This is a genomic window from Nitrosomonas sp. Nm58 (assembly GCF_900107335.1).
GTDB lineage: Bacteria > Pseudomonadota > Gammaproteobacteria > Burkholderiales > Nitrosomonadaceae > Nitrosomonas.
The window spans coordinates 57,672-114,084 of the sequence record NZ_FNPQ01000004.1; the positions used below are offsets into that span (position 1 = coordinate 57,672).

At 49.1% G+C, this 56,413-nt stretch carries 59 protein-coding genes, 1 tRNA gene and 1 other RNA gene (1 of these 61 running past the window's edge); 14 read left to right on the forward strand and 47 right to left on the reverse strand.

Going from position 1 to position 56,413, the window contains the following annotated elements; genetic code table 11:
- A protein-coding gene (locus BLW34_RS03175; RefSeq protein ID WP_090575506.1) for a cyclic peptide export ABC transporter crosses the window boundary here: on the reverse strand, positions 1–1,613 show its 5' portion. It extends 58 nt beyond the left edge of the window; the window shows 1,613 of its 1,671 coding nt (coding positions 1–1,613); it begins with the start codon at positions 1,611–1,613; its stop codon lies off the left edge, out of view.
- Between the two features lie 352 nt (positions 1,614–1,965).
- Here BLW34_RS03175 and BLW34_RS03180 point away from each other — a divergent pair, with 352 nt between their 5' ends.
- From BLW34_RS03180 to rluB, 6 genes are all read left to right on the forward strand, one after another.
- A complete protein-coding gene (locus tag BLW34_RS03180; RefSeq protein ID WP_177165943.1) occupies positions 1,966–3,018 on the forward strand; it encodes a GNAT family N-acetyltransferase in 1,053 nt (350 codons plus the stop codon).
- Between the two features lie 10 nt (positions 3,019–3,028).
- The gene (locus BLW34_RS03185) at positions 3,029–4,339 is read left to right on the forward strand and encodes a lysine N(6)-hydroxylase/L-ornithine N(5)-oxygenase family protein (RefSeq protein ID WP_090575509.1); all 1,311 of its coding nucleotides are present in this window, start codon (positions 3,029–3,031) and stop codon (positions 4,337–4,339) included.
- A 388-nt stretch (positions 4,340–4,727) separates the two neighbouring features.
- An RNA gene (ffs, locus tag BLW34_RS03190) (signal recognition particle sRNA small type) lies at positions 4,728–4,826 on the forward strand.
- Between the two features lie 56 nt (positions 4,827–4,882).
- Positions 4,883–6,484 carry a DNA polymerase III subunit gamma/tau gene (dnaX, locus tag BLW34_RS03195; RefSeq protein WP_090575511.1) on the forward strand — a complete coding sequence of 534 codons (1,602 nt, stop codon included), beginning with the start codon at positions 4,883–4,885 and terminating at the stop codon, positions 6,482–6,484.
- A 16-nt stretch (positions 6,485–6,500) separates the two neighbouring features.
- Entirely contained in the window at positions 6,501–6,824 is a 324-nt protein-coding gene (locus BLW34_RS03200) for a YbaB/EbfC family nucleoid-associated protein (protein ID WP_176754286.1), read from the forward strand.
- 158 nt (positions 6,825–6,982) lie between these two features.
- Complete coding sequence (gene rluB, locus BLW34_RS03205; RefSeq protein ID WP_371263906.1) at positions 6,983–7,795, forward strand: 23S rRNA pseudouridine(2605) synthase RluB; 813 nt, start codon at positions 6,983–6,985, stop codon at positions 7,793–7,795.
- Here rluB and prmB read toward each other — a convergent pair.
- Complete coding sequence (gene prmB, locus BLW34_RS03210; protein WP_090575516.1) at positions 7,787–8,713, reverse strand: 50S ribosomal protein L3 N(5)-glutamine methyltransferase; 927 nt, start codon at positions 8,711–8,713, stop codon at positions 7,787–7,789. The two genes, rluB and prmB, sit on opposite strands and share 9 nt — an antisense overlap.
- 99 nt (positions 8,714–8,812) lie before the next feature.
- On the opposite strand from prmB, the gene tadA reads away from it, so the two are divergent.
- Together tadA and BLW34_RS03220 are read left to right on the forward strand one after the other, a co-directional pair.
- Positions 8,813–9,283 carry a tRNA adenosine(34) deaminase TadA gene (gene tadA, locus BLW34_RS03215; RefSeq protein WP_090575518.1) on the forward strand — a complete coding sequence of 157 codons (471 nt, stop codon included), beginning with the start codon at positions 8,813–8,815 and terminating at the stop codon, positions 9,281–9,283.
- Positions 9,280–9,759 (forward strand): L,D-transpeptidase, encoded by a 480-nt coding sequence (locus BLW34_RS03220; RefSeq protein ID WP_090575521.1) that lies wholly within the window; start codon positions 9,280–9,282, stop codon positions 9,757–9,759. Before tadA ends, BLW34_RS03220 begins: the two co-directional genes overlap by 4 nt.
- A gap of 546 nt (positions 9,760–10,305) precedes the next feature.
- On the opposite strand, the gene BLW34_RS03225 is transcribed toward BLW34_RS03220, so the two are convergent.
- A complete protein-coding gene (locus BLW34_RS03225) occupies positions 10,306–11,805 on the reverse strand; it encodes a DUF4139 domain-containing protein (RefSeq protein WP_256203547.1) in 1,500 nt (499 codons plus the stop codon).
- Positions 11,806–12,110: 305 nt separating this feature from the next.
- Positions 12,111–12,413 carry a flagellar protein FliT gene (locus BLW34_RS03230; RefSeq protein WP_090575524.1) on the reverse strand — a complete coding sequence of 101 codons (303 nt, stop codon included), beginning with the start codon at positions 12,411–12,413 and terminating at the stop codon, positions 12,111–12,113.
- 679 nt (positions 12,414–13,092) lie between these two features.
- On the opposite strand from BLW34_RS03230, the gene BLW34_RS03235 reads away from it, so the two are divergent.
- The 3 genes from BLW34_RS03235 to BLW34_RS03245 all read left to right on the forward strand — a co-directional run bounded on the left by BLW34_RS03235 (position 13,093) and on the right by BLW34_RS03245 (position 16,602).
- A complete protein-coding gene (locus BLW34_RS03235) occupies positions 13,093–14,577 on the forward strand; it encodes a hybrid sensor histidine kinase/response regulator (RefSeq protein ID WP_256203548.1) in 1,485 nt (494 codons plus the stop codon).
- A 43-nt stretch (positions 14,578–14,620) separates the two neighbouring features.
- Positions 14,621–15,253: a response regulator gene (locus BLW34_RS03240; RefSeq protein ID WP_090575527.1), complete on the forward strand. Its 633-nt coding sequence runs from the start codon at positions 14,621–14,623 to the stop codon at positions 15,251–15,253.
- Between the two features lie 542 nt (positions 15,254–15,795).
- Positions 15,796–16,602 (forward strand): GGDEF domain-containing protein, encoded by an 807-nt coding sequence (locus BLW34_RS03245; protein ID WP_256203549.1) that lies wholly within the window; start codon positions 15,796–15,798, stop codon positions 16,600–16,602.
- Between the two features lie 120 nt (positions 16,603–16,722).
- Here BLW34_RS03245 and metH read toward each other — a convergent pair whose 3' ends face one another.
- From metH to aroQ, 6 genes are all read right to left on the reverse strand, one after another.
- Entirely contained in the window at positions 16,723–20,433 is a 3,711-nt protein-coding gene (metH, locus tag BLW34_RS03250) for a methionine synthase (protein WP_090575530.1), read from the reverse strand.
- Between the two features lie 285 nt (positions 20,434–20,718).
- Entirely contained in the window at positions 20,719–21,498 is a 780-nt protein-coding gene (locus tag BLW34_RS03255) for a zinc-ribbon and DUF3426 domain-containing protein (protein ID WP_090575533.1), read from the reverse strand.
- Between the two features lie 19 nt (positions 21,499–21,517).
- Complete coding sequence (prmA, locus tag BLW34_RS03260) at positions 21,518–22,435, reverse strand: 50S ribosomal protein L11 methyltransferase (RefSeq protein ID WP_090575537.1); 918 nt, start codon at positions 22,433–22,435, stop codon at positions 21,518–21,520.
- Positions 22,436–22,466: 31 nt separating this feature from the next.
- Positions 22,467–23,834: an acetyl-CoA carboxylase biotin carboxylase subunit gene (gene accC, locus BLW34_RS03265; protein WP_090541119.1), complete on the reverse strand. Its 1,368-nt coding sequence runs from the start codon at positions 23,832–23,834 to the stop codon at positions 22,467–22,469.
- 60 nt (positions 23,835–23,894) lie between these two features.
- The gene (accB, locus tag BLW34_RS03270) at positions 23,895–24,365 is read right to left on the reverse strand and encodes an acetyl-CoA carboxylase biotin carboxyl carrier protein (protein ID WP_090575541.1); all 471 of its coding nucleotides are present in this window, start codon (positions 24,363–24,365) and stop codon (positions 23,895–23,897) included.
- 281 nt (positions 24,366–24,646) lie between these two features.
- On the reverse strand, positions 24,647–25,099 hold the full coding sequence (gene aroQ, locus BLW34_RS03275; protein ID WP_090541111.1) for a type II 3-dehydroquinate dehydratase: 453 nt from the start codon (positions 25,097–25,099) through the stop codon (positions 24,647–24,649).
- A gap of 376 nt (positions 25,100–25,475) precedes the next feature.
- Between aroQ and BLW34_RS03280 the strand changes: the two genes are divergently transcribed.
- Positions 25,476–25,551 (forward strand) — tRNA-Thr (locus BLW34_RS03280).
- A gap of 35 nt (positions 25,552–25,586) precedes the next feature.
- Here BLW34_RS03280 and BLW34_RS03285 read toward each other — a convergent pair.
- Positions 25,587–25,778, reverse strand: coding sequence for a tyrosine-type recombinase/integrase (locus BLW34_RS03285; protein ID WP_305728574.1), 192 nt, complete (start codon positions 25,776–25,778; stop codon positions 25,587–25,589).
- 90 nt (positions 25,779–25,868) lie between these two features.
- On the opposite strand from BLW34_RS03285, the gene BLW34_RS03290 reads away from it, so the two are divergent.
- Positions 25,869–26,066 (forward strand): hypothetical protein, encoded by a 198-nt coding sequence (locus BLW34_RS03290; RefSeq protein WP_090575544.1) that lies wholly within the window; start codon positions 25,869–25,871, stop codon positions 26,064–26,066.
- Here BLW34_RS03290 and BLW34_RS03295 read toward each other — a convergent pair.
- The 22 genes from BLW34_RS03295 to BLW34_RS03390 all read right to left on the reverse strand — a co-directional run bounded on the left by BLW34_RS03295 (position 26,063) and on the right by BLW34_RS03390 (position 43,817).
- A complete protein-coding gene (locus tag BLW34_RS03295; RefSeq protein ID WP_090575547.1) occupies positions 26,063–26,830 on the reverse strand; it encodes a DNA adenine methylase in 768 nt (255 codons plus the stop codon). The two genes, BLW34_RS03290 and BLW34_RS03295, sit on opposite strands and share 4 nt — an antisense overlap.
- 166 nt (positions 26,831–26,996) lie before the next feature.
- On the reverse strand, positions 26,997–29,177 hold the full coding sequence (locus BLW34_RS03300; RefSeq protein ID WP_090575550.1) for a phage tail protein: 2,181 nt from the start codon (positions 29,175–29,177) through the stop codon (positions 26,997–26,999).
- Positions 29,167–29,394 carry a hypothetical protein gene (locus BLW34_RS03305; RefSeq protein WP_090575553.1) on the reverse strand — a complete coding sequence of 76 codons (228 nt, stop codon included), beginning with the start codon at positions 29,392–29,394 and terminating at the stop codon, positions 29,167–29,169. The genes BLW34_RS03300 and BLW34_RS03305 overlap by 11 nt, the downstream gene beginning before the upstream one ends.
- Complete coding sequence (locus BLW34_RS03310) at positions 29,394–29,624, reverse strand: hypothetical protein (protein ID WP_090575556.1); 231 nt, start codon at positions 29,622–29,624, stop codon at positions 29,394–29,396. The genes BLW34_RS03305 and BLW34_RS03310 overlap by 1 nt, the downstream gene beginning before the upstream one ends.
- An 11-nt stretch (positions 29,625–29,635) precedes the next feature.
- Positions 29,636–30,433, reverse strand: coding sequence for a phage BR0599 family protein (locus tag BLW34_RS03315; protein WP_090575559.1), 798 nt, complete (start codon positions 30,431–30,433; stop codon positions 29,636–29,638).
- Positions 30,430–32,124, reverse strand: a complete 1,695-nt coding sequence (locus BLW34_RS03320; protein WP_090575562.1) for a hypothetical protein — start codon at positions 32,122–32,124, stop codon at positions 30,430–30,432. The genes BLW34_RS03315 and BLW34_RS03320 overlap by 4 nt, the downstream gene beginning before the upstream one ends.
- On the reverse strand, positions 32,125–33,087 hold the full coding sequence (locus BLW34_RS03325) for a hypothetical protein (RefSeq protein WP_090575564.1): 963 nt from the start codon (positions 33,085–33,087) through the stop codon (positions 32,125–32,127).
- Between the two features lie 4 nt (positions 33,088–33,091).
- Positions 33,092–34,483: a hypothetical protein gene (locus BLW34_RS03330; protein WP_090575567.1), complete on the reverse strand. Its 1,392-nt coding sequence runs from the start codon at positions 34,481–34,483 to the stop codon at positions 33,092–33,094.
- Complete coding sequence (locus BLW34_RS03335) at positions 34,480–34,734, reverse strand: hypothetical protein (RefSeq protein WP_090575570.1); 255 nt, start codon at positions 34,732–34,734, stop codon at positions 34,480–34,482. The genes BLW34_RS03330 and BLW34_RS03335 overlap by 4 nt, the downstream gene beginning before the upstream one ends.
- Positions 34,727–34,852 (reverse strand): hypothetical protein, encoded by a 126-nt coding sequence (locus BLW34_RS16750; RefSeq protein WP_256203550.1) that lies wholly within the window; start codon positions 34,850–34,852, stop codon positions 34,727–34,729. Before BLW34_RS16750 ends, BLW34_RS03335 begins: the two co-directional genes overlap by 8 nt.
- Positions 34,849–37,857 (reverse strand): tape measure protein, encoded by a 3,009-nt coding sequence (locus BLW34_RS03340; RefSeq protein WP_090575574.1) that lies wholly within the window; start codon positions 37,855–37,857, stop codon positions 34,849–34,851. Before BLW34_RS03340 ends, BLW34_RS16750 begins: the two co-directional genes overlap by 4 nt.
- 2 nt (positions 37,858–37,859) lie before the next feature.
- Positions 37,860–37,997: a hypothetical protein gene (locus BLW34_RS16020; protein ID WP_177165945.1), complete on the reverse strand. Its 138-nt coding sequence runs from the start codon at positions 37,995–37,997 to the stop codon at positions 37,860–37,862.
- Positions 37,994–38,431: a hypothetical protein gene (locus BLW34_RS03345; RefSeq protein WP_090575577.1), complete on the reverse strand. Its 438-nt coding sequence runs from the start codon at positions 38,429–38,431 to the stop codon at positions 37,994–37,996. The genes BLW34_RS16020 and BLW34_RS03345 overlap by 4 nt, the downstream gene beginning before the upstream one ends.
- Positions 38,432–38,449: 18 nt before the next feature.
- Complete coding sequence (locus tag BLW34_RS03350; protein ID WP_090575580.1) at positions 38,450–39,199, reverse strand: phage tail tube protein; 750 nt, start codon at positions 39,197–39,199, stop codon at positions 38,450–38,452.
- A gap of 18 nt (positions 39,200–39,217) precedes the next feature.
- Positions 39,218–39,412, reverse strand: coding sequence for a DUF7210 family protein (locus BLW34_RS03355; RefSeq protein ID WP_090575583.1), 195 nt, complete (start codon positions 39,410–39,412; stop codon positions 39,218–39,220).
- Positions 39,413–39,425: 13 nt separating this feature from the next.
- Positions 39,426–39,866 (reverse strand): phage protein Gp37, encoded by a 441-nt coding sequence (locus BLW34_RS03360; protein WP_177165946.1) that lies wholly within the window; start codon positions 39,864–39,866, stop codon positions 39,426–39,428.
- A complete protein-coding gene (locus BLW34_RS03365; RefSeq protein WP_090575590.1) occupies positions 39,856–40,356 on the reverse strand; it encodes a phage virion morphogenesis protein in 501 nt (166 codons plus the stop codon). Before BLW34_RS03365 ends, BLW34_RS03360 begins: the two co-directional genes overlap by 11 nt.
- On the reverse strand, positions 40,356–40,856 hold the full coding sequence (locus tag BLW34_RS03370) for a gp436 family protein (protein WP_090575593.1): 501 nt from the start codon (positions 40,854–40,856) through the stop codon (positions 40,356–40,358). Before BLW34_RS03370 ends, BLW34_RS03365 begins: the two co-directional genes overlap by 1 nt.
- Positions 40,857–40,879: 23 nt before the next feature.
- Positions 40,880–41,137, reverse strand: a complete 258-nt coding sequence (locus BLW34_RS03375; protein WP_090575594.1) for an HI1506-related protein — start codon at positions 41,135–41,137, stop codon at positions 40,880–40,882.
- A gap of 72 nt (positions 41,138–41,209) precedes the next feature.
- Positions 41,210–42,262, reverse strand: a complete 1,053-nt coding sequence (locus BLW34_RS03380) for a Mu-like prophage major head subunit gpT family protein (protein ID WP_256203551.1) — start codon at positions 42,260–42,262, stop codon at positions 41,210–41,212.
- Between the two features lie 33 nt (positions 42,263–42,295).
- The gene (locus BLW34_RS03385) at positions 42,296–42,697 is read right to left on the reverse strand and encodes a hypothetical protein (protein WP_090575596.1); all 402 of its coding nucleotides are present in this window, start codon (positions 42,695–42,697) and stop codon (positions 42,296–42,298) included.
- A 34-nt stretch (positions 42,698–42,731) separates the two neighbouring features.
- Positions 42,732–43,817: a phage protease gene (locus BLW34_RS03390; protein WP_090575599.1), complete on the reverse strand. Its 1,086-nt coding sequence runs from the start codon at positions 43,815–43,817 to the stop codon at positions 42,732–42,734.
- A 434-nt stretch (positions 43,818–44,251) separates the two neighbouring features.
- Between BLW34_RS03390 and BLW34_RS03395 the strand changes: the two genes are divergently transcribed.
- Positions 44,252–45,685 (forward strand): hypothetical protein, encoded by a 1,434-nt coding sequence (locus tag BLW34_RS03395; RefSeq protein WP_090575602.1) that lies wholly within the window; start codon positions 44,252–44,254, stop codon positions 45,683–45,685.
- A 285-nt stretch (positions 45,686–45,970) separates the two neighbouring features.
- On the opposite strand, the gene BLW34_RS03400 is transcribed toward BLW34_RS03395, so the two are convergent.
- From BLW34_RS03400 to BLW34_RS03460, 14 genes are all read right to left on the reverse strand, one after another.
- Positions 45,971–46,777: a phage head morphogenesis protein gene (locus tag BLW34_RS03400; protein ID WP_090575605.1), complete on the reverse strand. Its 807-nt coding sequence runs from the start codon at positions 46,775–46,777 to the stop codon at positions 45,971–45,973.
- A gap of 62 nt (positions 46,778–46,839) precedes the next feature.
- Positions 46,840–46,977: a hypothetical protein gene (locus BLW34_RS16025; protein WP_177165947.1), complete on the reverse strand. Its 138-nt coding sequence runs from the start codon at positions 46,975–46,977 to the stop codon at positions 46,840–46,842.
- Between the two features lie 26 nt (positions 46,978–47,003).
- On the reverse strand, positions 47,004–48,563 hold the full coding sequence (locus tag BLW34_RS03405; RefSeq protein ID WP_090575607.1) for a DUF935 domain-containing protein: 1,560 nt from the start codon (positions 48,561–48,563) through the stop codon (positions 47,004–47,006).
- Positions 48,557–50,164, reverse strand: coding sequence for a phage terminase large subunit (gene terL / locus BLW34_RS03410; RefSeq protein WP_090575613.1), 1,608 nt, complete (start codon positions 50,162–50,164; stop codon positions 48,557–48,559). Before terL ends, BLW34_RS03405 begins: the two co-directional genes overlap by 7 nt.
- Complete coding sequence (locus tag BLW34_RS03415; protein WP_090575617.1) at positions 50,157–50,657, reverse strand: DUF1804 family protein; 501 nt, start codon at positions 50,655–50,657, stop codon at positions 50,157–50,159. The genes terL and BLW34_RS03415 overlap by 8 nt, the downstream gene beginning before the upstream one ends.
- A gap of 20 nt (positions 50,658–50,677) precedes the next feature.
- The gene (locus BLW34_RS03420) at positions 50,678–50,995 is read right to left on the reverse strand and encodes a hypothetical protein (RefSeq protein ID WP_090575620.1); all 318 of its coding nucleotides are present in this window, start codon (positions 50,993–50,995) and stop codon (positions 50,678–50,680) included.
- Between the two features lie 9 nt (positions 50,996–51,004).
- Positions 51,005–51,223 carry a hypothetical protein gene (locus tag BLW34_RS03425; protein WP_090575622.1) on the reverse strand — a complete coding sequence of 73 codons (219 nt, stop codon included), beginning with the start codon at positions 51,221–51,223 and terminating at the stop codon, positions 51,005–51,007.
- A 2-nt stretch (positions 51,224–51,225) separates the two neighbouring features.
- Positions 51,226–51,438, reverse strand: coding sequence for a TraR/DksA C4-type zinc finger protein (locus BLW34_RS17245; protein WP_090575626.1), 213 nt, complete (start codon positions 51,436–51,438; stop codon positions 51,226–51,228).
- Entirely contained in the window at positions 51,435–52,001 is a 567-nt protein-coding gene (locus tag BLW34_RS16030) for a hypothetical protein (protein ID WP_090575629.1), read from the reverse strand. The genes BLW34_RS17245 and BLW34_RS16030 overlap by 4 nt, the downstream gene beginning before the upstream one ends.
- Complete coding sequence (locus BLW34_RS03440; protein ID WP_090575632.1) at positions 51,998–52,465, reverse strand: lysozyme; 468 nt, start codon at positions 52,463–52,465, stop codon at positions 51,998–52,000. Before BLW34_RS03440 ends, BLW34_RS16030 begins: the two co-directional genes overlap by 4 nt.
- Positions 52,455–52,964 carry an N-acetylmuramoyl-L-alanine amidase gene (locus BLW34_RS03445; protein WP_090575635.1) on the reverse strand — a complete coding sequence of 170 codons (510 nt, stop codon included), beginning with the start codon at positions 52,962–52,964 and terminating at the stop codon, positions 52,455–52,457. The genes BLW34_RS03440 and BLW34_RS03445 overlap by 11 nt, the downstream gene beginning before the upstream one ends.
- Before the next feature lie 132 nt (positions 52,965–53,096).
- Positions 53,097–53,504, reverse strand: a complete 408-nt coding sequence (locus BLW34_RS03450) for a hypothetical protein (protein ID WP_090575638.1) — start codon at positions 53,502–53,504, stop codon at positions 53,097–53,099.
- A 171-nt stretch (positions 53,505–53,675) separates the two neighbouring features.
- Positions 53,676–54,782 (reverse strand): DUF4062 domain-containing protein, encoded by a 1,107-nt coding sequence (locus BLW34_RS03455; protein ID WP_090575640.1) that lies wholly within the window; start codon positions 54,780–54,782, stop codon positions 53,676–53,678.
- A gap of 92 nt (positions 54,783–54,874) precedes the next feature.
- Entirely contained in the window at positions 54,875–56,317 is a 1,443-nt protein-coding gene (locus BLW34_RS03460) for a P-loop ATPase, Sll1717 family (RefSeq protein ID WP_090575642.1), read from the reverse strand.
- Between the last annotated feature and the right edge of the window lie 96 nt (positions 56,318–56,413).

Sequence of the window (56,413 nt, forward strand, 5' to 3'; positions counted from 1 at the left end):
GGCGATTTTACAGGGTCAAAGAGTAACCGGCCATTTTCCATGCGGATGAGACGATCGGCTAAATGAAAATAACGGTCATCGTGCGAAATGACCAGGATTGCCTTACCCATCGCGCGCAATTCGGGAAGTAACTCATAATAGAAGATCTCTTTAAAGGTTGGATCCTGGTCCGCTGCCCATTCATCAAATACCAGGAAGGGGCGGTTTTCCAGGTAAGCGACCACTAAAGCCAGACGTTTGCGTTGTCCTTGCGATAAGGTCAGTGTGGTAAAGGCGCCATTCTGGACTTTTACTTTGTTTTGCAGATGGAGTTTGGCTAAAAGCTGGTTTCCTTTTTCATCGAGATCCTTGCCATGCCCTGTTTCAAGCAATCGGTCAAAAAGATGGAAATCAGAAAAAATGGTCGTAAAAAACTGTCTATAGTCATCACGATTGGTATCATTGATGATGACGCCATTGAGCGTGATGTTGCCTTCTTCCGGGGGATAGAGTCCCACAAGCAATTTTGCTAATGTGGTTTTACCACTGCCATTGCCCCCAATCAGGAAAGTGATTTCTCCGGGATGGAACTGCAAGTCAACTGGCCCCAGCGTAAACATTTCATCTTTTTGCTCATGATAGTAGCGGTGTAACACGCCCTGTAACACGATAGATTGCAGCGGAGGTAGCTCGGCTTTCTCTGTTTGAGATTCGGAAGAGGACATCAAGCGCGTAATCTCATCGATCCGGTCAGCTGATACTTGTGCAAGGTTAGCGCGAGGGATATTCAATAGCAGCGCCTCGAGCGGCCCTACCATATAAACGAAAACCAATGCATAGCCTGTCATGATCAATGCCCGGTCAGGCACGTCGCCGACTAGCAGGAACAGCACCATGCCAATGAATGCGTAAATCAAGAAATTACCCCAACTTGCCGAGGCTACGAAAACAGACATACCAAAGGTTCGTTCTTTACGTACTTTCTCGATAGATTGTTTGAGCACATCATCGTAAAAAGTGGTACGTTTATCCCGGTTAAGGCGTAACTCCTTGGCGCCGTCAGTAAGTGAGCGGAAATAGGTAAATAGATTATCCTGCTCCTGGGCGGCAATATCCAGATGCCGGATAGCGCGCAGATGGGCAAGATGATATCCCAGTGAACCGAAACCGATGACGAGGATTGCGAGCAGGAAAACTTGCCATGATAGCAACGCCATGTAAACCAGACAGCCGGCAACGACCACGGCATTGGTGAGAATAACTGGAAAACTCACAAAAAATTCGGCCACCCGGGTGCAGTGCTCGGAAAGGGCGGACTGGATGCGTGCAGCGCCAAGTTGTTCGAGTTGCCGGTAATCGGCCACAATCACTCTTTGCGCGATAAAGCTGCGTAACTCAGAATGGGCGCGTTGTCCTAAGCGTTCGAATAAAATCGCCGCCATCATATAACTGAGCATGACACACAGCGCCGTTCCCGCAAAAATGAGCGCCATCTCTTCGCGATCAGATTCTGTCGCTGTCAGCGCTGAACTGATTTGTGCAAGCAGCAGAACGCTGCAAATACCATGCAATATGCTGGCAAACGATGCGCTCAAAAGCAGCGGCTTGGATTGTTTAATAAGATACTTCAGCATGGTTTACCTATTTAAAATGTATATCAAGAGAGACGAATAGCAAGAATAAATATTTACTCTGCTGGAGTAATGCCTTCAGTATTCCTCAATGGCTGAGCTATCCCTCCGGCCACTTCTTCTGATAGGGAATTAAATACTGTTTATCAACGACATAGCCATATTTCATTTTCTTGTCTATGGTCAGCAGATAATCAGAAAAAATTTTATGGAGAATAAAATTTATAAATAACAATACTTCTCATTCGTCTTCAATCAGTGAGATAAGGGTAATACCAAAATCAAAATTTTTTGGGGACATATGAATCTATATCGATTAAATGATCAATCTTGTGAGTCATTAGTGGAGCAGTCGATGCTCCCAGTGAGCTTATTATCTTACCCAGAGCAAACTCGCTATCTTGTCATCTATGAAGGCAGAATGTTAAAGGTACAGGATGTTGAAAATGAAAAGACAACGATTTGGCATTTATACCAGCAATCTGATCAGCTAATGCTGGAATGGGTCGATTCCTATTCAGAACAACCTGAAGTGACCGAATTCCTGGCAGCAGTGGAAGCTTCATTTGTCAACTATCCCCACCAGAAGAAATTGTACTTGTCTGCACCAACCAAACAGCTTGCCGGGTTATTCGATTCAGGCGCTCTGGTTAAAACGGAAGATGGCCGATACGTAGTCTATGTGGAGCTTTTCTGGCAGCAATCCAGAGTATGGCTTTCTTCATCCCGATATCAAGCGTACCCAATTTATTCTACCTTCAGCCATGGGCGACGTCACCCGCTGCGGCCGCCCAAGCCTAATGGTATCGTTTATCAGCGTTATATCACGTGGTTGGACCGTACCTTGGCACTTCGGACAGTTGATGCTGATGCCGATCTCGGTTGTTTCAATCGCTGGATGAATGATCCCGTGGTAGCAGAGTTCTGGCAAGAAACGGGCGATCTTTCCAAGCATCGCACCTACCTAGAAGGTATCCGGGCTGACCCGCATGTGATTAACCTCATCGGTTGTCTGGATGACGAACCATTTGGCTATTTCGAAATATATTGGGCCAAGGAGGATCGGATTGCGCCTTACTACGATGTGTATGATTTTGATCGTGGCTGGCATGTATTGATTGGAGAGCCCCATTTGCGTGGTAAACCTTTCGTGACCGCCTGGTTACCCTCAATTTCCCATTATTTATTTCTTGATGATGACAGAACTCAGCGTATCGTCATTGAACCCCGCGCTGACAATCACAAAATGATCCGGAATCTTGCGCAATGCGGTTATGCCCATCTCAAGGAATTCGATTTTCCACATAAACGCGCCATGCTCGGCATGTTGCTACGAGAGCGCTTTTTTGCTGAACAACTCTGGGTGCCGCGCAATACGATGCCACCCCATTCTGTCTCTTTATCCTGAGGATTTCGTCATGAAAATTTATGATTTGATCGGCATTGGCTTTGGTCCCTCCAATATTGCACTCGCCATTACGCTCGAAGAAAAAAAACAAGCTGGCTACGGCGTCGAGTCATTTTTTATTGAGAGGCAGCCCAGTTTTGCCTGGCACGTAAACATGATGTTGGATAACGCGCATATGCAAGTTTCTTTTCTCAAGGATCTGGCCACAATGCGCAATCCATCGAGTCATTTCACGTTTATCAATTATCTTCACCAAAAGAACCGGCTGCAGGATTTTATCAACCTCAAGACTTTCTTTCCGAGTCGTCATGAGTTCAATGATTATCTGGCATGGGCGGCAGCGCATTTCGATCATTGCTGTGCTTATGGCGAAGAGGTGATCGAGGTGCTGCCAGAGAAACGTGGTGATGAGATTGTGCTGCTGCGCATACGTTCACGTGATCGTGAACAAGTCATTCATGAGCGACTGGCCCGCAATCTGGTGATCAGTATCGGTGGCCAACCGAGAATTCCAGATTGCTTTTCGTCATTGAGAGGAGATTCGCGTGTGTTCCACTCAAACAGCTATCTCAAGGAGATTCAACAGCATGCTCATGCAAGCAAGATTGCGGTAGTAGGGGGTGGGCAAAGTGCAGCAGAAATTTTTATGGATTTGCATCATCGCTCTCATACGACTGAGGTCGATTTGATTATGCGTGCGCGTTCCATCAAGCCATCAGATGACAGCCCTTTCGTCAATGAGATTTTCAATACTGATTTCACGGATTATGTTTTCAATAGCTCTGATCAGCAGCGGACTGAAATCCTCAATGAATTCTGGCATACCAACTATGCTGCACCGGATCTGGTTTTGATCGAGCAAATCTTTAATGTGTTTTATCAGCAAAAAGTTTCCGGTATCGAGCGACATCGTTTTCTGCGGCGCCATGAAGTCAGGAAAGCAATCTCTCGGCCCGACGGCATTCAGTTTGTCTTGCATGATCTGAATACAAATTGTGAGCGAACGATAACCTATGATGCGGTGGTTCTTGCGACGGGCTATAACCGTGATCACCACAAATCTTTATTAGCGCCGCTTACTCCTTATTTCAATAATTTAACTGTGGATCGTCAATATCGATTATGCAGTACACCCCATTTCAAGCCAGCAGTTTTTCTTCAAGGTACCTGTGAATCAAGTCATGGTTTGAGCGATACCTTGTTGTCAGTGGCGGCGGTACGTACGAGCGAAATAACCCAGGCGCTCATGAGCTTACCCAATCAAACGACCGCCGTGCAAGCAAAGCGCGCGATATCTTCCGCGCTTGTTTATTCTAGATAGAATTTCTCTTAACTTCGGTTATTGATTCAATCATACAGATCTTTACAAGCTACCACGGAAGAACGATCGATCTACAGAATGCGATTCTTTTTATAAATTTCAACTTCTTTTTTAGATGTTGCAAAAAAAACCGCACAATCCCGATGCGAACTGGTGTAAGATTGCGGCTAAATCCAGCTCCTGTAATCACTGGATACGGGCTTGGTTATTCGGGAGCTGATTCCAGGATTTTTCGAGTCCTTTGCGGATCTAGCAAAGGACTTTTTAATGAGATCATTGGCACCAGAAGTAATGAATAGATATGCGCTTCTGAGTAGTTTGAAAGAGTTTTGACCGAGTAATGGTTATTTACGAATCAGCAACGCAGATTGATGTAAAATTGTCTTATGGCGGGCCTCCCCGCATTGCAGGGTAGTGAACCTGGTCAGATCCGGAAGGAAGCAGCCACAGCTATTTTTTGCAAGTGCCGGGGGTTCGGCTCGCCACCCTAACAGATAGGTTATTGATAATCATCTGCTCTTTTTCCTTCATTTGACAAATATCGTGTCCCAAACACAAGTTCTTGCTCGGAAATGGCGCCCAAGAAACTTTTCTGAGTTGACTGGGCAAGACCATATCGTTAAAGCAATCACCCATTCACTTGAGCAGAATCGGTTGCATCATGCATACTTGTTTACGGGCACACGCGGTGTCGGTAAAACAACGATTGCCAGAATCCTGGCTAAAGCACTGAATTGTGAAACTGGCGTGACATCCACGCCTTGTGGAGAATGTCCGGCTTGCGTAGCTATTGATAAAGGAAGCTTTGTTGATCTGGTTGAACTGGACGCAGCATCCAATACCCAAGTTGACAGCATGCGCGAGCTTCTGGAGAGCGCATGCTATGCCCCTACTGCTGCCCGCTATAAGGTGTATCTGATTGATGAAGTGCACATGCTTTCCAGAGCGGCTTTTAATGCCATGCTCAAAACTCTGGAAGAGCCTCCTGAACATGTCAAATTCATACTGGCGACTACTGATCCACAGAAGATTCCTATCACCGTGCTCTCGCGTTGCCTTCAGTTCAATTTGAAGCAGATTCCTCCCCCTTTGATTGCAGCACATTTAGAGAACATATTGTCTCAAGAGCAGGTTACATCGGATGTTGCGTCCTTGCGATTATTGGCAAGAGCTGCACAAGGTAGCATGCGAGATGCGCTGAGTTTACTCGACCAAGCAATTGCATATGGTAATGGTGTTGTTGAAGAAGCTGATGTACGTGCCATGCTGGGTGTAATAGATCAGGAATATCTTTATGATTTGCTTGAAGCGTTAGCTGAAAAAGATGGCGCGAAGATATTATTGATTGCTGATGAGATGGAGGTGCGCAGTTTATCGTTTGATACTGCTTTACAAGATCTGGCAACCATACTTCATCGTCTTGCATTAGCACAAATCGCGCCCCAGGCGATTGATGAGACATTGCCTGAACGTGAGCGAATATTTGCCTTGGCTAAGCGTTTTACCTCCGAAGATGTTCAATTGTTTTACCAGATCGCACTCCATGGGCGCAGTGATTTGAATCTGGCGCCGGATGAATATGCTGGCTTCACGATGACATTGATGCGGATGCTGGCATTTATACCCGACCAGATGTTTCCAGGGGAGATTTCTAAGAATTCTGGAGAGAATGGAAATAGCGCACGGGAATCGGTTCAAGTGATGAATCAGGCTAAAGATAACAGTCGATCAATACAGAAAAAAGAGAGCGAAGCTTCTAGTTCTCCCAATAAAGACTGGCTGGCAGCCGTAAATCAATTGAAACTGAATGGTATGGCGAAGATGCTGGCGCAACATTGCGAGGCGAGGCACTTCTCGGCTGATCAGGTTGAATTGTGTGTGCCAGAAATACACAAATATTTGTTAGAAAAAACTTATCAGGATAAGTTAAAAGCTGCGTTAGAGCACTACTTTGAGAAACCTGTTAAAGTCGTATTTTCGATAGGCAGTATTACCGGTATGACGTCAGCAGTCATGCAGGATCGTGAAAAACAGGCAAAACAGTCTGAAACGATTGCGGCAATTGAAGCCGATCCTTTTGTAAGAGAATTGGTAGAAAATTTTGATGCAAAACTAATCGTTTCTTCGATTAAACCGATTGAATAATGGAGACAAAATAATGATGAAAGCTAATTTAGGCAATTTGATGAAGCAGGCGCAGCAGATGCAGGAGAATATGAAAGCCATGCAAGAGCAGCTGGCGACGATAGAAGTGGAGGGTCAGTCAGGAGCAGGTATGGTCAAAGTTGTGATGACCTGTCGCTATGATGTCAAGCGTATCAATATCGATAATAGCTTGATGGGTGATGACAAAGAAATGCTGGAAGATTTGATTGCTGCGGCAGTTAATGATGCTGTGCGTCGAGTGGAGGCAACCACACAGGAAAAAATGGCTGGTCTGACCGGTGGACTGGGTTTGCCCCCAGGGATGAAACTGCCTTTCTGAATAACGGATCAATGGTATCGAATTAAGTATAGGATTATTTATTCTGTTTATCAGTATTCAGTACCTTCTCAAATTATCCTCGTTGTGAAGTAAAGTAAATGCGCATCAAGCGACCACTCAATCCAAGAAATTCAAAGAAAAAGCAGACTCTGGCACCGATGAGTAACCGTGTTTCCGCCAAACCTGATTTAATGGTTACCCACAAGCTCCATAAGTTGCTGGCGCAAAGCGGTCTGGGTTCCCGGCGTGAGATGGAAGACCTGATTGCCTCAGGTCAGGTCAGTATCAATGGAAAGATCGCGAAATTGGGAGATCGGGTAGGGTCCAGAGATCTGGTGCGTGTAAATAAACGGATTATACGGATCAACACCAACGAGCGTTTACCACGCGTGATCCTCTATCATAAACCGGAAGGTGAAATTGTGAGTCGCCATGATCCCGAGAAGCGTCCATCTGTTTTTGATAAATTGCCGCAATTGAAATCATCGCGGTGGATTGCTATTGGTAGATTAGATTTCAATACCAGTGGATTACTGATATTTACCACAAGCGGTGTTTTGGCAAACCGGCTGATGCACCCACGTTTTCAAGTCGAACGTGAATATGCGGTCAGAATTGTTGGCCGCCTGACCCCGGAACAAAAAAGCCAATTATTGACAGGTGTTGAACTGGAAGATGGTCTGGCAAAATTCAGTGATTTGTCAGAACAGGGAGGGGAGGGTACCAACCGTTGGTATCACGTAATATTAAAAGAGGGCAGGAATCGGGAAGTGAGACGTATTTTTGAAGCAGTGGGCTTAGTGGTCAGTCGATTAATTCGTGTACGATTCGGCCCGATTAATCTATCTCCCAGATTGAAGCGCGGCATGTGGCACGAACTGGATGAGAGTGAAATCAGGTACTTGCTGGAGTTGGTTAACGGTGTCCCGTCTTCTGGTGCTATAGCAAGAAAAAACAGTAAGTTAAATTAGATCGCTGCGCTTCAACATGAAAACAAATTGATCGCCTGCGCTTGTTTCCAGCCAGGTAAAAGGCATACGTGGGAAGGATTGTTCAAGGGCATCGCGATTATGGCCAATTTCTACGATCAATAGGCCTTCTTCAGTCAGATAATTGGCAGTTTCGTTGAGTATTGTACGTGTTATGGTCAATCCATCCGAACCGCCTGAGAGTGCAATGTGTGGTTCATGGCGAAACTCTTCAGGGAGTGCTGCCATCGATTCGGCATTGACATAGGGCGGATTACTAATGATCACATCATAGCGTTTTCCAGTTAATTCGCTAAATAGATCGGAGTGAATAGGGTTGATAGTATGCGATAGGGCATAACCAGTTATATTTTTATGAGCGACTTCCAATGCTTCAGTTGAAATATCAACTGCATCAATGTTTGCATGCTCAAACGCATGAGCCAGTAATACAGCCAGACAGCCAGAACCCGTACACAGATCCAATGCAGAATGGATGTCGTCAGGATGCTTGATCCAGGGTGCCAATCGAGTTTGCAATAATTCAGCGATAAACGATCGAGGGATGATAACGCGTTTGTCGACGTAAAAACTGAAGTCACCTAACCAGGCTTCATTCGTCAGATAAGCTGCTGGGATCTTTTCGGCTACGCGCTGTTCAATGTAATGAAATATCTGATCGCGTTCAGGCTGGGTGAGGTGTGCGTCCAGGAATAGATCTAATTGGTCTGGCGCAAGATGCAGTGCATGTAAAATTAGATGAGCGGCTTCATCGTAAGCCGTGGGAAATCCCTGGCCAAAAAACAAGCCGGCTTGGTTAAAATAGCTTACGGCAAAACGCAACAGATCGCGCAGTGTGCGCAGCTCATTCCTGGCGTAGTCGGTAACTGGAATTCTGGGTTCTTGGGAAGGAGTCACCATATCTGGCAATAGAAGAATATTTGCATGCGATACGAATGTAGCATAAAAGATAGGTTGATGCTCAAATTATTCGATTAACCCATCTTATGAACAATATCCATGAATGACGAATATTTTATGCGGGTAGCACTTGACCTTGCGTTCAAGGCGCAGGAGCTGGGAGAAGTGCCAGTGGGTGCTGTCATCGTTAGAAAGGGTGAAATCATAGGCCGTGGCTACAATCGTTCCATCGTGGCGATGGACCCGACGGCGCATGCAGAGGTAACTGCACTGCGTGATGCAGCTCAAAATTTACACAATTATCGTCTACTGGATTGTACGTTGTTCGTAACCCTTGAGCCTTGCACCATGTGTATCGGCGCCCTTTTCCATGCTAGGATCAAGCGCCTTGTGTATGCCGCTGCAGATCCCAAAACAGGTGTTTGTGGCAGCGTATTAAATTTACCGGCGGAGACAAGGCTTAATCATCATCTAGAAGTCACCGGCGGTGTGCTGGCCCATGAGGCAAGTGGGCTATTAAAACAATTTTTTATCAGAAAGCGAAATCCTGACAAGATCGTTTTATTATGAAAATCCATATCAGTATCGACCGGCAGCAACTCGATTTGTTGAATGATGAAAATACAGTTATCAGCAGCTATTTGATATCTTCAGCCAGAAAAGGTGTCGGTCAGCAGCGGGGTAGTTTTTGTACGCCATTGGGAATGCATATTATCCGTGCCAAAATTGGAGAGAATCAACCGATTAATGCCGTCTTCGTCAAGCGTCGCCCGACTGGAGAAATCTATACGCCCGAGCTGGCTAGCCGCTATCCTGGTCGGGACTGGATTTTGACGCGCATCATGTGGTTATCAGGATGTGAGATCGGATTTAATCGACTGGGTCTGGTTGATACCATGCGTCGTTATATCTATATCCATGGCAGTCCCGATAGCGCAGAGATGGGTAAGCCTGGCTCGATCGGTTGTATCCGCATGCATAATGACGATTTACTGGATTTATTTGGCCGGGTAGCGGTGGGAACACCTATTGAGATTAATCCTTGAGCATGTTCTTCTTTATCTTTGCTGTGATTGCCGTGGTTTAAAAAGGCAATCCTGACTTGAGTTCTCCTTATTCCAATTCTCGATAGAAACGTAAATATATTTAATACGTAACTCTCTGTATTTAAGAAGTTATACTAATATAATTGTTCCTCTTTCTATTGAGAATTGGAATGAAATATGATTTTGGCGGAGAGAGCTTTAATCTCAGAGATTCCTGGGCGACTGGAAATGTGATGAGTTTGTTTCGCCAGGGCGGTATTAAGAAGTGACATGGTTTCGGGTAAAACTGATACCCAACACACCCTCAAAACACTTCGTTATAAGCTCTTTGCCAAGGCTGGTTTACATTACTCATGAGGGTCGAAAAAAGATTATTAACCTGGGCCGTTGCTATGCAACAACGTGACTGGATTGATGGCCTTTGGAATCAATCTAAAACGTTCGATCTTCCTGTTAAATTTAATTGGTTCTAGTGGAAAATCTGGGATAAAAACAGCTTTTTCAACAGACGACCGTCCAAACTTTTACACATGAAGTGGCTATTTTTTAGTATTCTACGCGCACTCGGTAGGTTAGCGTGGCTTCGCTCTCGGCTGGGAGAGGTATTTTCCATTCAACCATGCTAGCCGATAGTTTGGTGTGGGGCAATGATTCGGATAATATGTCCCAGTCCCCCGGGATAGGTTCTCGCACTTGTACCGTGACCGCTTCTTTCTTGGCATTTCTGAGTGTGATTTGATAAGCCGTTTCAAAAATACTGGCATGTCGTGGCGTGCCAGCAATTTGTTGAAAATCGGTTTGTAGCTTATCAGCGGTAATATCAAAGGCATTACCCAGTCTGAGACGAATCAGCTCATTTTGCGGGGTGTGATCGATCTGATCTTCACCGATAAATTGATTATTTCCTTGCTTATCTTTTTTATAGACTCGAATAATTCCTTTCGGCAGGGGAATTCCAAGGCCCTCTCCTTTGTTAAGAAAGCCGATGAGTACGCCTATTTTTAATTTCTGGCTGATCGCATCGTATTTCCCTGAGTAGTAATAATCCGCACCTTGCAGCACATATTCCTTACTGACAGGAATATGGGTTGCGGACATGAGCGCAACTTGCTTGGTCTGGTTCTCAGCTAGTGTTGTAGGCTGTTGTAGTGTATAGAGATGATATTCAAAAAGTGATTCTTCCTTCATTTGTGCTGCATCAGCCATTTCTGGTGCTATTGCCATCATTTTTCTGGGTAGACGCTGCTCAGGGTAAATTCGATGGACATCACCTGCTACCAATTGCAAGTTGGCATGATGATAGATCATGCCGCTTTGATTAGTTAACGTCACCAGTCCATTGAGATCAAGTCGGCTATCATCTTCGCTCAAGGCAGCCACATAGTCCGCATGCCAGGATAATCCCGATGTGAGGTAGGAAAGCTCAAGATCATGCTTGCCTGGGGAGGGGCTAGTCAGTGAAATGAGCAATGTGGGTTTGTCACGCAGATTCTCTGGTACTCCAGGAAATACAATACGTCCAGGGACGCTACTTTCGATACGGTCATTAAATTTCAGGATAGTTCCTTCATTAGTCGAAAGAACTGTAGCTGTCTCGCTAGTCTCGGAACCTGTCGCAGGGCTGGTGCGAATGACGATAACTTCTTTACCCGAGTACTTTTCTAGCAGTTTTCTTGGAGTGAGTAGATCGAAATCAAAATTCTGTTCCAGTAAGCGGAATCCTGAAGAATGAGTAAGATTGCGTAAAAGTGCAGTTTCAGGACGTATCTGCGCAGATACCTCACGCCAGGCCAGCTTGTTGAAAGCTTGATCCAGCACAACGCTACGCAAGTCTTTTATCAGCGCCAGATCCTCATTATAAATTGTAACGACAATGTTCTTCTGATCCTGGGATGTAGTAATTCTTTCGCCAGTCGACGCAGCAACATAACTTAAAGGACTGCTGCTTATCAGCGTTATTGCAAGAATCGTTACACAAAAAGATTGTTGATGACAGTATTTTCTTCTTGCGACTAAACACGCCTTTCTTAGCCATTTCATCATCATGGTTTACTTTGTGGATTAGAAGTGATGGTTATTTCTTATCAGTAGACATTCCAACATGTTCAGTGATATCTGTCGAGTTCTTGTGTTCGTTTCCTTATGTTCCCATCATTGCTTCCACGTGCGATAAGGGCTTGTTTATTAACCTCGACTTGGAATAGGGTTTGATCTATAGTCTGGGTTTTCAGCTAACCTAATTACTTTTCTGAGTGATGTCCATGTGGTCATCTGCATATTTATGAAAATTGATGATTCTTTGATTGGATTGATTGCGCGCTGGGATTCTCTTGCCTATCAATAGACTTGATTCAGTTGATATGCTTGTGAGCATGAGTCAGCAAATTTTGTAGATGAGTCATCCAGGGCTCAGTAATGGCCCTGATTTTGGCATCACAGGCCAATATCTGATGAATGATCTCAATTCTTTTTTTCTGCATTTCTGCGCTTAATGGTTGTTGTGGAGGATTGGCGATCAATGCATGAGTTAATTTTTTGCACTCCTGTTCCAGTGAGAACAGTCTCTTCCCATCGTTTTCCTGGGCAGCTTTTAGCATTTTGTGAGTGATGGCCAATATTGCTTTATACGTAGAAATTATTTGTGCTTCGTCCATATTATTTATCGTTATTTATTTGGTATGTATTTAAGCAGTATTAGAACTAAAATCAGCGGTATAAGAACTGGAATTAATTACTCCAATATTTGTAGGTATATCATCGCTATCATTGGTATTCTGTAAAACTTGATTGAAACCCCCGATTTGTGAAGTCATGCGTCTAGAAATCGTTGGTCATGCTGCATGCTCTGACATAATTGATGCAGAAACCGGATGCTAGACATTCTGAATTGACTTCAAGCATATTTCTCGGCACATTCTGGTTGTCTCGTGCATTCAACGAGGCAGTATTAATGTTGATAGCTTGGAGCATTTGAGGCGTTCTTATTCTTATTCGGGGTCTATAAAGCCGCTATTTAAGGGGTAATCGGACAGAATGGAAAAAAATTTAATAGATTGTTAAATAGATGTTAAGTAAAGGTTGGGTAAAATGAGAAAAACCTGTGAGCAATCCATGACTGTATTGCCGTATTTTCCGCTTACTTCCTCAGTTTTTAAGAGGAATGATGAAAAATGCCCTAACCGAGTCGCTATGTTACGGCCTGCGCCCCTCATCAAAATAATGCGTTGGTTATATAATGAGTTGGGCAGGATTAAATCTTCTCAGAAATATTTCTGCTTTATTGGGTAGCTATATAATATGCTAATTTCATTTCCCAAATAAGTGTTGAGGACGGTGTTGGTCAAAACGCTCAATATGCTGCTGGTAGGATACTCGGCCGAGGATGCCCAGCGTATCTGCAGGACGCTCAAGGAAGGTGATTTATACTTTAATTCAGAATGTATCAATACCATTGATGCCTTTTCGAAGGCGCTGGTTGAATGTTCGTGGGATGTCATTTTGTCCGATGCGATGACTGATTTGGGTGCTGAGCAGGTATTATTTCATCTTGCCATGCATCATTTGACTATTCCTGTAATCGTAGTATCCAGCCAGGGCAGCGATGAGTCAGCAGTTCATTTTATGAAAGCAGGGGCTCAGGATTTCATATTAATGGCTTGCATGGTGAGGTTAATTCCAGCGATACAACGCAGTCTGAAGCAAATGGAAGCTCTTCATCACATCTGTGAAGCACAGCTTGCATTGCAGAAAAGCGAGGCACGCTTTCGTGCAATCGCCTCCAATTTGCCTGGCCTGGTATTCCAGTTTTTGCTGAACCGGGATGGCTCCAAAAGCTTTCCTTATGTGAGCGAAGGGTCAGTAATGCTGCTAGGAATTTTGCCAACAGCACTAATAGAGCAGCCGGATTTATTTACCGACTTGATTCTGCCTGAAGACAGGGTTACTTATGATGAACTTATGCAAACATCAGCCAAGCATTTTTCTACTTGGAATTGGGAGGGACGCATTCAGGTCAAAGGTGATCCAGATATCAAGTGGGTCAGTTTGCGCGCAACACCACGTCGACCGCTCAATGACGCTGTTTTATGGGATGGGGTAGTGATGAATATTTCACGCAATAAGCTGGCAGAAATTGAAATTGCTCGTTCACATGCGCAATTAGCTGAACTTTCTTCTTATCTACAGAAAATCAAGGAACATGAACGCGCAAAAATTGCCCGAGAAATTCACGATGATATTGGTGGGACCTTGACAGCGATCAAGTGTGAGCTATTGCCCTTTATGGATACTAAACCGAGGAAGCCTGATTTTTATCAGCAGAAAGCGGCGTCTATTGAAAAATTGGTCGACTATGTGATTGACAGTACACGCCGAATATCTATGGACTTGCGGCCAGGTATACTGGATTTTGGTATTGTGGCGGCAATTGAGTGGCAAGCAAGGAAATTTAGCAAACGCACGGAAATTCCTTGTCAATTTTATTGTGACAGTGAAGATATTCCTCTGGATGCAGATTTAGCTACTGCAATTTTCCGAATTTTCCAGGAAATATTGACTAATATTTATAAACATGCAGGCGCATCGAATGTCAGAGTCAAGCTGTTTGAGGCAGATGGTTGGATATTTTTGGAGGCGACTGATAATGGATGTGGAATTAGGGAGGCGGATATGAACAAACCAGGGTCCTTTGGAATCCGGGGGATGCGTGAGCGCTGCCATCAATTAGGAGGAGATCTTCGCGTTAGCGGAATACCCGAAAAAGAAACTTGCGTAATAATCAAGATTCCAGTCAATGGTAAAGAGCAGTATGCCTTGTAGGCAGTATCAAGTATCGAATAATAAGCAGACGAGGAAAGATAAAATGATACGTGTGATGATTGCCGACGATCATGCTATTGTGCGCCGGGGTCTGAAGCAGATTCTGGGTGAAACGGACGATATCAGTGTAGCTGGTGAAGCGGAAAGCGGGATTGAAGCGATCATGATCGCACGCCAGCAAGTTTTTGATGTGATCCTGCTGGATATCTCATTGCCTGACAGAAATGGCATCGAAGTGCTCAAGCAGATTAAAAAAGATCAATCTAACCTAACGGTATTAATACTCAGTATGTATAACGAAAGTGAATTCGCGATACGTGCAATCAGGGCGGGTGCAGCAGGTTATCTGAACAAACAAAGTGCACCCATGCAACTGGTGACAGCGATTCGTCAGGTCGCAGCGGGGCGCAAGTATATTACCCCGACCCTTGCACAGGAACTGGCTAACGCAATCACATTAGACACTGAACAGCCATTACATACTAGTTTATCTGACCGTGAATACCAGACACTATGCTTGATTGCGATAGGTAAGTCACTTGCGGAGATTTCAACCAGTTTGTGTCTGAGTCCCAAAACAATCAGTGTCTATCGTGCCCGTCATATGGAAAAACTTAAGCTAACGAATAATTCTGAATTGGTACGTTATGCGATTAAGCACAATTTGGTTGACTAATCTAGCCAGAATATTTCATAAATTGGCACGTGCCCTCACTTGTCTTTTGATTAATGAGAAAGATTTTGCTCAGTCGGGTGTATGAATCACTACACCCCTCCTTCTCAAAACTTCCCTATTAATCAGAATCCTGCGTGATCATCACGCGAATTTATGAAATATTCGGGCTAGACTAACCCAGAGTTGATCTGAGTAAATACGGATTAAAGTTATCACTTGCTGATCCGCATTCCAGTAGTTCGCTGAAGACGCTCCCTGCCAGTTAATGGTTATGTGGTTTCTTGGGTGTTTCTTTGATTATAGCGTTCGACTTAATTTATCCTGCCAAGAATCTGCAACTATTCTTGCTTCTGACCGAGGGCCGGGTAAATTTAGAACAAAGCGAGATTTTCATTTTAATTTCATTTATTGAATCACACAGGATTTGTTAATCTACTGGTCATGGGTAGATTATTCTTAGATAGCTTCTCCTCCCCAATTCAATCAGCCTAGGCTTGTCTGGAATAAGCATCCATTTCATGGTGTGACTAAAAGGAGATTACATGATCATGCAGACTTCAAGTAAGAAGCAGTTAAAATTGGTTAAATCATCTGGGGGTGGAGAGAAAAATGTAGCGAGTGAGAAAGATGGTAAGTCATTGCTTACTATTGATAAATATTATCAGCGTGTAGAATGGTATGCCCAGAGAATTCGGAAGACTCATGATATTGGAGAGATTACTAGCATTCTGGATACCGTCTTGTCTGAAATTAGGGAATTGCATCATAACAACGAGTTGTCCAGCTCCCGGGAACAAATTCTTTACGCAGTGCAGAAAATTGAATCTCTAAGACATGAGCTGGAGCTCATCAGAGGGCTAGTGCAGACAGATCAGATGACTGGTTTATTTAACCGGCGTGGGCTGGATGAGCATTTTACACGCGAAGCTGCACGTGCAGACCGAAACAAGGGGCAATTATGCGCCATACTGATTGATTTGGATAATTTCAAGGAAATTAATGAAATTTATGGTTACCGGTTTGGTGACAGTGCTTTGATCCATTTTGCGAGGATCGTGAAGGATACGCTGCGTCCAAGCGATGCGGTTGCGCGCTATGGTGGTGAAGAGTTCGTTATTTTGTTGCCTGATACTCGTACAGATGAGGCGGTTCGGGTAATGCAGCGGGTGCAGCATACCTTAGTGAGTAGGGCTATGCTAAATACAAATAATCAACCGGTATCGATCACTTTTAGTGGCGGGATAGCATTACGTCAAGCCTATGAGCATCAGTATTCGGTGATGAGGCGTGCTGAAGAAGCGCTATCTCGCGCAAAAAATACCGGAAAGTCTCGAATAGAAATTGCCTGATGATTTGAATCGTTCTAACGGAGACCTGCCCTGACTGTTACCGTATCATAGGTTTGTAGATAGCCTGGTAAGATTTCCAGGGAGGGCCTATCCAATTCTCGATTTGTATGAGTTGAATACTCAGCGTTCATATGCCAATGTGGGGGCGAGCCATCTTTCTGCTTCATCAAGCGTCCAGCCTTTTCTTCTGGCGTAATCTTCCACTTGATCTTTACCAATTTTACCCACGGCGAAATAAGTAGATTCCGGATGCGAAAAATAAAAACCGGATACGGCCGCAGTGGGGACCATAGCGTAAGATTCAGTGATAATGATGCCGGCTCGTTTTTCGGCTTCGAGTAAGGCAAATAGAGGTCCTTTTTCGGTATGATCAGGGCAGGCCGGATAGCCCGGTGCCGGACGAATTCCCTGATATTCTTCATTGATGAGTTGTTCGTTGGTTAGAGTTTCATCCTTGGCATAACCCCAGAATTCCCGCCGCACGCGCGCATGCATGTGCTCGGCAAACGCCTCAGCTAAGCGATCAGCTAAAGCCTTCAGTATGATGGCACTATAATCATCATTGGCAGCTTCGAATGCTTTTACGCGTTCGTCGATACCAAAACCAGCTCCGACAGCAAATAATCCAATCGTATCGATGACGCCGCTTTCCTTAGGTGCAATGAAATCGGCCAAACACAAATTGGGGCGTCCTGCTGGCTTGACTGTTTGTTGTCGTAAAGTGTGGTAGGTCATCAACACTTTGGTACGAGACTTATCCGAATAAATCTCGATATCGTCATGATTGACTGAATTGGCTGGGAAGAGACCGATGACTGCATTGGCTGTGAGCCACTTTTGTTCAATGATCTTCTTCAGCATGATCTGTGCATCACGGAACAGATTGCTGGCAGCTTCACCCACCACTTCATCCTCTAGGATAGCCGGATAGCGTCCTGACAATTCCCACGCCTGGAAGAAGGGCGTCCAGTCAATGTAAGGAATCAGTGTTTCAAGAGGATAATTCTTCAGAGTTCGGATGCCCAGGAAACTCGATTCTGTGGGAGCGTAGCTCTGCCAATCTATTTTCAATGCATTGGCGCGTGCTTGAGCGAGAGAGAGTAATTGTGCCGGTCCTTTTTTGTTTTTCTGCTGAGCGCGGACCTTTTCTTGCTCGGCCTTGATTTCCTGCTTATACGCAATATGCTGATCCCGGGACATCAATTGACTGCATACGCCTACAGCTCGGCTTGCATCGGGTACCCATACCGTGACCCCACTATAATGTGGTGCAATTTTAACGGCAGTATGCACTCGTGAAGTAGTGGCGCCGCCAATCAATAGTGGAATGGTAAAACCTTCACGCTCCATTTCTTTGGCGACATGCGCCATTTCTTCCAGTGAAGGGGTGATTAAGCCAGATAAACCGATAATATCGACTTTTTCGTTGCGTGCCATTTCCAGAATTTGCGCACTTGGCACCATCACGCCCATGTTGATAACTTCGTAGTTATTACACTGGAGGACGACTGTAACAATATTCTTGCCAATGTCATGAACATCACCCTTGACTGTCGCAATAACGATTTTTCCCTTGGGCTTAGCATCGCCGGAAATTCTTTTTTCTGCTTCGATGTAAGGTAGCAGATAAGCGACTGCTTGTTTCATGACACGTGCGGATTTGACGACTTGCGGCAGGAACATTTTTCCGGCGCCAAACAGATCACCTACCACATTCATGCCATCCATTAAGGGACCTTCAATCACTTCAATTGGGCGCCCACCGCTGTTTTCAATCTCCTGCCGAATGATTTCGGTATCTTCAGTAATGTAGGTGCCGATTCCTTTGACCAGCGCATGTATTAATCGTTGACGAACAGGTTCATTACGCCAGGCGAGATCCTCGACTAGCTCCTTTTTTTGTCCTTTGAAATTTTCGGAAAATTCAACCAGACGCTCGGTGGCATCAGGGCGGCGATTAAGCAGCACGTCTTCAACCCGCTCCAGCAAATCTTTGGGAATATCAGAATACACCCCTAATTGACCTGCATTAACGATACCCATAGTCATGCCAGCCTGGATGGCGTGATACAGGAACGCGGTATGAATGGCTTCCCTGATCGGTTCGTTTCCACGGAAAGAAAAGGAAACATTGGAGACGCCACCGCTGATCTTGGCATAAGGCAAGGTTTGTTTGATGATACTGATGGCTTCGATGAAATCCAACGCATAGTTGTTATGTTCTTCAATCCCTGTTGCGATCGCGAAAATATTTGGATCGAAAATAATATCTTCCGGCGGGAAGCCAACCTTGTCGACCAATACACGATAACTTCGCGTACAGATTTCAACCTTGCGCGCCATCGTATCGGCTTGCCCCTTCTCATCAAATGCCATCACGATGATGGCCATGCCATAGCGGCGTGCAAGCTTGGCATGATAAATGAATTCTTCTTCACTTTCTTTTATGCTGATGGAGTTGATAATGGCTTTACCTTGAATGCATTGCAGACCTGCTTCAATGACTGACCATTTGCTGGAGTCGATCATAATAGGCACCCGGCTAATATCTGGCTCCGCTGCAATGAGATTGAGGAAGGTGACCATGGCTTTTTGCGAATCCAGCATGGCCTCGTCCATATTGATATCGATAATTTGTGCGCCATTTTCTACCTGGCTGCGTGCAATACTTAACGCTTCCGCATAATTATCATTGAGTATCAAGCGGGCAAAGGCTTTCGAGCCGGTAACGTTGGTGCGTTCGCCCACATTTACAAACAGCGAGTCATCACCAATATTAAGCGGTTCCAGGCCAGACAGGCGGAGTTTCTTGGTGATATCCGGGATTTTTCGTGGCGCAATACCGTGTACTGCCTCGGCAATAGCTTTAATGTGGGCAGGTGTCGTGCCACAGCAGCCACCCACAATATTAACGAAGCCAGACTGGGCAAATTCCTTGATCAGGCCTGCGGTGTATTCGGGCGATTCGTCATAGCCGGTTTCTGATAGGGGATTCGGTAAGCCCGCATTGGGGTGAGTGCTGGTATATACCTCAGCAACATTGGAAAGTTCTTCCACATAAGGACGCATTAATTCGGCGCCTAGTGCACAATTAATGCCTACTGAGATGGGTTGTGCATGTCTGACCGAATTCCAGAAAGCTTCCGGGGTTTGTCCAGAAAGATTACGCCCGGAAGCATCGGTAATTGTTACCGAAATCATCACAGGCAGGCGAATCTGATGTCTTTCAAGGTATTGATCTATCGCGAACAGTGCAGCCTTGGCATTCAGGGTGTCAAAAATGGTTTCAACCAGCAGAATATCGACCCCCCCCTCAACTAATCCGCGTATGGATTCCGAGTAATCCGTGACAAGTTGTCCGAAAGTGATCGAGCGGAAACCAGGATCATTCACATCCGGTGAAATGGAAGTCGTTTTGGTTGTAGGCCCGATGACACCTGCGACAAAGCGGGGCCTGTCTGGTGTTTTAGCTTCCATCGCAAGCGCTTCTTCATGCGCCAATTTTGCTCCGGCGAAATTTAACTCATATACCAAATCCTGCATATGGTAATCAGCCATCGAAGGCACATTGGAATTGAAAGTGTTGGTTTCAATGATATCGGCACCAGCTTCCAGGTAGCGCGCATGAATCGAACGGATGATTTGCGGTTGCGTCAGCGTCAGCAAATCATTGTTGCCTTTTAGGTCATGAGGAAAGTCTGCGAAACGGGTTCCTCGATAATCGATCTCGCTCAATTTGTAGCTCTGGATCATGGTTCCCATTGCTCCATCCAGAAGCAGAATGCGTTGAGCAAGCAAATTCTCCAGCAAAGTAGTGCGATGATGAGTCATGTTGGAATGGTATTTCCGGTAAATACAAAGTAACTGATTATACCCTATGGTTCCTGCATCATGGCCTGATGAAGTGACCTTCAAAAAAAGTTAACAAAATTGAAATCATCAAGACATAAACACAATGTAAAGTATGCATACGCTATGCTGTGTATATTTGACAATAAAATTGTCCCCGTTGTCTGAATCTGAAATATTCGGGTTAAGTAATACATAACTCCTGTAGCTCCCTTTGGGAAGGTGGTAGAGAAGATATTGCTTCCACCTTCTTTTTTATGAGGAGAATCAGGGATAGAGCAGCAGCAACCGGTAGCCCATTGCGTTCAGATCGCTGTTATCAAAATAAAGCTTGATATCGATTTCGCTATTTGCCGAAAAAACCTGGGGATCACTTTCTTTATCCAAATAGTCGTGCGCGGTAAGAAGGCGACTGGCTAGTGTTTGGTCATCCATGTCGGTGAATGTGAGTAATAATGCAGGCAATTCCTGCGGAAATGGGGCGTGATTACGTATCGTGGCAATAAGGGTGAGGATCCCGGGTTGATGCGCTGGATTTGCCTGTAAATCAGATGATTCAAGACTTAACAAAGCGATATGTTTGGGTGGCTTGATCGTGCATTGTAAAAGCGTACAGTAATTTTCCAAAAAAGGTCTGGTACCGGGTATGGCGATAGAAAGTTCAGTGCGATAAAAATAGATACCTTGTACAGTTAAGATAAATATCATCAGTAAGCTGGCAAAAAGCCAATGTCGTGAAGTTTTGCGTGCTGACTGAACATCAAACTGATCGACCGCAGCGAGGATTTCTTTTTCCTGATCCTGAATGCTAAAAGCAGAGGGTGTCAGTTCATTCTGAGAGGGGAGCTTTGATTTGTTTGCCTGAGTTACTTTAGCTTCTAAGGGTGATTTCGTTATCAGTGATTCCGGGACGGTAATAAGCATGACGAGGGCATCAAACAATTGAGTGCATTGTCCGCATTGCACTTTACCATCATGGGCTTGCAATTCAGCAATGGTCAAGCTGAAAATTGAATTACAACCGGGACATCGTGTTACCAGTGCCATTGCTATCAGTAAAAAGTCGTTATTTCTTTATCCCAGTCAACAGCACCCAACCTTCTTTTTTATCAGCAATATCCATTTCAAACCATTGACGATAAGTATTGATGACTTCGCTAGCTTGTTCCTCAAGTATGCCAGAAAGCGCGATAGAGCCACCTGTTCGTACGGCATTCATCAATATGGGCGCCAACATGATTAATGGATTAGCCAGGATATTTGCGACGATCCTATCTACTTGTCCGTTTTCTTTCGTGTTGCTTTGGGATGAACCCAATGTTGTTGAAAAAATTATTCTTTCTGGATCGCAACGGTTGAGTGCTGCATTATCACGGCTCGCTGCGATAGCATTAGCATCGATATCGACGCCTAACACGCTACTCGCGCCGAGCTTTAATGCAGCAATTGCCAGTATGCCTGAGCCACATCCGTAATCGAGCACAGTCTCACCAGACTGTATATTCTTGTCCAGCCAGAAGAGGCAAAGTTGAGTCGTCGGATGACTGCCGGTGCCAAAAGCGCGTCCTGGATCAAGAATCAGATTGATTGCTGTTGAGTCAGGGGGCTCGTGCCAAGTAGGAACAATCCATAATCGTGGTGATATGTTGATTGGATCGAACTGTGCTTGCGTCAGTTTGACCCAATCTTGCTCTGGTATGCGAGATAAACGGTATTCAGGTTGGGTTGCAAGCTGAAGTATCCGAGTAATCGTTTGCATGATTGCTGGGATATTTGCGTCTTGCTCGAATAGTGCAGTGACGGCCGCTTTTGTCCAGACTTCGCCTGTGAATTCGCCAGGCTCATCAAACAAAGGCTGTTCTTGCTCGGTGCCAGCGGCAGCATCATGGATATCGACAGATAATGCGCCTATCTCAAAGAGCTTATCACTTAAAATTTCAACATGCGTTGCATTGACTTCAATGTTAAGGGATACCCAGGACATATTTAACTGCAGGTGACCTCAATAAGATCGCTCAATCATTTTCCTTATTTGTTTTATTATGCAAGGCAAGCTTGTGTTCAAGATAATGAATCGAAACACCACCACTAAGAAAATTGCTATCGGATAGCAGATCAAGATGTAGTGGAATATTCGTCTTGATGCCGCTAACTACCATTTCTGAAAGGGCAATACGCATTCTGGCAATGGTTTCATCTCGATCATCTCCATAAGCGATGATTTTGCCGATCATGGAATCATAATAAGGAGGTACCATATAGTTATGATAGACATGAGAATCAACCCGGATACCCGGACCACCCGGAGCATGATACTGGGTAATACGACCTGCCGACGGGGTTAGCTTATAGGGATCTTCTGCATTGATACGACATTCAATCGCATGCCCTTTTATCACAATGTCTTTTTGCCGTAACAAGAGTTTTTCTCCTGCGGCAACACGAATCTGTGCTCGTACCAGATCAATGCCAGTAACAGCTTCGGTCACAGGATGCTCTACCTGCAAACGAGTATTCATTTCAATGAAATAGAATTCATTATTCTCGTAAAGGAATTCAAAGGTTCCTACACCACGGTAATTGATCCGACGACAGGCTTCTGTGCAACGCTCGCCAATTTTGTCGCGTAACCGTGGAGAGATATCCGGTGCTGGAGCTTCTTCAAGAATTTTCTGATGACGACGTTGCATGGAGCAATCCCGTTCTCCCAGGTAAACAGCATTACCATACTCGTCAACCAGTACCTGTATCTCAATATGCCTTGGATTCTCCAGATATTTTTCTGCATAAACCGTTGGGTTTCCGAAGGCTGCTTGAGCTTCATTCCGCGTTGTAATGACCGCATTCGAGAGTGCGGCCTCGGTGTGCACCACGCGCATGCCTCGACCTCCTCCACCTCCAGCCGCTTTGATAATGATGGGATAGCCTATCGACTTAGCAATTTTCTTAATTTCTTCTATCGATTCCGGTAATGCACCATCTGAACCAGGAACACAGGGCACACCTGCTTGTCTCATCGCATTTTTTGCGCTGACTTTATCACCCATCAACCGTATGGTTTCTGGACGGGGACCAATAAAAACAAAGCCACTTTTTTCTACCCGTTCAGCAAAATCAGCATTCTCAGAAAGAAAGCCATAGCCGGGGTGAATGGCTTCGGCATCCGTTACTTCTGCTGCACTGATAATGGCTGGTATATTGAGGTAACTCTGTGAAGACGGTGCAGGGCCGATACACACAGATTCGTCAGCGAGCTTGACATATTTTGCTTCAGCATCGGCCTCAGAATGAACTGCAACGGTTTTAATCCCCAGGGCACGGCATGCACGCTGGATGCGCAACGCAATTTCGCCACGATTGGCAATAAGTATTTTCTCAAACATAGTTGAAGTATTTGAGGTGAAGTCTGGAGGATAACATCGCAGAAATAGATGATTGAAAAATCATCCGATCACAAACAAAGGCTCGCCATATTCGACTGGCTGTCCATTTTCAAGCAAAATAGCTTTAATGACACCAGCTTTATCAGCTTCTATTTCATTGAGAAGCTTCATCGCTTCAATAATGCATAAGGTGTCGCCCGCTTTAACAGTCTGCCCGATTTCTACGAAAGGTTTTGCACCCGGTGCAGAAGAACGATAAAAAGTACCTACCATAGGTGATTTTACGATATGACCTTCCGGTAAACTTGGTTTTATTTCTGCTTCTGTCGAAATAGTCTCAGCTATATTGGTAGGCACATTTGCTGTTGGGACAGTAGCTGTTTGGTAAAGTTGGGGTATGGCTGCATAATTTTGTGATGAGTAACCAGATTTGTTGATGCGAACTTTTTCTTCGCCCTCAGTAATTTCTAGTTCGGCGATATTATATTCTTCAACTAATTCAATTAGTTTCTTTAGCTTTCTTAGATCCATATACAGTCTCCCGGGAACATCCCGTTCACGAGTAATCTAAAATCAAACCTGAGACATCATCTATCATTAAGGTTTGCGAGATTCAGTTAAAAACAAAATAGAACTTATGTAGCCTGCTATAAAGTGATGCATCAAGGAATACCTCAGTAAGTGGCGGCGGCATGTTACTACATATTATCAATTCCTTGTATTATTCTTTATCTTTGGTCTTCTATCAGGTTAATTGGATTAATGCTTAATCAAGTCATGCGCTAGCGATTGAAGGATTGATCAGGAAATCATCATTCACTTAACGCAGACTGTAATGCTAGTTCATAACCTTTCGCCCCTAGACCACTGATTACTCCGATAGCAAGATCAGAAAAGTAAGATTTCTGACGAAATGCCTCACGTGCATAGATATTAGAAAGATGTATTTCAATAAAAGGTAATCCTGTCGCAGCTAGGGCATCACGTAAAGCGATGCTGGTATGAGTCAAGCCTGCGGGATTGATAATGATGAAATCAGTTTCATCACGCATAGCCTGCTGCACGCGACCTATTAATTCACCCTCACTATTGCTTTGAAAAACTTCCAGTCTTGCTTCAGCAGCTAGCGATATTTCATACAATTTTCTGTTAATATCATCCAATGTCGTTTTTCCATAGATCCCAGGCTCTCGTATACCCAGAAGATTCAAATTGGGTCCATGGATAACCAGAATATTTTTAGCCGATATATTTCTAGATGTCATTTTAAAATTATGGCTTTTTTTGCTGGAAATGTACAGATTTTTGGAGATAATCAGAGAAATTAAACGAAATTATTAAGAATCACTTTGCTTAGTTATTTAGCCTACCAATACTTGAATTTTCTCGTTAGCCCGAATATTTCATAAATTCGCGTGATGATCACGCAGGATTTTGATTAATAGGGAAGTTTTGAGAAAGAGTGGTGTAGTGACTCATACACCCGGCTGAGCAAAATCTTTCTTATTAATCAAAAGACAAGTGAGGGCACGTGCCAATTTATGAAATATTCGGGTTAGTATATTTGGTTCTTAAAAAACCTTATAATTGCTTACGATTTCTTAAACCTCTATAATCCCGCGCTTGTCGGAAGTTCAAAGCGCTGTTGTAGCTCAGTTGGTAGAGCAACTGATTCGTAATCAGTAGGTCGGAGGTTCGACTCCTCTCAACAGCACCATTAATCAACAACTTAGAAACATAACCGAACCCGTTTTACTTCGATTGTGCCAAATTTGTGCCTTTAAGCACGTCATCCAAAACTCTGGCATGCTGGGCAAATTGCTCAGGTGCAAGGTGAGCATAACGCCTTACCATCTCAGCAGATTCCCATGCGCCCATCTCTTGAATGACATTCAACGGTACGCCATTCTGAGTTAACCAGCTTGCTGTAACTTTTCGCGCAATTTGGTACTAATTTTCGCTTTATTTGGTACTGCCGCTTGACTCTTTTAACGGGTAGAGCGTCAATGTGTTCATCTTAACAAGGAGGTTAAAATGAACGCAGAACAAACGGCACTTACTCAAGACGAATTACTCTCCATCCAAACCTTGCCGATCAAGCTAATTCTCGCCGCTGCCAATGGGCAAATCGACCTCAACGCGATGGCCAGGGATGAGCTAATCAGCCGGGGTTTAGATTTAACCGGCAAGTGGGTTGGTTTTGAGAAAGCCCGCGCGACGCTTCATCGTTAAAAATTACGGATGACCAGCTCGGTGCGTTGTGCGCGCCCTTGCTGCCCTCCCACAGTATAACTAATCGTCACCGATTGCATCGCCAATCCCTTGAATGCCTCGTGCATTTCCGGGATATCATTGACTGAGATGATCATCTTGCCTTTGATCGTTCTCGCCAGCTCAGCTATCTGAATATATTGCTCCAGCGCAAAATCCACGCCATACCCTTCCGTGCCCCAATAAGGGGGATCACAGTAAAACAAGGTATGTGCCCGGTCGTACTTACGCACACAGTCCTGCCAAGCCAAGTGCTCGATATACGTTTGCGAGAGCCGCAGATGCGCCTGGCTTAGCTCTTCCTCGAGACGCAGCAAATTGAGACGCGGGGCGGTGGTGGTCGCCGTGCCAAAGCTCTGGTTGGCCACCTTGCCGCCAAATGCGAGCTTCTGCAGATAGAAGAAGCGGGCCGCGCGCTGGATATCGGTGAGTGTTTCCACTGGCGTTATTTGCAGCCACTTGTACATCTCCCGGCTGGTCAGCGCCCATCGGAATTGCTTGGTGAACTCATCCAGATGATGCTTGATCACGCGGTACATGTTGACCAGATCATGGTTGATGTCATTGAGCACTTCCACGTGCGTTTGTTTTTTCATGAAATACAACGCTGCCGCCCCGCAAAAGGGTTCCACATAGCATTCGTGCTCGGGAAACAAAGGCAGGATATATTTGGCCAAGCGGCGTTTTCCGCCGATCCAGGGGACAACCGGGTTTGTTTTGGTCATGCTGTAAGCCCTTTTTCATTGATAAAAATGTGGTAGGCTTAGCCCGCCGCGTCGACGTGGCAGGAAGCCTTGGCTATGGCTCACAGGTGTTGTCTGTGGGTTATGGCGGCCGGGCCATGTTCGCGCATGGCTTTGGTCGCTTCCTCTCTTATTCTCTTTTCACAAATTAAGCATTCACCGTCCAATCCAGTGGAATGACATGCTTCTCGACACTGTTCAATCCCTCCCGTACAGAAAATATCTCCAACCTGCGTTCAGTAAAGGCAATACTGCCGTTGTCGCTGAACGCCTGGGCTGCGGTATAAGTAAAGGTGGTACCGCTCAAGCCCGCATAGGTCTTCACGAGAGAGCCGCCCACCTTCAGGCTATAGACCTGAATCGTAATGGTGGCCCCGGTCTCCGGCCCGATGTTCGTGGCAGCGTCATTGCCGATATTCACGGCTGAGGTGTCGGAGCGGTCGCGGCTAAACCAGGTAATGGCCGCATCGGTATTCACCCCGGCTATACTGGTGGGTCTTAACACGCCGTTGATCGTGACCCGACCCGGCGGATACGGCGCACCCCAGCTTTGGTTGAGCGTCAAAGCGCGCCAGGTATCGCTTGCTTTGGGCAGCACCCCCTTGCCGGTTTCGGTGAGAAACTTCGCATACATCGTGATTTGGCTGGCGAACTCCACCTCGGAGTGGCCGAAGAAATCCTGGAAGAACCAGATCCTGGTGCCCACGGCGTGCGCCTTGGGCAGTGTGTGCAGAATGCCGCGAACGACATTTACAGATGAAGTCGATGGCACACTGGTCAGATAAACCAGCTCGTTCCCAAGCAGCGCGATGGTGTTACTGGCTACCTGATTAATATCAACTGCACCTGTCAGCGGCAAAGTCGCAGTGGTCTCGGTAATGGCGGCAGACAACGTGGCGGTGGGCGTAAAAACGGAGGTCAGGCTGCCCGGCTGGTCGTTGCTGTTATCGGCTGCGTCGGATGATGTCCAGAATTCATAAGACACCGCGCTAGAAATTGGCGCCTTCGCCCCTACCAACATGAATGCACTGGTCACATCGATGCTATCAATCGCCGACTGGTTGTCACCCAGGAATTGGGTGGCGATTAGCCAATAAGGCGCGGTCAGCAAAAAGTAATCAACTACTGGAACTGGGTCTGCTATCGGATCAGTCCATAGAGTAGGCGGCGGGTCGGCAAACACGGATTGAACACTGAAGAATACATCCTCCACCGCATCGATCGTCACTTCGCCATCGGTTAGCGTGCCGAAATCCAGGGTGGTGATGCGCAAGACCATTTCCACAATGCCTAAATCCGGCCAAGTGAATTTAAAGACGCCACCCGGCTTGAGATCGAATGATTCTCTATTAGCGATCAGCTTCAGCCGTGCCAATGGCTGGGTGAGCGTTTTGAGTTCCCGCATGGCGACATTGTTGGCCAGGGTCGCATTGGCAATCCCTAAGTATTGAATGGTCGTGGGCACCACCCCCTGCTGCATGGCGATCAAGCCCAGATCCTGGATCGTGACGGATATCTTTTTGTCCGAGTCGCGCTCCTGATAGATGAGCGTCACCTGATTGACCAGATCGGCAATCCCCGGTCTGGAAAAAGACTCCATGCGCACGATATTGGACGGGCCGAGAATAGGCAGGCTTGCCGGGTTGTAATCGTTCCTCACTAGCTTGAGCGTGAATTTGCCGGTAGTCTGATCGAGATACAGCGCACCATCGATATGATTCAGCACCATATTGATGAATTCTTTCACGCTCATCTGATCCGATAACACGAATGACAAACCGAAGTTCTCAGCAAACAGGGTGTCGGCTGCTGCGCGGAAGGCGGCATCGTCCAGATTGCCGGAGGTGTAGCCCAGCCCCCAGCGATCCGAGGTTAAGCATTCGTAAATGATATGCGCCGGATTGGCATCGCCTCCAATATCTGCTTTTTCCGGGTACCAGGTCTTGGCGGGAATCCGTTTGATACGGAATGCCCACGGTTTGATATAGGGGTTGTTGGCGGCCAGATAAATCTGCTTCAAGATGAACGACAGCACGCCCCGGTAAGCCGGAATTGGTGCGCCTTGTTGGGTTTGCAGGTAAGCATTGGAGGCTTGCGAAGCCTCACCAAAAGCGAGATCAATGTCGCCCACCACACCCCCTTGCCGTTTGTCACCGCCGAACAGCTCCGGCTTGTTGACCGATAAAGTGGAGCTTGCCGTAACATTGCCTTCCCACAGCATACTTTCACCCACCCTGATGCCGGTCACCGCATCGACCGGGCCATGGCATGCCACCATGTGAATCCCCAAATGATAGCGCCAACCGATGGTGACAGATTTACCCTTCATGACCGTATTTCCTCAAGATATGCTCGACCACCTTGTTGCTGGAGCCGTCGTTCCAGGCAATGACCCTATCCAGCGGTAATCCTTCTTTCAGGAAGGTGCGGAAGCAAATACCCCTTTTTTCCAGGAAGCGCTTAGAGCCGCGTGCACAGAGATTGCACTCCGCTAAGTCCTGCATGGTCAGTTTAAGATCGCTGGTATCTATACCCTTAATGATCATTACTTCTTGCCCGACTTGGATTTGATCGCGGTCTTCTTGAAGTCGCCATACCACACCGTATTCGCCTGGTTGATCCAACGCGTGCCGAATACCACCGGTATGGGGGTGGCCTCCGACACCGTCGGCACATTGAAATCATCCAGGTTGCTGGAAGCGGGTTTGGGCGGTTTGGGGGCAAACACCGCCGACAACACGGCGGATAAGGCAAAAGCGATAATCTGAAACCACATGAATCAATCTCCTATTCGATCGGGTCGCCCTTGAATGGCCCCAGGTCATTGGGGATAAACTCAAAGCCGCCGTAGTTATCAAAATTATTGAATTTGTTCAGACAGGCGTTGCGGTCATGGGCGCACCCGGCGAATAGATTGATGGTGACGCCGACTTTGAGCGAGGCGGTCACGCCGGTCAGGGTCAGCACATCGTTGCTATGATCACGGATCATTTTCTTTTCCACGTCGCCCACTTCGATATAGCCGCCGGTATACCAGCCGCTTGCCCGGTTCATCGGCACCACGGTGATGGTTGAACCGACGACCGATGTGATGGTGGCAGTATCGCGAAAGGCAGATGCATTCAAAGTGCAGCCGCTATCGTATAAAGCATGGCGGCACAGCCGCTGGAACATGCCGCGCAGGCCCGAGCGCTCTATTGAGGTATAAATCGGCTCGCAGGTGATTTTGGCGGTCAGCCCGGAGAATTCCACATTCACCACCCGCCCGATCCACTGCGGCACCACGTCAAGATCACCCCGATGCAGCCGGTAAATCGTCAGCTTCACCGGCCCAGGGTGCGAGCGGATAAAGAGCTTAGCGACGTCATTGTCCCGGGCCACCTCGATCTCCAGCTTCATTTTGCTGACTTCCGTTGAGGAGCCGATGGCCGAGCGGGTCAAAGCAGTGGGTGTGTAGGTTCTCGATTGAAAGCTCACCGCCTCATCGCCGGAAGTGTAGGTGAAGATGGAGAGCCCATGCGAGAATTCATACAACTCCAACGGGCGGGCGTCATGGATGCTTTTTTCAAAAACGCTCAGCGTCATTGCACCACCGTCCTGATAAGGGCGCTGACACGTGAAACTGTGTCGGTTTCATGAAAGATCTCCACCGTGTCCGAATCCAGGCGGGAGAGATTAAGATAGCTGATGCGCCTGACCTCCTGCGGTTGGATGTCGAAGCCGACGGGGCTGTCGATGAATACGTTCTCCTCGGCATCAGAGATTTCATCCACGCTCAGAATGTCCTTGAAGATCCTGGTGCCGTTAAACAGCTCGATCATGAGTGCATCACGCATGGGCGTGGCTGGCACGAATCGCTCATAAAAGGCAAACTGAACTACCAACTTGGTGTCGGTGCCCGCGAGCAAGGACGTGAGCTTGAAATCTTCATTCCAGGACGGCATCCAGAACGGCTTCCAGCGGCCCGCGCGCGCATACAACCATTTCCTGAAATCGGCCCGTTCCTTGCGCGATTTCATGAGCCAATCCATACGGCGCACAATGGTGGTGTAGCCGATCGGGTCATCCACCACTGGATTAACGGTGTCTGAATCAAATTCTAACAACGGCCGCAATAAGTCTTCCGACAGCACTTCCACCTCATTGGGAATATCCAGTAGCACGGGATAGCCTTTGTAGAGGGTCGCGCCTTCTGTTTCCGTCAAGCCGGAATTGTCAGTAACGATGAATTTAGCCTGCATGTCCAGCATGTGTCGGGTGGGGCGGGTAACCGTTTGCTGGCTCGCGATCCGGGCGAATTTGGCGGAATAGATTCTTGTCCCGGCGGGCCAGGTTTGCTGCGTCGGCAGATCGAGAGTTAACTGATTCGCTTCGACCGACACAATCTGCACCGATTCGTTGAGGTCGATGGCGTCGAACAGCAAGGCCACACCACCCGCGATGAACTCGGAATCACCTGTCGGAATGTTTGGAATCACCATCGATCCCGCAGGCAATTCTGTTTCCAGCAAGTAGTAATCCGGCCAATAGGGGATCAGGTAGCTTCGGGATTGCCAGCCAAACAGCGTGCTTTGCAGCTTGCGCACAAAATCCAGCCCAAACACCTGCAGATGCGCTTCGATTTCACGCCGGGGTGTGGCGCGCAGTTTAACCCGCTGCTCGGCTCCATCCCAGCTCGTGATGATGTCGGTTAGGAATGAATAACGCTCCAGCACGCCGTTATCCCAATTGATTCCTGCAAACAGCAGAATCACCCGGCGTCCGACTACCGTTAACTGAGGCGACTCGGCGGCAAAATTGAGGGTATAAGTGGTATTGATGATAGGCGGCCCAGCCACTTCCACCGCCAGGGTATAGATGCGTGACTCCAATGCGTTAAAGCTGGTGGGCTCAGGTATCGGGCCGGTGAAGCTGATGCCGGTGCCCGCATTGGTATCGATCGATGATAATAGGTTGGCGGTAAAATAGGCATTCCATACTTCTACCTGGATGATCTTCTGCGAAATGACATTCCCGAGGTCGATCGAGGCCGGGGTAATATGGATGCGATCGTAGTAATCATCTTTGAAGGAGGGGGCGAACAGCGAGCTGATTACCGATTGGGGTTCGGGGGATACTGGCAGTTGATCAACCACAGCACCCATCAGGGCCGGAGCGATGGCTTGCGCCACCGGCGATTGCTGCGGTGCACTTAGTTGATCGAGTGAAATGGACAACGGTGCTGGTTCTACCAGCACCAACAGCCCTGCACCCAATATTCCGCTAATGGCTGCCATTTAAACGATCTTCCTGTAGGCATAACCCAATTGCCACGAATTGGGCAATTGATCCTGGGTGTTGGCTAAATTGGAGCGCCGGGTCATCGGGAACACCTTCCAGGTATCCGAACCCAATGTCACTTCCTGGCCGACCGAGAAGGGTTGCAGCCATACCAGCCGCAGATCCTTCACCACACCGAGCGGCGCGCGGTTGCCGGAGTTGGCGCCGCCGATATCGGTGAAGATATAGATCGGGATGAACGGTGTAGCCAGATTCAGGGTATTGGGCTGGCTGCCCACCAACAGGCGGCTGGTGAAGCCAAAGCGGCCATTGCCGTAGGCATCAAAGGAACCGGGCGAGTCTGTTGTGCTGTTAAACATGCGCCAGACGTTCAGTTCCAGATTGGCGCTGATTTGTCCTCTTGCGGGTGCGCTGACACCGATATTATCGAACAGCATGCGTGAGAAGGAGCTCTGGTAATTGCCGCGATCGCTCGGCAGCCCTCCGACGTGGGCAGCGTCGCAATAATGGCCTCCGGCATAAGCACCGAATTTATCGAGTTGACCGAACACCAAGTGACTGAAGAAACCCGCCGAGTACTCCAGCACGCAATGCACATAATCCCCCGCTGCATCGGAAAACAGATGATAGGCAACATACGGCCCGTTGCCGACGAAATCCATGACCGCCGATTGAGAAGGTGCGCCCGGTTGTAAGTTGAGGGCTGCACCGGGGGTATAGCCGGTAGCGCCTCTGAGGCGTAATTCAGTCGTGGTTACGGCTGCATTGATGAAGGATTCGATGCCGAAATAAAACGTGAGCCCGCCGCCATTCGAAGTATTCTTCTGCATGTACAGGCGCTTGGTGGTGCTATCCACCACCGTGAACTCATTCTGCGTGAAGCCCTGCGCGATGGCGAACAGACGGATCTTGTCCAGCAGGTCATTGAGCGAAGTGGAAATACCGGTTTCGTAAGCCATTACTTTACTCCAAAGCGATCGCGGCCCAACGCTCCTTGGCGGTGCGGAACACGTTGGGGATGATCAGATAGGTCACTGCCCCAATCGTGGTGGTGTTTTCTGCGGCATTGCCAAAGCCGGTAACGGCAAACACCCCGTGAATCTCACCCAGGATGTTCGGCGAGGGGTTGGCCCCATCTACATGCATAATGCACGGGAATAGCACATATTGGTTGTCGATGGTGGTGACGATATTCTTGTAAGCGGTGGCATGGTCATTACTTGGGCCCCATGGCCAGACATTGCGGCCAAAACTCACTGCCTGTTCTGGCACACTCGAGGTATACCAGTTCTTGAAGGGATACCACGCCCCATCGGCAAAACGCAGGTAGTGGGTAGTGACGCTGGTGAGACTGGCCATGCTGCTGTCAACACCTCCTGTATCGTAAAAATTACGGCAGTCATCATTGGTGCTCGACCAGCGCATTCTACTATTGTCCGTTGGCCATCCCATCGCGTTGCTGCCACCGATCATCAGCGGGTACGGGTATTGACTCGGCGTGGCATAGGGCAAGATAAAGCCGGCATACAAGGCATGATAGGTGGTGTTGATCTTGGCAATGACCATGAAGCGCCGCCCATTGGCGATAAACCAGTAGGGAATGCTGCTGTTCCAAAGCGATAAACCGACTGGCAGACTCGTTCCCGGCTGAGTGGCAAAATCCAGCACATTGCCCACGATGAATCCAGTTGCGCCATACAGCCGCCAGTTGTACCAGTCACCCGATACGCTGTAATCGGTTTCCAGGTTGACGAATATTTCATCACTACCACCGCCAGGGCCCTTTAACGACAAGCGTTTCCTGAGTTGTACGTTGAGCGGGAACCCCTCCTGATAGAGGATGATTCTATTCAGCGTGAGCGATGAGCCGCCGGTGCTGTTGACGATATTGAGCCGCCAGAACTTGTGCTTGTTCAGATTGTTGCCGCTCAATGCAAAATCCTTGATGCCCGACTGAGACGTCCAATCGAGTGACGTCATACCGCTGAAGCTGTCCTGAGTCGTCCAGGATAGCCCGTCATCGCTGTATTGAAAATCAATCGATTCCGGCTGCGCGCTGCTGGTGAGTGCGGTGATGTTGGCCGAAGTCAGGTGCACTGGCTGGTCGAACTCCACCCCGATCTGCCATGGTTTCGCATTGGTCGTGCCGCTCCAGGTTGAGGCGGTGAGGTTGAAGGGGTTGTTGGCTAAAGTAACCGTGCCGCTGGAGGCGAACACGCCCACCATCAAGGTGTAGTCGGGATTGTGATACAGCTCCTGCCAACGCTCGTTGACCGGCAGTGTGACCGTTAAAAATGTGCGCAGTTTCTCGAAGAGATCGAAGGCGCTGGTTGCTGTACCGATTTCGACAGTCATGATAGTGCCTGCTTCAAAGCTGCGTTATTGCGGGAGATGATGTTCAGGATCACTTTCTCACCCTCGCTCGAGGTCAGGAAATCCTTGGTGACGCGCGGATCGATGCTATTGACGATGCGCACCGACTGGTTGACGGTAGGTGCAGCCGCAGGAGATAGGGCCAACTCGCCAACCAGACCGCCCTCGGCGTAGCCCAGGCGTGAACCACGCGGCACTGGCGCCCCTTTGGACAAGCGATGCAGGTTATCCAACGCCGCCAATCCGAGACGGCGCACCGATCTCGTTGACCGGCAGTGTGACCGTTAAAAATGTGCGCAGTTTCTCGAAGAGATCGAAGGCGCTGGTTGCTGTACCGATTTCGACAGTCATGATAGTGCCTGCTTCAAAGCTGCGTTATTGCGGGAGATGATGTTCAGGATCACTTTCTCACCCTCGCTCGAGGTCAGGAAATCCTTGGTGACGCGCGGATCGATGCTATTGACGATGCGCACCGACTGGTTGACGGTAGGTGCAGCCGCAGGAGATAGGGCCAACTCGCCAACCAGACCGCCCTCGGCGTAGCCCAGGCGTGAACCACGCGGCACTGGCGCCCCTTTGGACAAGCGATGCAGGTTATCCAACGCCGCCAATCCGAGACGGCGCACCGATGCCGCCGAGAACACATACTCGCCCGCATGCACCACCCCGGCGGGTTGAAACTTGCCACCCTCTCCAGTGTAGCCACCCTCGGCAAAGCCTTTGCCAGAAAATGCGCTGAACAACCCGCTGAAAAAGCCGCCGATCCCGCTCCCGCCGCCGGAGAACAACCCTTTGAGTGAAGAGAAAATACCCGACAACCCTTTCTTCAGGGAACCAAGCAAGCCGTTCAATCCCTCCGATAAGCCGCTGAATAAGCCGCTGAATATACCGGCAGGCGCGGATTGACCATCTTTGCCCTGGCGTCCGAACAGATTGAAGAAGATATCGGTAAACCCGCCCGCAAGCGAGTTCGATAAGGCGCGCATCATGGAATCGCCGATGGCGGCAAGAATTTCAGTGATGCCGCCTTCACCTCTGGCCACCCGGTAAAGCCCATCGGCAAACGCATTCTGCACGCCGCGCTGCACGCTTTCGAAGATCTGGTTCTGTTGCCGCAGGATTTCCTCGGCACGGCGTTTTGCCAGATTGTTGTCCCGTATCCGGCCCTGCAGCTCGAGCAGTTTATTGATATCCTGGATGCCGCGCTTCTCGGCTTCCATGAACAGCACCGCCGTTTCGCGTTCCTCATTCGAGAGGCCGGACAGGAACGCTTCACGCTCGAGTTCAGCAATGAAATCCTGCTGGCTTTTGAGCCGGGTGGCTTCCAACCCCGCGATCTCATTGGCGACTTTCGAGCGCTGCGCATTCAGTTCACGCTCGGCAATCGCCTGGCTGGCCGTGATTTGAGCGATCTCCGCCAGCGCTGTCAGCCGGTCGGCCTCGCTGGATTGCGGACTGTCGATGATTTGCTGCCGGATTGCTTTCTGCCGTTCCAGTTCGGCTATCTCGCGGTCGGTCAAATCGGTCTGCAAGCGGTTTAGCCTGGCGTAGTATTCGTCAGCATTGATCGCTTTGAACTGGAATAGCTCGCGGGTAGGCTCGATCTCGCGTTGCGCCTGATCGTCGGCCAGCCGTTTTGCCTGCTGGAAAAGCGCATTCTCAAGATCCTGCCGAGCTTTTGCCAGCTCCTGCGCGGCACGTACCGCCGCTTTGCTGGCTGCTGCGCTCCCGCCGTCAACGGAACCGGCAAATTGTTTTCTCGGCTGGAATTCGTCCGTGACGGCCTGCGTATCTTGCAGACGCGCGGCAATGCCTTTTTTAAGCGCGCTCAGCACACCGCCGTTTTCGGCGAATTGAGCCTCAACCTCGTAGGCTTCAATGAGCGCGTTTTTAAAATTGTTCGCTTCCACGCTGGCATCGGTCAAGCCTTTGGTGAGAGCATTGCCCACCTGGTCAAAACTGAAATCTTGGCCGCTTAACGCTTTTTTAACATCCTGCGCCAGGGCAGTAAACAGCGTGCGTGTGTTGGTGATCGCCGCCCTGAACTGCTGATAGAGGCTCGCGGCGGTGATGCCGGTCGCGCGCCCGATTAAACGCAGGCCGGTAAAAACCGCTGTTACAAAACCATTAACCGTGTCGAGCAGTGCGTCAAACATCCCGCGCGCGGCACTGCCCAAAGTGCGGAAGGTATTGTTCAGGTTTTGCCCGGATAGGCCCACGGCTTGCGAAATGGCGCTCAGCGTATCCGCTACCGTATCCTTGATGGTGCGCCACGTAGCGGAGACAACCGCGCCGAGCGTGGTTGTTTTACCCTCGAACTCGACCGTCTTGTCGATGTTGGCAATAATGAAGGTGGTTAGTGCGCCCAGGGAAGCTGCGACCAAGCCAATGGGTGAAAGTAATGCTTTCAGTCCAACCAGCACGCCAGCAAGTCCTGTAGCAAGCGTACCAGAACCACCGGCTGAAGCTAAAAAGACCGCCGTCAATGCGGTCACGCCGCCTGCAACCAGTGCGATCACTGTCTGCATGTTGTTGGCGATAGCCTGCAAGGTGTTGGCAAACCCTTCGGTGATGCCAAGCCGTTCATCCAGTTTGCCAAGCGCGACAATCGCCTGGGTGCGGATATTCTGAAAGGCCCGGGAAGTAGTCAGCGGCAATTTCGAGAATTGGCGATCGATATCGCTTTCCATCTTGAACAGCGCGTCACGCACCACTTCGGTAGTCAAGCCGCCTTGCTCGGCAATCTTGCGAAGCTGCCCGATATTGACGCCCAGCCCGTCGGCGATGGCTTTGGCCAGCGCGGGTGTTTGCTCCATGACGGAATTGAGCTCTTCTCCACGTAGCGTGCCGGATGCCAATCCTTGCTGTAATTGGAAAATGGCTGCATCGACACCCGGCCCTCTGCCGCCGATCCGTGTCACCCTGGCGATAATATTGGTCAGCTTGGTGGATTCATCCGAAGCCAACCCTGCATTGATTCTCAATTTAGTATAGAGCTCGGCGATCGAATCCAGCGATTGGCCGGTTTCCAGTGCAATGGCCTTGGTTTGCCGCTGTGATTCATTGAAATCGTCCTGGCTTTCCGCCGCGATCTTCAGGAGGGCGTTGATTTCCTTATAAGACTCAGCCAGTTGGGTGAACACCGGGAGGGAAATGGCGGCACTGAGTCCGCCGAGTAAACCAGAAAACCTTGAGCGAAAACCATCAATACTGTTTGAAAGGCTATCCAGGTCTCCTTTGATCTTCTTGCCGACATTGGAGTTGGACAGCCGGTCGAATTCAGAGCGGATCTTGCCAATGACGGTCGAAGCATGGTCACTGGCGCTGATCCTGATTTTGAGTTCTTTGTTTGCCATGGCTAAAACGATTTAAACCATTTTTTAAAGCTCTTCTCATCGGCCATGCCAGCGCGCACGGCGATAGCCTGCGCCTTGAGGCGGTCGGCTTCCATCTGCTGGAGGGCTTCCGAGTAGATATGCACCTGGGCAAGCGTCATATCGAGGACGGAGCCGAGCCCGGCTTGTCGAAAGAGAAGGTCAAGTTCTGCCCATCCAGTTTGGCGATGAGATTCTGCCAGCCGGTTTGCACGGCGGGCAGAACCTTCCGGATGAAAAAATCGGTATTGACCTCGATCACCGCCAGCGCCAGCCTTGCCAGCTCATCGATATCCAGCTCGCCCACCCAATCGAGCGGTTTTCTGCAGGCAATGGCGGTTGTCCTGATCACCGAATCAGGCGACTTGAGCACCAAGGCCATGACGTCGATTTCTTTTTGGGTCAGATAGCCGAGTATGGGCTGAATCGCCGCAAGAAAGGCATTCAGCTCTTTTACCTTGATAGGTGTAACCACAATCGTTTCACCGCCTGCCGTTACATTAATGCCGGTGGGCGTTAAAACGGCCAGTTCATTGTTGTGTTCTGTGTTTTCCATATTCATTTCTGTGAGTAATTAAGACAAATCGACCACGCGTCCGAACTGGCCAAGGTTGGCGTCACCCACCTTGGTGTCGTCGAACAGTGCAGCGCCGGATAGGGCGAGTTTGGTCACATCATCGCTAATCAGTACAAGCTCATTCAGCGGATCGAGCGTTACTTTGTAGAGCTCGATCAATACTGGTTTGAGCGCGTCGGCGGTATTTAGCCCTTCGAAACGCAACCAGCGGTCAGGAGCGGCTGCCTGGAACAAGCCGACATTGATCTGCTCGCCATAGCTGTAGTCCGCTTTGAATGGTTGCACATAGCTGCCAATGTTGAGAATCTTGAGTGTGCCGTGATTGGCGCTGGATACCTCATAATCGGTGCCTGCCACCAGCGTGGCAGGCGTGCCTGCACTATCCTTGATCACCACCGATGACACTTTGCCATTTTTCAGCCGGGCATAATCACCCGCTGCCAAGGGGTTGGCCAATACTTCGGCGGTGACTGTGCTGCCAGCAATAGTTGATTTAGTGCCATAGAGCGCTAACGCCAGATTGTCGGTGGAGAATTCCTCCAGGGAAAATTCCACGCTGGTTTTCTTGGAGGTGATCAGTGAGAGGTCGGTCAAGCGCTGGCCGCTAGATGACTCCTTGTGTTCAAGCTTTTCTGTTTCAAGATTAATCTTGAGATCAGGCACATTGCCGACAAAGCGCATCGCTGCCGGAAATCCATCCGCTGCGCGGCTGGCGATGAATATTTTTCCTTGTCCTGAGAAATACATGGGGAGAGCTCCTTAACGTTAGAGAAATTCTTCAGCTATGCCGATGCTGATCAGCCAGCGTGCGCTATCAGCATCCAGGGTCAGTCTTGCACCCACTGGATAATCACGCCCGGCATGCGTATGCGGCTTGAGCAAGTCAATTGTGATCTGCTTGTTTTGCGGTATCTCCGAGATTGCGGAATCAGCGGATACCGGGTTATTCTGTTTTGCCATATCTTCTCCTGGTTTAAAGGGTCAACTGCTTCACGCGGGTTTCGACCTGGGCGACGCCTGCCGTCAAGCCTGCCTTGTAGAGCAGCTCATCATTCATGAAATCGATGGCGGTCACTTTCCAGATGCTTTTGTTGACCTGTGCCTCATTGAACAATGCGGCGATCGCTTCCAGCATTGCATACAGTCCGACCGGGCCGATGGCCTCACCAGCACGCGCCGCAGCTATGCCACGGCTGTTGCGTGCCACGCAGGCGATGCCGAAGTGCAGTTTGGCGCTGCGGCTTTCGATCTGGAACGAGCTCGGTGCGACATAGACTGCGGGCGCATCGGCGGCGAAGCGTTTGATCAAACTCTCGCCGCTCAGATCGGGCAGCCCGGCCACATCACGCAGCTTTGCGCCCAATGCGGATGCCTTGATGTGCGTGATCAGGTCGTTTTCCAGTTCAGCGAGCATTGGCAGCCTCATCGATGGCGCGCTCGATGCGCTTCAAGATCCAGTTCTCATCCTGTGTGCTGATGCCCATATAGGGCCGCGCCGGGATGGTGACCGATTTACGTAGGACAAACTCGCCGTTAGCGAGCCGGAAGCGCAAGCCTTTGCCGTTCTTTGCCTTGATGACGCCGCCGAACTGGTGGATGGCGGCATAAACCCGGTTCACGCTGACTTCAGCAAAATCGCTTCCCGAAGCATGCGCGACCGAGTCGAGCAGATGTCGATCCTGAATCAGGGTGCGTTTGCCGGTCAGTTGCGCGCGCAGACTGGGTTTCCATTTTTCTCCATCGGGGCCGCTCTGGCTGATGAAACGCTGCCGGGTGCTTTGTTCGAGCTTGTTGGCGATAGCCTGCATCACCTTGGATTGATCACGCCCCAGCGCCATCAGCCGTTGCAGGCTGGCTCGGATGCGTGCATCCTCATAGCTGATCTCGAACGATTGAACCGCCATCAGATAAAGCCTCCCGGGTCACGTCGGAATACGGGTTGAGTAGCTGACATCTGCGCGGCATCGTTGACCATTGGTCTGTTGCCGGAGACATCCACGCCGATATTGACCTGGCCTTTGGCCAGCGCCGCCAGTTGACGGATCACCTGTTTGTACCGTTCCATGATGAGTTCGGTCGCCTGGTCGTCATACAGCGCATGGCGCGCCAGATCGCAGGCAATCAACCGCACCATGCGCGGCACGACGGCGAGCGGCAAGGTGTAACGGGTCGCCAGATAACCATTGATTACGCTGTCCGCGTCCAACAGCCGGTCGTTGATCACCGCCAGCGCGGCCAGTGTGGCGTCCTGCTCCGCTGGGGTGTAGCCGCTCAGGTCGCCGCCTGCCGCAGCGGTGGCAAGCATAGCGGATGTTACCAACCGGGGCGTGCCCCGGTCAGCCCGTTGCGCGATTTCTTCCGCACCGAACTGGTCGAGTAGGTTTGTAGCGGTGGCGTAGGTCATGGTGAGTTGTTACCGCGTAACGATTATGCGTCGATCTCGGTTTCCGAGACCGCCAGCATCGGCTCGCTTTTGATCTGGGCAATTTGTTCAGCCGTCAAATCAGCCAGCGGGATCACCTGGTCTTCTTTTCCGAAGGTGATGCCCGCCCGGCGGAAGCGATCATTGAACGCCCGTATACGTAGGGCTTTGATCTTTTCTTTATTAACTGTGTCTTGGGTTTTGATTTCTGGTGTTGCCAGGTTTTCTGCTGCGGGGTCGGTAGTTTTGTCTGTTTTGGCCATGTTGTTTGTCCGTTAAATTGATGGGTTAGGGGTCGTTTCATTGGGGCGAATCTTGTATTCGCCCGTTATCGATTAACCCGCGCCGGTCGAACCCACTGCCAATTGCCAGAATCCGTAACCGCCCGATGCACGTGCTTCCGCGCCGAATTTGAATTTCTTGCGCATGAACACATCGTCGTTTTCCTGGCTGGTTTGCTCGACGAATACCGGCGCTTTACGCTCCTGGTAGATGAACGGCTTGACCGGCTTGGTGGTATCGAGCAGGTACCAGGCGGTGTCGGAGGTCAGGCGCGCATCGACCACCACTTGCGCCGTGCCTTTGTACAGATTGGCTTTTCCATCGTCCAAGCGGTCATTGTTGATCAATGCCAGTGCGACGTCCTCCAACGCAGGCGGCACCAGCAGCACGTTCGGGTTGATATTGAGCGGGCGGCCTTCGTCGTCCTTGAACTTGCGCATGGTGGTGCGGGCTGCGCCGTAGCTGGCGATGGCGGCTGCTTGGCTCACGGCGCTCAAGGCCACCGTCAGTTTGTTGGAAATGCTCGCGCCTGCCACCAGGTGATCGGTGTCGAAGAAGTACTGTCCGTCAAAGCCCAGGTTGGTGAACGCATCGTTAACCAGGGCCATGACGATTTCATCCGGCAACTGCGCGGCCGATTCACCTGCCATTTGCGCCTGCGGGCCGTAGATGCCGAGCTGATCGTCCTCGATGTCGTTGCGGTCGACTTCGATGGTCGCTTCCCAATCCTTGTTAGGGATGGTGTACTTGAACGCTTCCAGCGCCTTAACGTTTTTATCGCCGATCCACTCGCGCATTCTCGGGAATTTGGACAGCCACGCGTAATCGTTCTGGCTGGTGTTGGAAGTTATCCTCATGGCGATCTTCTGCCAGACCGTGGGTGCGGCTCCGAAGGCGTTATGGAAGGAGGTTTTAAGCGAGATGAACACATCGCTAAGGGTCTGCTTGTTGACCAGCAGCCCGGCCAGGCCAACGAAACCCAGCGATTCCATGCTCTCGCTAGGCAAGCTGAGGTTATCCCAAGGCGCGGCTGTCGCGCCAAACGCAATGAAACCCATCGCCAGCGCGATGGCGCACAGCACGGTCAAGATTTTAGAAAAAGTCATAATGGCTCCTTGTGGTGTATTGATCTGATTTTGTTACTCGACCCAGACGCCGTCCGAATCGAGGCCGACGACCTTGCCTGCAACCGAGCGCGTGGCGGTGCCGTCGGTCTTGGCGACCGTCTCGTCATCGACGATGTAGCAGGTCTTGCCGAGATCGGCCTGAACCACCGCATCTGATCCGTAGTTTTTAAACTTGAAGGCTTTCTTGCGGCGGACATTGACGGTTTTCGCGCCATCCGCACCGCCCGTGTTGTCCACCTGCTCCTCCGCGCGCCCTAAATAGGTCAGGGTGGCAGCCACGGCACCCGGCGTGGCATAGCCGGAGGCATTGAGCGCCACCAGTGAACCTGCATAAATCTTGGCGTTGGTGGCGACCGGTACATTGACCAGCTCGCCGTCTTTCATCGGGGTGTTGCGATCTGCTGAGAGCGCCATGTTTTCTCCTGTGGGGGTTAATCGATTTGTCTGGTTAGGCCGTGGCGGGCATGTTTTTCTTGAAGTCTTCCGGGTCGATGTTCATTACCCGGCAGAGTGCGAGCTGCTCTTCCGTTAACGCTTCACTCTCGTTTCCTTGCGGGGGTTTCCCGCCGGTTTGTGTGCTGCTCAAGGCTGCAATCGGTTGTGCGGCCGCCAGGTACTGCTTGAGCGATGCCAGGTTTTCTTTACCAAGGTTGCGCGCCCATTCTTCCTGGGCGGGCAGCAGCTTGCCTTCGGATAACGCGATCTCGACCACGTCGTCCACCTCGCGCTCGATTTTTTCTTTGCGCAGACTGGCAACTTCATCCTGGAGCGCTTTCATGGTGGCGACCGGCACGAATTTGGCCGGATCGGGATGATTGGCAACCGTTTTGAGGGAGGCAATTTCGCTGTTTAGGCTTTGCACCAGCGCGACCAGATTGAAATCCGCCTTGGTGGCAATCGCAGGATTGTTGCCTTTCAACTGGTCGATGGCTTTCTGCAGTTCGGTGACCACTTCATCAACCGTCGCGGTCACCGGCATGTTGAGCAGCCAGCGCAATTGCTCGAGTAATTGATCCATGTTTAGTTTCTCCTGATTAAAAAATTGAGAAGCGGCAACGGCATCCATGCCATCGAGCGCCGGGTTATTGGTCAAAGCGGCATGCAACAGCCGCTTGACCTTCCCGGTCTTCTTGTCGTAAGCAAAAACAGGGGAGATGTATTTGTATTCGCCGCCTTCGATCATTTGAGTGGCGCGTTCCGTCCATTCCACATCGACGGCATAGAGACCGGACTCACGCCATTCCAATTTGCCAAACCAGCCCGCAGCCGGGGCGGGTTGGCCGTTTTGTGCAGCAAGCAAGGTTTGGTGTTCATAGTCCACCACCGTGCGGTTCGCGCGAGCTTCAAATTCAGCAATGATTTGCGCTGCCAGAGCGGCATCGATAAACCAATGCGGCACGTCATGCGGACGTCCGTCGGTCGCGCGGAATTGCCCAGCGGGGAATAGCTGGATTTCATTCGCGGCAGTGACCGAGATGGCGCACGCAGCGATGCCGTGAGAGGGGTTGAATGATTGGGAGTGTTTTCGATTCATGCTGCCATGGTACCGGCAGCATCGAGAGGGATTAAGGAGGTAGTGTTTCCTCCTTAGAACAAAGAGTTAACTAAAAATAGACTAGCATTTCATTGATAAGCCAGTCAAATGCGAGGCAGCAAGGGGTTATTCGTCGTGCATATTTGAGAAGGTGGGAGGGTTTGTCGCATACTTGATCCAAAAATCATGATTTATTCATCATTTTTGTGGATCTAACAAATTTTGTTAAAAAGAAAATTAAATAGACTAGACGCAATTTTATAAAGCATAAGGAGATAGCTTATACTTGTCCTTGTTATATTTCATCCTTGACGTAATATATTAGTAATACTGCATCTTTTTGGAGTTTTTGTGCTATTTGTTAGGTATTTCTCACGGAGTCATTTCTGCGCATTTGCTAACAACTAAGATTCCAACCAGCAGGGGAGGATCACATGATAGGCGATTGGATTCAACAAGATATAGAAACAACGGAAGCATTTTGTAGGCTTCACGCACAGGAATCAGGCGAAAAACTTGAGCCGAGTAAAGTTTCGCTATTCTTGCTTCAAGAATGTCCTTATGATGGCTATTGGATAGCACGACTTCACATTGAACCTCAGACCGTCTTTCGAAATAACGGAGCGACAGCAATTTCTAAGAGGAGTTTCACATATGCGCTACTAGCCCGAGATGGCGCCAACCGCAAATTTAAGCTTATCCCTATCTGGCAAACCACCAGTAGTGGACTGCACAACATATTTGAAATCAACGATATCCTTGGATTGTACGTCACCTCTGATAATGTATTGAGGTACATGACTTTTTTTGGTCAAGTCATTTGGAATCCTCCCTTCTATTTCTTCGAAAGCGTCACGAGCCTTGGCAGACTCATCGACAGCGTTGCTGATGAATCCAAAAAGGACACACTTGTCTACAATGTTAGAGCGGTTCTTGGTATTGATCCGGATGGAAGAATAGGCATTCGTATTAAGAGCGCGCGGTATCCATTACTCGGATCAACAGTAACCTTCGAAGCGCCATGCCTCTTCAAAGGTGACTTATACTTGGCGAAAATGCGTATCTCTCACTACGGCCGCCCTGAAATGGATGATGAGAGACGATTGGAAGCCAGTGAAATTTACGATCCAGACGAGAGCCTTGATTACTATCCTCTTGATTTCGGAAAAGAGTTGCGGGAAGCGATGCAGAGTGCCAAGCAAAGATCTTCCAGACTACTTCGCAGATTCAGCGCAGTTTTATACATTGATGCGATGCTACTCATGTGGATACTGCCTCTTTTCTTATTTCAAGTTTATGTCACTTTGGGGATCGGCTTACACGGTAATGCTATCGCTGGTTATTTCGACCACCTCCGGTACTCCACATTTTTGTCTGTAATAAGTCTAGTTCTTGGCTGCGTTGGTATCGGAGTGGCGGTATTCCGATATGCATTTCTTGAAATACTCATCCACCTTAGAAAGTTAGTACCGAGTATTTGGACATACACAGCAACGGAAATAGAAAGCCAGTTAAGGAAGTTAAAGTCGAAGTTGGGTACCCCTTTCTTCTTTTTCTTAATCGGTTCAGAACACCTCATTAAAGCATTAATGTGCGTAACGCTGCTATTGTACGGGGTGGCTCAATTTCTCCCTCCTCTTACTGAAATTCAACTAAATTTTGGTCAAGCTTTGACAACGACATTGGCAGCTACCCCACTCGTAGGCCACACCATCAAAAATATGCTTTCTGTGTCTGACTTCGCACCAATAACGCTTCCGTCACCTTTTGGAGAGGTTATTGAAGCGATCTTCGGATTTTTAATTTCGACTATCATCATAGGGATCATAGTCCGCACATATCACTACACAAATGAAAAGATACATTGACACCTAATAATCACATGCACCCAAACAAAAAAGAGCGACGAAGGAACGGTGCTTTTTGCTGCCGGTGATGTGAAGGGTTATCTCCGCTAAAAATATATTTTTTCACCATCTCACTGCCTGCATTGAATCGATTTCTGTCGATGAATCACATGCTGATATATAACCTACTGCCAAATCAAGATCAACCTCCTACACACAAATAGCAATTTGACGCGATTTAACGCCTAGTTAACGCGGGTGAAATTTTCAAGTAATGGCACAGTAGCCAGTAACACAAAAAATCGCTTAAAACCCCGCTTTTTTGATTCGCTCATTTGCGGCAGCTTTTAAATCATCCGGCAAGCGATCAATTTTATCAGCCAGCATCTTATTCAGATTTGCCAATCGTCCTCCTGGCGGATAATTGAAGCTGGGATCAACGCCCTTTGGGATGCGCTGCACTTCGCCGGTGCGCTTGTTGATATAAGTGTAGGTTTCTTCCTGCGGCGGCTCGGCAGGTTTCAATCCCAGCTCATCCAGCGTATCTTCATCCAGTTGCATCACGCCGCATTTGCAACCCCATGCCTTGACCGGGTAATGCGCCTGCCAAAAGGGATCATCCACTGGCAACACCAGCCCGTCCCAGGCGGAGTGCTCCAGGCGCGGGTGTTCGGAGTTGTTGGCGTCATACTTGAGATAAGGAAAGTCGTCCTTGTTGCGCTGGATGCGCTGCCATTGTCCCTCGCTGTGGGCGGTGCGCAGGTTGGTGTCATAAATCACCTTGAGGCGGCGCGTGCTGCCAAGCTGCACGAGTTTAGTCTCGCCGGTGAGCGGATCGGTCATCTCGGCTTTACCCCACCAGCCTTTCTGCACCAACAAGGGAGCTAAATCTTTACGGAACTGCTCGAAGGTTGTGCCTTCAGCCAATGCAGCATCAACGGCCTCACGGATATCCCGCAGGATGTCGAGCTGCATGGCCTTGGCGACGGTGAACGTTGCCTGGTGCTCTTGTTGCCAGACGTCCTCCCAACTGAAGCCGATCAGGAAGCCTTTCTGGAGAAAGAATTCGATCGCTTCTGCTGGCGGCAATAATTTGAATTCAAAGGCTGGCATTGTTTAACGGATGATTGTTGGGGCGAAATCCTGCATTCGTCCCAATAGGTTTATGTTTTGGTTTAGAACAATGCGCCCAGGACAAGGCCAATGACTACTCCGGCCGCGAACGGCAATCCGGTTTTCACTGGATCGTTCTTGATGGCGGTCACTGCCTCAAAAAATTTGTCTTTGATGATGCTTTTTAGCTGATCGATCATGCTGCTCTCCTTGGTGGTTGATAATTTTATTGCGGTTTCTGATTGCGCACGCGTCCATAGATGGCTGCGGCGAATTGCCCTTGAGCAAGGGTTTCAGTCAATTGGGCGGTGTCCATCGATTCGAGCAGCCCGACTATGCCTTTCTGGAAATCTTCGAAGTTGTCTACGTTGGCAGCCAATGCCATGATGGGCGCAATCAGCGGATCGGTGACGCGTTCCCACTCACTGGCGAGTTCATCGCTAAAGATGTCGAATTCGTCCGGATCGTTTTGTGTGGCCGCAGCCACGATACCGGTGGCGGCAGATGGCGGTGCATTTTCTGGACTAGTGGGTTTGGAGCGCACCAGTACCGGCTCGTTTTTTTCCGGGGCAGGGATGCGCAGCTTATCCTGCACCCAGGAGACTGGCACCGGCAGACCGACATCGACCAGCTTGGGCAGCGCTTCCGCGTACAAGCTCAAGTCCTCCGGTTCGCGCAAATCGATGATGAAACGCGGGATGCGCCTCATATCCTCGATCGCGCCGATGTTCAGCACTATCAGGGGTGCGACCAGATCACGCGTGAGGGTGCCTGCCAATTGCAGGCTGTCCGACATCATGAGATCGTGGCGCACTTCGTTGTGCACGTTACCGAGCGCATTAGTGCTCGATTTGCCGTCGGCTTGCGTGGTGAGGGTGCCGCCCAGGATGGTTTTGCTTTGGGTGCGTTCACACCAGTCCATCATTGCCTGGTAGGGATCGTGGCTGCCTTTGGCCGCTTCCTTGAAATCGATCGACATGCCTTCCGGGATGATGCCTGCCGCGTCGTGGCCGATCTGCATCACGGCCCGCAACAGCGTGGCTTTTTCCTCATCCCCGCTGCCGCTGGGGTAAGTCCCCAGGCGTAGTGGCAAGCCGTAAATTTCCAGGAATTCCGCCAGGTCGCGCACCGAGTAATTCTTGAACAGGAATGGCCAAGCGAGCACGCGGTGCAGTCCGGCCCGCGAGAGGTAGCCGGATTTGGCTTTATGCACGTGTGTGATCCAGCCGAACGGCTGCAATGCCGCGCCATCGAGCGAAAGGTCACGCAGTCGGATCTGCGTGCGGGTCGCCCGGTCGGTCATGAACCAGCTTTGCGGCCGGTGATGGATCGCTTTCGGCAGCCAGTCGCGTCCCAACCGTTGCCATTCGATCTCCAGGCAGGCAAAGCCGTGGCCGATGCCGTCCAGGCAATCGAGCATGACGTCTTCCAAGTTGGCAATATCGGAGAGCAATTCTTTGACGGCGGTGGCCGTTTTCTTTTCACGGGCGGAGGGATTGCGCGGCGGCACGATATCCCATTGGCCGGTCAAGAGAGCGCGCTTGCGTTTGCTCATCTCGGCAAAGATATGGCCGTCTTTTTCCTCCATGTCCAGGAATAGGTCATGCTGCGCGCGGCTATCGCCTTGTTCGGCGCTTTCCAGAATGCGTGCCAGTTTAGCGGGCGTCAGTCCCCGGCTGGGATGACCGGCGAATTCATGATTGAGATGCGCCACCTTGGCGGTTTGTGACTCTTTCAGCTTGCCGGTGTCGATCGGGTTGCCGTACATATCGACCAGTTTTACCATGCGCCTCCTTTGCTGCTTGTTTTGCCCGCACCCTGATAGGCCATGCCGCCAGACCGGGTGGTGGCCGCCATCCATAGCATGTGCAATGCATCCGGGCCGTCGTCGTGGTCGGCCTTGGGGAAATGCCGCAGTTGATCGATCAGGGTAGCTTGCGAAGGGTGCAGCCGGATCAGTCCATTGGCCATGTGCGGTTGCAGGGTTTCGATTCTCAGCAGTTTGTCGCTGCTGGGGGTGATGGCGGTGGCGGGCACCGGCACGCCTCGGCTGGCTGAGCGCTTGACGAGCTCGGTGCGCAAGAATTCCTGGAACTGCACCACTTCCACCACCCACAGCACGCACTTGTATTCACGTTGCAGATTGATGATGTCCTCGATGATGCGGTCGGGCAGGCGTTTTTTGATGAGCGCTTCCACCACGTCCAGAATGCCGGTGTGCCGGTTGAAGCCACCGACCAGCAATGCTGATGGGTCGCGGCTTGCGCCATGCTTGCCCAGGCTGGGGTCGCATGCGCCGAAGAAGCGCCACTCGGGCAGCCGGTTGACCCAGAACTGGATACAGTTGGCAAAGGGCGCATCGTCACCGGATACGGGGTCGTTCTGCTGCTCACTATCGAAAGCCGGTCGGCCATCGCGGGCGCGCTTGACCATGAGCTTATACAGCGGCTGGGCGGCAGGCCAGGACACGACTGCTCCGGCTTCCATTGCTGTTTTACGCTCGGTGTAGAAGTTTAACGCTGCTTCCTCGCCCTGATTCAGCAGCAGTTCTTCCCATTTATCCCACAGATCCATGCGATGCGGCCATTCGATTACCGCGCGGAATTTCTGCGCCTTCCACAGCGGGTTTTTGATGAGGCGGGCCAATACCGAGTCATAGTGCAGGATGGTGCCGATGATGACCACGTCCATGCTGTCGTCTGCCGGGCCGAGCGACAGCACGGTTTTCTTGAGCCAGGACTCCAGCTTGTCGCGCTGCTCTGGGCTTCTGACGTTTTCATCGTTTTCCAGATCGTCACCAATCACCAGATCGGGCCGGTGCGGGCCGTGTCGAAGACCGCGCATGCGTTTGCCCGAGCCGAATACCTGCACCTTGGCATCGTTACTGGTGACAATGGTGCCGACCTGCCAGACACGTCCCTGGCCGGTGGCCTGCGGGTAGTCCATGATCAAACGCGGGTTGAACTGGAGCTCAGCCTTGATCGCTTCCAACATGGGCAGCGCCTGGTCGAGCGCGTCCATGATGATCACCGGGTAGTGTTTTCTGCCGGTGACCACGCACCAGATGACGAAGATTTGCGTGACCAGCGTCGATTTGGCATTGCCGCGTGGCGCGGCGATCGCCTCATGATCGCCGATGCCGTTGTCGACGATCTCCGGCAGGCGCTGATAGAGGAAGTCGTGCAGTTGTGCGTTGCGGTGCTTGATGTAATGCGGGAAGTAGGTGCGCGCGAAGCATTCCAGGTCGTGCTGCGCCCGGTCTTGCCGGGCTTTTCTGGCCCTGCTGTCCGGTGCAAAGCCGTCGACATTGGCTTCGATCTGGCGGCGGAATTCTGCCGCTAGTTGCGTCAGCTCCTGCAGAAAAGCTTTCTGGGTGGTTTTAGCCATAGCGTTTGCCGATGCTCTCGCCAAACGGCAGCAGCACTTCTTCCATGGCGACCGCATGCTGGGGATAGTACGTCTGGATGAACTGCACCAGGTCGCGCAGCATATCGGCGGCGAAGCTGAGCTTGTCGAGCTTAGGATTACCCTTGGTGACCGCATTCATGGTTTTGGAGTAGGCGTCCGAGATGCGCGACAGCACTTCGGCCTTATCAAGTGGCTTGATGTCCTGGCTGTTTTTCACATCCTCCATGGTGCTTTGAAACAACAGCATGAAATCTTCCAGCACGGCAGCGGTGACCGCTTCTGCGCCTTCACCTGAGAGCCTGGCAGCAGCGCGGGCGCGATCCCAGTTATCGCCATTTTTCAGCGCGGCTTTTTTCCAGCGCGTGATCGTGCTGCGCGGCATGTTAAACCGATCAGAAATCGCTTCCAGATTTAACGCTTCATAAACGTAAGCAGATCTAACTGCAGATGTTGTTTCGGGGGAATGGGCCATAAATTATTTTGTTATTTCGCTCACTTTTCTTCCCAAAAAAGCCTGTCTTTTAATTCCCTTATTTCAAACTCAAGATCGATCTGGTCATCAATCATTTCTGATATCTTTTCTTGTTTTTTGGCCAATGCATACATTCTCTTTTCTTCTTTTTTCAGTGGCTCCAGTAGCTTGGCTATCGTTGCGTAATCGTCCCGGTGTTTCTCGATTATTTGGGCACTCTCTCTGCCTATCTCGAAAATTCGAGATATAGGAGCTGCATCGATTATGGCTTTCAGCCGTTCCAGGCGTTTTTCCAGTTTTGCGATTTCTGTTTTAAGGGCTCTGGTTACAGCACTCATGATTTATTTTTATAACCCGATCAAGGATTTGCCTTTTTCGATCATGAGGGCCACACCCACTGATACCAACCCGCCGCTGATCGCGCCGTTGAGCGCGGAGCGTTTCTCGACCTGGCGCAGGCGGCCGTCCAGTTTGTCCAGCCGGTCGTTGGTTTGATCCTGTCTCTCGATCACGAGATCGAGCTTGCCTTTGATCTCGCCCAGCAACAGCGCGTGTTCGTTATCCATCGTCATAATCCTCGTTTTAGGGTTGATTCGTGATCCTGCTGGCAGTCGATGCAGCGTGTGATGCCTTTGATCTCCCGCCGGGCCTGCGGGATTTCCTCGCCGCAATCCTCGCAATGGCTGAGCGCCGGTTGCTGGGCGTCCGGCTGGATGGCGCGCCGTTGGGTATGCTCATATTCGGCCAGCTCGATCTTTTGCGCTAAATCCTCTGGCCTCATGGTGAATCTGCCTTTATTTCTCCTCGATCTGCTCCTGCCAGGGTGTGGCCCATTCCACCAGCGCTTTGTGCCGCGCCTGGCATTCGTAATAAAGCGCCGACCGCTCCAGGCTGTTCCTGAAGATAGTTGCCAGCCGACCGTCCTGAGCCTCCGGCAGATCCGGACACAGGGAGGTCAATGAGGCCGGTGGCTGGTGGGATGGGGATGCTTGCAGCGGGACGGGCGTTGTAGAGGCGCAGGCCGTCAGCATCGAGCCCGCAATCGCCATAACTGCTATTCCGATCGATGTTTTCATTGGCTTTTTCCTTGACTTTGATATAGACGGTGCGCACTTGCTCGCGTGCGGTTTCGAACTCCCGGGTGACTTGCAGCTCGGCTCGAGTCTGCGCGATGGCTTCGGTTTGCGCTTGTTTGATGGCGGCTTCGAGGGCGGTGGCTTGATCGGCCAGACAGCCGTTCTTGCCATTCTCATGGCCCTGACGGTAGCCGATGCCGAACAGCGTGAATGCGCCGAGTAAAACCAAAACAACTAACCAAGGGTACGGTGAAAATAACGGGCTCATTGGCTGTCCCCTATACACAGTTCATATTCCTGCTGGCGGCGTTTTTTAAGTCCGGCCATGACACGCCCGCCAGCGCGGTTCCAGCGCAGAATTTGCGCGCACGCCCCGGCGTAATCCGGCGGGGTTTGCTTTAATTTCTTGACCAGTGTGGATTTGCAGAAGGCGCTTGCACCGATGTTGTAGGCGAGGCTGACGAAGGCATCGGCTTCATGTGCATAGACCGGCACGAGCCCAACACAGTCCGCTATCCGGGCAGCGATGTCGTTTGCATCGCGGTACAGCAATCCCAACGCCCGCTCCAGGGTGATCTTGTCGCCCGCTGTGACGTTTTCAGTGGTACCGAAGCCGATAGTCTGCACACCCACGCCATCATCATAGGCGCTGCCACGGTAACCCTCGAACCCGGCAATCGTTACCAGTGCGGCAGCGGACAGGCCAATCAAGGCGTTGCGCTTATTCATCATCGGCAATCTCCTCATTGCCTAGAACATGCGCAGGCAACGACTGCATATCGTTACCCAGCCAATTTACTACCGAAAACCCGGGGCATTCTTTTTTGACGTTGGGCAGATCGCAATGACCCAGCACGATGGGCGGGTGGCTGTCGCCCTGCAGGAGCATGACGTGCTCTTGCAGTTTGCGGACGTTGTCCCGTAAGGCTACCCATTGCTCAAGTGTGAATTGATTTGTGCCGATTAAACAAATGCCCAGGCTTTTGCTGTTATAGCCTTGCGCATGCGCGCCTATTTCGTCCAGGTGGCGTCCGGTGGCGACTGCGCCATTGGGGTAGATTACGAAGTGGTAGCCGATGGCGGCAAGATCAGAGTTTTGCCATTGTCTGAATTCAGCAGAGCGTTTGAACCCACGCTCTTGATGCCAGCGGTCGATATCGCTGACAGAGAAGTGCTTGCCGTTGGGCGTGGCTGTGCAGTGAATGATGATACTTTTGATTTGTCGTGTCATGCCGCCATGATGGCGGAAGACATGGGGTGGAATAAGGCGGAAGGATGCCCGCCTGGGGGTTTTGGGCGGGTGGGGTTAATGGGTTATGTGGAATTTAGGCGGGTGTCAAATGAGGGAGTAATAAATTAATAATTAACCAATGTTCTTACTGGCTTCGGTAAATGTATCCATTAACTTGGTTTTTGGTTTGCCTAACCTCTGATAGTTCTCTATCGCTCGCTGGATCATTATAAATGCTTCAACCTCTATATTCTTTTTTATCTCACCTTTTATTCCGTGTTTAAGACAATTTCGTACACGATTTCCATCATCACGAATCTGCTTTGCTGATCTTCCCCGAGATCTATCAGCCATAATTATAAAATCAATAATAATGTCTTGTGCGTGTTTTAAATCTTTATCTTTAACCATTTTTCCCAGAATTTCTTCTGCAGCACCAGCAAGCGTAATTGCCGGGATAAATCTATTTTGTAGAAATAACTCTATTGCGCAATGAAGTTGTTCTAATATGATTTGATCTTCTGTTAAATTATTAAACATAGAAACTAAGAAAGAATTAGTGGTTCACCGGAAAATTGTAGTCAGAGTTATTAAATGATTAAATTCTCTGACCCCAATTCTCGTTATTTAAGCCTTTATTGTTTGAAGCCTTTGTGATTGATTGTTATCAGAGGAAAGATCCACGAATTATCACGAACTATGTTGATAAGATTAATGCTCATCATCACCCTTCGACTCTGCGGCCGTTCCACCGAAATCTTCCTCCAAAACAGGTTCACGCCTTACTGCGCGAAGCTGAACCATCAAAGTATTACCATACGGGGTCAGAGTCCAGTAGGTACCGTTGTCTTTTATACTTCGCTTTCGGTCATTCTCTTTAATCAAGCCCAATGCTCTAAGCTGCACCATGCACGTCTCTATTTCATCCTTCCGAAATGAAAAAGATCTTAGTTCTCGATCTTTAAACTCTTTACGTGACTGAAATGCCTTTATCGACTCTCTTCGCAGAAAATCGTAGAATGATTGTCGTAGTGCGTGGTCTGATGCTTCATTAATCATAGAAGGAGCAACCGCTGCAAAAATAGCATTCCATGTCGGTGTTATGGATGCCGTATAGCCTTGGATTTTATGATAGGGAGGTGCTGATAACTCTTTTCTAGCTTCAAACGACATATGAATTTCAAATTTGTCCTCTCCTTGAGACAAGGCCTCCGTTCCAGACGGGGGCTTATCTCGAAGGCTTTCAGCCTCGCACTCCAACTCGGCAATTTTGTTCTTGAGTGCCAGCATGTCTGCTAGCGTGGCTTCTGTGGGCACCTTATCCGCTCTAACCCAGCCAACTGTCGGATGTCTTTTGAAAGCAGTGGTTAACCCGACAATTACTTTAGCTTTTAGATCGTCAGCGCTTTTCCAATAAACACAAGTATGGTTTTTCTCAATTTTTGTACGGAATTTTTTCAATTTCTCCCAAACAACACCATCTGTTTCAGTTTTATCCCGCGGGAGATTATCCGGATTTTCGTGAAGTAGAGGTATTACTGGCTTCTTTGTTTCGAGCGCATAGTCGTACTCTTTCTCTGTGTAACCGATACCCACTTCATCCAGAGAGCCGTAACGCCCGCCAATAATCAAAATGTAATAGTCGGAGTTATCGATAACATCACGTATGAGTTGCCAAGCAGTATCGTCTGTAGCTGGAAACAACTCCATACCAGCAGGCATATGATCGATTTCTAAGATCGCCTTTAGCGTAGCCTGTCGTTCATCAATTAGATCTACGAAAGTAGAGCTGATAAAGATTTGGTATCGCTTTTCCATGGGCCTCCATTATGAACGCTAATACTGATCTCTGGGACAAACAAAAGCGTAGCGTAGCTTTATTCCTAGCAGCGTTTTGTTATAAGCAGCTATCAACTCGCACTTAACTCTAGTTCATTGAATATCTGCATAGCATCTTCAGGTTGGAGCGCCCAGCGGTAAGCTGGGTGAACTTCCCAGTCATAACCAAACTCAGTAAATTTATTTGATAGGTACCGATTTTCCTCAAAATACTTGCGATCAATTCCCGAGGGCAGTTGCTTACGGGCTGTAATGAAGTTTATTTTGTAAAGGAAAGCTGCCAATTCTTTGGTATCAGCTTGGCTTCCATTCGCCCAGTGGTATTTGCCTTGTTCTTCAATTGCTCTAATTTTTTTCAATAATTGGTCGGTGCTATAGACATAACCTTGAGAAGCTTTTCGTTGAATCTTAGACGGACGCATTCCAAGAATGAGCTTTTCAATATTGGGTAACTCAGAGCGATATTCATTAATGGTATCTTGAAGCCTGCCTTGAGAGTACTCTTCAAAAATGGCTTCCAAGTGATTTGTTGCTATTTGGTCTGAGCCTTTTGACTTTGCCTCTCTTCCAGCCAAAGTGAGCAATTTGACTAAATCACGAGGACGTTTCCTAATTAAAGACATCAGTACCCTATACATAGGTGCATCTTTCCAATGACCTTTTCCAGTGAATTTCAATTCAATTATCGAAGCTAGGTAATTCATTAGTGAAGATTGATGTTTTGCCAGTAGCTCAGCCTCATTTACTCCTCTTCCAAAGTAACTTTCAATCCTCTTCACGAGGAGAACCAAGATTTCATGATTGGTCCACGAGTACCAGATCACAGAGCCTTCTGTTTTGTCAGTTGATTCATCAGATGTTCGGGCCAAATAGTAGACATCCGATCTTAAGCTAACTCTAAAGTATATTCCCCGATTTTCCGTAGACATATCCCTTACCGCATTTAATAGTGCCGAAATTCTTTGAATGTCGTGTTTCCGTCCTTGCCAGCCCCTGTCTAAATCATCGATATATACAGAAATTTTATTGTGTTTTAAGAAATCCTTTATTATTGCTTCTTTTGAGGGAGACAAATTAACCTTGTCACTGGCATTAAAGGTTGATGTGAGAAAATCTAATACGGCACCACTATATTGATTAAACTTCCCTCTCAACCCATCGAATGATAAGCCAAAAGATATTAGAGCTTTTCTTGCGATAATTTCATTTATACCAGTTTTCCAATCTCTAATCAGTTTCAGAAAATCATCCGTATCTTCGCCTATACCGATGATGTCATCGGGTTTGATCAGTAATGTCAGTCGATTCTTTTCTGACTCTTCATCGATCGCAATTTGAAAAAGAGCTGATTTCCCTATCCCTTTATGACCGACTACTATTCGCAATGGTAGATCATTAACAACCTGGGAATACACTTTGCTTTTGAAGTAGTACTCTTTTAATCTTAGAGGATCCTCATCTTCAGCTGCCTCATGGCCAAATAGTCTCTGCAGCTCGTATTCATTAAATTCCATATTCTGTTCTCTTCATGTATGCTGAGGGTAAGGGTTTTTTACACAAAGCTTTGCAGTAATTTTGAGCTGTGATAGCGATGAAATAATTGTCCGCCA

What these genes read in the sequence shown, in the direction of transcription:
- BLW34_RS03395 (WP_090575602.1), top strand. Translation starts at nt 44,252, where the DNA reads ATGATAGGCGATTGGATTCAACAAGATATAGAAACAACGGAAGCATTT.
- BLW34_RS03290 (WP_090575544.1), top strand. Translation starts at nt 25,869, where the DNA reads ATGAACGCAGAACAAACGGCACTTACTCAAGACGAATTACTCTCCATC.
- BLW34_RS03370 (WP_090575593.1), bottom strand. Translation starts at nt 40,856, where the DNA reads ATGACCTACGCCACCGCTACAAACCTACTCGACCAGTTCGGTGCGGAA.
- BLW34_RS03295 (WP_090575547.1), bottom strand. Translation starts at nt 26,830, where the DNA reads ATGACCAAAACAAACCCGGTTGTCCCCTGGATCGGCGGAAAACGCCGC.
- BLW34_RS03245 (WP_256203549.1), top strand. Translation starts at nt 15,796, where the DNA reads ATGATCATGCAGACTTCAAGTAAGAAGCAGTTAAAATTGGTTAAATCA.
- BLW34_RS03310 (WP_090575556.1), bottom strand. Translation starts at nt 29,624, where the DNA reads ATGTGGTTTCAGATTATCGCTTTTGCCTTATCCGCCGTGTTGTCGGCG.
- BLW34_RS03230 (WP_090575524.1), bottom strand. Translation starts at nt 12,413, where the DNA reads ATGGACGAAGCACAAATAATTTCTACGTATAAAGCAATATTGGCCATC.
- BLW34_RS03325 (WP_090575564.1), bottom strand. Translation starts at nt 33,087, where the DNA reads ATGGCTTACGAAACCGGTATTTCCACTTCGCTCAATGACCTGCTGGAC.
- BLW34_RS03355 (WP_090575583.1), bottom strand. Translation starts at nt 39,412, where the DNA reads ATGGCAAAACAGAATAACCCGGTATCCGCTGATTCCGCAATCTCGGAG.
- accC (WP_090541119.1), bottom strand. Translation starts at nt 23,834, where the DNA reads ATGTTTGAGAAAATACTTATTGCCAATCGTGGCGAAATTGCGTTGCGC.
- BLW34_RS03405 (WP_090575607.1), bottom strand. Translation starts at nt 48,563, where the DNA reads ATGGTAAAACTGGTCGATATGTACGGCAACCCGATCGACACCGGCAAG.
- BLW34_RS03400 (WP_090575605.1), bottom strand. Translation starts at nt 46,777, where the DNA reads ATGCCAGCCTTTGAATTCAAATTATTGCCGCCAGCAGAAGCGATCGAA.
- BLW34_RS03420 (WP_090575620.1), bottom strand. Translation starts at nt 50,995, where the DNA reads ATGAGTGCTGTAACCAGAGCCCTTAAAACAGAAATCGCAAAACTGGAA.
- BLW34_RS16025 (WP_177165947.1), bottom strand. Translation starts at nt 46,977, where the DNA reads ATGATCGATCAGCTAAAAAGCATCATCAAAGACAAATTTTTTGAGGCA.
- accB (WP_090575541.1), bottom strand. Translation starts at nt 24,365, where the DNA reads ATGGATCTAAGAAAGCTAAAGAAACTAATTGAATTAGTTGAAGAATAT.
- metH (WP_090575530.1), bottom strand. Translation starts at nt 20,433, where the DNA reads ATGACTCATCATCGCACTACTTTGCTGGAGAATTTGCTTGCTCAACGC.
- BLW34_RS16030 (WP_090575629.1), bottom strand. Translation starts at nt 52,001, where the DNA reads ATGAGCCCGTTATTTTCACCGTACCCTTGGTTAGTTGTTTTGGTTTTA.
- BLW34_RS03180 (WP_177165943.1), top strand. Translation starts at nt 1,966, where the DNA reads ATGCTCCCAGTGAGCTTATTATCTTACCCAGAGCAAACTCGCTATCTT.
- BLW34_RS03305 (WP_090575553.1), bottom strand. Translation starts at nt 29,394, where the DNA reads ATGATCATTAAGGGTATAGATACCAGCGATCTTAAACTGACCATGCAG.
- terL (WP_090575613.1), bottom strand. Translation starts at nt 50,164, where the DNA reads ATGGCTAAAACCACCCAGAAAGCTTTTCTGCAGGAGCTGACGCAACTA.
- BLW34_RS03340 (WP_090575574.1), bottom strand. Translation starts at nt 37,857, where the DNA reads ATGGCAAACAAAGAACTCAAAATCAGGATCAGCGCCAGTGACCATGCT.
- BLW34_RS03345 (WP_090575577.1), bottom strand. Translation starts at nt 38,431, where the DNA reads ATGGAAAACACAGAACACAACAATGAACTGGCCGTTTTAACGCCCACC.
- BLW34_RS03240 (WP_090575527.1), top strand. Translation starts at nt 14,621, where the DNA reads ATGATACGTGTGATGATTGCCGACGATCATGCTATTGTGCGCCGGGGT.
- BLW34_RS17245 (WP_090575626.1), bottom strand. Translation starts at nt 51,438, where the DNA reads ATGAGGCCAGAGGATTTAGCGCAAAAGATCGAGCTGGCCGAATATGAG.
- BLW34_RS03315 (WP_090575559.1), bottom strand. Translation starts at nt 30,433, where the DNA reads ATGACGCTGAGCGTTTTTGAAAAAAGCATCCATGACGCCCGCCCGTTG.
- BLW34_RS03445 (WP_090575635.1), bottom strand. Translation starts at nt 52,964, where the DNA reads ATGACACGACAAATCAAAAGTATCATCATTCACTGCACAGCCACGCCC.
- BLW34_RS03225 (WP_256203547.1), bottom strand. Translation starts at nt 11,805, where the DNA reads ATGATGATGAAATGGCTAAGAAAGGCGTGTTTAGTCGCAAGAAGAAAA.
- BLW34_RS03450 (WP_090575638.1), bottom strand. Translation starts at nt 53,504, where the DNA reads ATGTTTAATAATTTAACAGAAGATCAAATCATATTAGAACAACTTCAT.
- BLW34_RS03300 (WP_090575550.1), bottom strand. Translation starts at nt 29,177, where the DNA reads ATGAAGGGTAAATCTGTCACCATCGGTTGGCGCTATCATTTGGGGATT.
- BLW34_RS03440 (WP_090575632.1), bottom strand. Translation starts at nt 52,465, where the DNA reads ATGATGAATAAGCGCAACGCCTTGATTGGCCTGTCCGCTGCCGCACTG.
- BLW34_RS03255 (WP_090575533.1), bottom strand. Translation starts at nt 21,498, where the DNA reads ATGGCACTGGTAACACGATGTCCCGGTTGTAATTCAATTTTCAGCTTG.
- prmB (WP_090575516.1), bottom strand. Translation starts at nt 8,713, where the DNA reads ATGGTGACTCCTTCCCAAGAACCCAGAATTCCAGTTACCGACTACGCC.
- BLW34_RS03425 (WP_090575622.1), bottom strand. Translation starts at nt 51,223, where the DNA reads ATGGATAACGAACACGCGCTGTTGCTGGGCGAGATCAAAGGCAAGCTC.
- BLW34_RS16020 (WP_177165945.1), bottom strand. Translation starts at nt 37,997, where the DNA reads ATGACGCTTGCCCAGGTGCATATCTACTCGGAAGCCCTCCAGCAGATG.
- BLW34_RS03415 (WP_090575617.1), bottom strand. Translation starts at nt 50,657, where the DNA reads ATGGCCCATTCCCCCGAAACAACATCTGCAGTTAGATCTGCTTACGTT.
- BLW34_RS03350 (WP_090575580.1), bottom strand. Translation starts at nt 39,199, where the DNA reads ATGTATTTCTCAGGACAAGGAAAAATATTCATCGCCAGCCGCGCAGCG.
- BLW34_RS03375 (WP_090575594.1), bottom strand. Translation starts at nt 41,137, where the DNA reads ATGGCCAAAACAGACAAAACTACCGACCCCGCAGCAGAAAACCTGGCA.
- aroQ (WP_090541111.1), bottom strand. Translation starts at nt 25,099, where the DNA reads ATGACATCTAGAAATATATCGGCTAAAAATATTCTGGTTATCCATGGA.
- BLW34_RS03390 (WP_090575599.1), bottom strand. Translation starts at nt 43,817, where the DNA reads ATGAATCGAAAACACTCCCAATCATTCAACCCCTCTCACGGCATCGCT.
- BLW34_RS03200 (WP_176754286.1), top strand. Translation starts at nt 6,501, where the DNA reads ATGAAAGCTAATTTAGGCAATTTGATGAAGCAGGCGCAGCAGATGCAG.
- BLW34_RS03320 (WP_090575562.1), bottom strand. Translation starts at nt 32,124, where the DNA reads ATGGCAGCCATTAGCGGAATATTGGGTGCAGGGCTGTTGGTGCTGGTA.
- BLW34_RS03380 (WP_256203551.1), bottom strand. Translation starts at nt 42,262, where the DNA reads ATGACTTTTTCTAAAATCTTGACCGTGCTGTGCGCCATCGCGCTGGCG.
- BLW34_RS03385 (WP_090575596.1), bottom strand. Translation starts at nt 42,697, where the DNA reads ATGGCGCTCTCAGCAGATCGCAACACCCCGATGAAAGACGGCGAGCTG.
- BLW34_RS03185 (WP_090575509.1), top strand. Translation starts at nt 3,029, where the DNA reads ATGAAAATTTATGATTTGATCGGCATTGGCTTTGGTCCCTCCAATATT.
- tadA (WP_090575518.1), top strand. Translation starts at nt 8,813, where the DNA reads ATGAATGACGAATATTTTATGCGGGTAGCACTTGACCTTGCGTTCAAG.
- BLW34_RS03455 (WP_090575640.1), bottom strand. Translation starts at nt 54,782, where the DNA reads ATGGAAAAGCGATACCAAATCTTTATCAGCTCTACTTTCGTAGATCTA.
- BLW34_RS03365 (WP_090575590.1), bottom strand. Translation starts at nt 40,356, where the DNA reads ATGGCGGTTCAATCGTTCGAGATCAGCTATGAGGATGCACGCATCCGA.
- BLW34_RS03460 (WP_090575642.1), bottom strand. Translation starts at nt 56,317, where the DNA reads ATGGAATTTAATGAATACGAGCTGCAGAGACTATTTGGCCATGAGGCA.
- BLW34_RS03220 (WP_090575521.1), top strand. Translation starts at nt 9,280, where the DNA reads ATGAAAATCCATATCAGTATCGACCGGCAGCAACTCGATTTGTTGAAT.
- rluB (WP_371263906.1), top strand. Translation starts at nt 6,983, where the DNA reads ATGAGTAACCGTGTTTCCGCCAAACCTGATTTAATGGTTACCCACAAG.
- prmA (WP_090575537.1), bottom strand. Translation starts at nt 22,435, where the DNA reads ATGTCCTGGGTATCCCTTAACATTGAAGTCAATGCAACGCATGTTGAA.
- BLW34_RS03360 (WP_177165946.1), bottom strand. Translation starts at nt 39,866, where the DNA reads ATGCTCGCTGAACTGGAAAACGACCTGATCACGCACATCAAGGCATCC.
- BLW34_RS03330 (WP_090575567.1), bottom strand. Translation starts at nt 34,483, where the DNA reads ATGACTGTCGAAATCGGTACAGCAACCAGCGCCTTCGATCTCTTCGAG.
- BLW34_RS16750 (WP_256203550.1), bottom strand. Translation starts at nt 34,852, where the DNA reads ATGACTGTCGAAATCGGTACAGCAACCAGCGCCTTCGATCTCTTCGAG.